The following is a 57,671-nucleotide window of genomic DNA, read 5'->3' on the forward strand; positions in this document are numbered from 1 at the left end:
CTCCGTACTATCTGTTCTCGATGATCCTCTCATACACACGTTTGGAACAGTTACGATCATTAAATGCAAAGGTCTCATCCATTCGTTTCCTATATTCCTCTTTCATCTGACAACTGTCTGCCATATATTCGATGATCCGGTCCACAGTTCCGTCCAGTGTATGCTCCACCTCTCCGAAGCCATCTCTCTCATAGTCAAAGTATCCCTCTGTGTAGGAATGCGCGCCACTGAAAAAGCTGTCTCTGTCAAACTGGGAGTATACGATGGGTTTTCTCAAATATGCAAAATCAAAGGCAACCGAAGAATAGTCCGTGATCATCAGATCGGTCTGAGCAAAAATGTCCTTGTAGGAATAAGACGAATCCATAAATTTTACCCGTGGATCATGACGGAACATATGCAGACCGTCAATGGTATTGGGGTGAGGCATGAAGCAGATGGTATATCCGTACTTCTCTGCCGCTCCCAGAAGTCTTTCGTTGTTGAGAAGATCATCATAAAAATGGAAATATTCGCTTTCCTGAAATTCTTTTCCAAGCTGCCATACCCCTCTGGCATCGGTTCCTGAGGAAAGGCTTTTGCGCCAGGTAGGCATCACCGTCACATACTTACGCTCATCATGGACCAGACGGTCATAACGCGGCATTCCCGTAAGCCAGATATTTTTTTCCGGATAAAAATAGTCATAGGTAAAGGCAGAATCATATTCCGGCTTTGTGCTGACGATAAATCCGAAAAGATTACGGTTGTATTTGTTCAGCCACTTGGACTGGTTGTCTTTGGTCACACCATGCTGCAAAAATACCAGCTTTTTGTCATAGATGATATCGCGGTACAGATACTCCAGCTTTCCAAAAGGATTGATCACCGGTTTGTTAGCCTGGGAGGACAGTGAAAATTCATTCAGCAGGAACAGAAGCTTATGCTTCCAGGAGAAAGGCTCCACAACCTTTCCAAGCTTCTTCATTTCCACATAATCCTGTGTATCCTTGTTGACTACAAAGTACGGCTCCACCGTAGGGTCCGGATTGGCGCAGAGATAGCGGAACATCACTTCGCCGTTGTCATCTCCGCGTGTTGTACGATCGGAGATCAGCCAGATCTGCTTTTTCTGCTTCGCCTTCTGCATCTCGTAGAGCTTACGCACGAGAACTGCCTTTTTTCCGGCCTTTCCTTGAGAAAATATTGCTTTGGTGCGTTTTTTCTTCAGCTGTTTCTCCCTGCTCTGACTGTATGGCTCTACCGTTACTTCATACTGATGGCCCAGAACCTTTGCATCTTCCTGATCCTCTCCACGGATCATCCGGACTTTTTCGTTAAGATACAGAAGCTTATCCTCTATATGCAGGAAAAGCGGTAGCTTCTTTGTAAATGGCACATATTTTCCGTAGGAAATATTGTACATTTTGTTTACATTTCCATCTGTGCCTGTGCCCCAGCTGATAAACTCCCGGATCTCAGAAAGCGGGATGTCCACGATATACAGCTTCTCAACGGCACTTTCTTCTCTGCACCAGCCGGTTCTTCCCAGTGTATATTTCCATCTGGCTTCATAGGTGTTGCCACCAGTCATCATATATGCACGATTTGTCCTGCTCACAGGCTCCACAATGGAAAATTCACAGTGCAGCTGGTCTTTTTCCGGCTGGAATATCTTGACACGGAGATTATCATATATGGGATTCAGGATCGTGTCTGCCTGATCCGGAATTTTTTTGCATATATCCGGATAATATTTCCGGAGAAGATATACTTTGTTTGCCCTGCTGATATGCTGATTGGACATCACGATCTCCGGAAACTCCATCTGCTTCAGGAAGCTTTCGATACCTTCCTCATATCTGCACTTTTTCTCTTCATCAAGCTTCTCGTTATCAAATATGATATCAGCTATTTTTGCGCTGTAATACAGCAGCACATAATCTGCATTTTTTTCATGAACAGGATTTTCTTTTATTCTGCAGTCTGCGATCTTTCGGAAAAATTCCTGATAAAATACCTCCAGCTGGTCCGGATCCTGCAGCATATTCTTCCAATCCTCCACCATGAGATGGTCCGCAAGGATCTGCACATAGATATCTTCCCCTGAAGCCACTCCCAGACTCCGGCAGCTTACAACGGACTGATATACCATGGTCATCACATCCAGATACCAGATCTCCGGACGGATCTCGGATACCCATTTCACCTGATCTGCGGCAAATGTGTAAGCGGTATACAGCTGATGCAGAAGATATACATTGTTATCCAGCGTTGTTTTTTCGGTGAAACGGTTACAGTAATTATTATGCTCCCGCACATAGATATTTCCTTTTCCACGGATCTTTGTTAGGACAACATCTCTGTTTTCTTCCTCAAAGCAGCGTCTGATCTCTGCACTGGATTTTGGGGAAAAACGGATTCCGGCTTTTGCAAAAACAACATAGCTTCCGGCTATCTTATCCTTCAGCTCCGCCACAAGATCCCCGCATTCCAGTCCGTCAATATATAAAAGATCCCGGTCATCCAGCATCTCCCGGAAACGAGGATCCTCCGGATTGAACTCTCCGTAGATCTTATCCAGCTCTTCGTCCTTGAGCTCTTTCTCCTTTTCTCCGGCTTCCTCCAGCTCCCGCATGTCCCGTTCATCAGGAATATCCATATCTCCTGCAATGCGTACTGCAAGGATCTGTACCGTTCCTTCCGGTGTGACCTCACGTACATTTTTAAAGGTTCTGTAAAGCTTTGCGGTATCTTTTGCAAAAACAACTACTGAAAATTCATACTCCCTGTTCATATTGCTCCTTTTGTATCCTTACATTAAAATTTTTTCTCTTTCAGCCTTCTTTTCAGTTTGTCCGGTATTTGAGCATTGGCTATATATTCATAAATTCGTTTGCTGTTGTCATTGTCCCTGTAGGGAAGAAGCTCATCTCTTCTTCCTGAAAATTCCGGTTTTTCACGGAATCCGTTCCTCGCATATTCTCCGATAAGGTCTACCAGCTGGTTCTGATCCCATGCCAGATCTCCGAAAACATCTTTTTTGTAGTCCATATAGCTTCCCTGGACTTTCTCATAGGTTTCCAGATCAAAGGGATAAAATACCACCGGTTTTTCCTGATAGTAGACATCCCAGGAAACAGAAGAATAATCGGTGATCAGCATATGACAGCTCATCAGAAGCTGATTCAGCGGCATAGTCCCAAATGGGATCAGACGGATATGCCTGTCTTCCACCTGAAAGCTCCGGATATGTTCCCGGAATTTCGGATGGATATAAAAATTCAGCGTGATATTTTCCTTTTCCAGAAGAGTCTTAAGCCTCTCATCCTGCAGAAATGCTTTATAACGCTGATAGTATTCACTTTTTTTGAACTGATCCTCGCTGATATCCTCCAGCCAGCTTCTCCATGTAGGCATCAGCAGGATCTCTTTATGAGCCGGATCCGACTTGTCCTCCAGCACATCCCATCTGGCCAGTCCGGTGATGATGATCTCTTCATTATCGTATCCGAAATAATCATGGATGATCTTCTGTTCATAACCCGAAGACACCACAAACAGTGCCATCTGATTGCCTCCGCCTTTATGAAAGGTCCTGTGGCATTGCTTGAAGCCCATCACTCCATGCTGGAGAAATACGATGTTCTTCCGTGCCTGATACAGAACCTTGTAGATGCTGTTGGGCGAATCCCAGATATAAAAATGCCGGATCGCATCGGTAGATATCAGATACCGTGCAGCGCTGAGATAGATCATGTACTTAAATGACATGAACTGGATCACATTGGCATCATACTCTTTTACAGCCTGATAATCCGGACATTTTTTATCTATTACATAAAAAATCCGACTTCTGTCCCTCTCCGGTGCATGCTCCATACAGTACCGGAAAAAATAGAGGCCGTTGTCCTGTGCCATTGTACAGTATTTCTCGCAGATCAGCCATAATTTCTTATGATCCCAGTAAGGTTTCAGGATAAAATAGCAGAATAATGCAAGAAATTCTTTTGCTATAAATGCATAGCTGTCATATTTCGGATCATATTTCCGGTATTGAATGGTAAACTGCCTTGCTCCGTTGACAAAGGGATAAACCATATGCCCATCCCCGGTTCTGGTCCATCTTGGAAAAAGGATCAGCTTAAGTTTAAGTTTTGAACTTAAGCCTCCCAGGATCGCATCCTCATAATTTCCTTTTCCTTCTTTATCCACAGATGCCACCACATCCCAGAATGCGGTTTCCATCGGATACTGATCTACATTGATCTGTGCATGATACACGATCGTATTTCCTTTTTTTGCTGTCTGCATTTCAAAAGGAAAGCTTGTATCCAGCACTGCATTTCGCTGTTTCAACTTCAGGGAACGGATCCTTCCTCTGGATCCTTCCAGCTCAAAACTGATCTTTATGGTTCCTTTTGTCAGCGAAAATTTCCTGGTTTTTACCTTGATCTCCGCCGGTGCTTCCATTAACTGCTGCAATTTTTCACCACCTGTTACATTTCTTTGATCGCTTTGTAATTTCTTTCACAGTTCTTTGTATCCCACAGATCAAAATATTTTCCGTGTCTTTCCAGATAGATCTCTTCATTGGCAAATCCCTGCTTATGCAGGCGGATCAGCCAGTCCGTTACTTCCTGTTCCGTTACACATACCGGACCGAAGCCATCTTTCCGGAAATCAAAATACCCGATCTGATGATGACTTTGCCGGAATTTTTCATTGTCAAACTGGTAGTAGACCAGTGGCTTTTTCATGTAGGCAAAGTCCATGGCCACACTGGAAAAATCAGTCACCAGCACTGCGGACTCTTTAAGGAGTGTCTGCACATCGTACTCAGGCCAGGACGCCACTGTGATCTTCGGATGATCCACATGAAAATATTTCAGGAACCGATGCATTTCCCTGTGCGGATAAAAGATGATCTGAAGATCGTTCTCCTTAATGTAGCGAATCAGTCTCTCATCCTTGAGAAGTGCATCCCAGTAACGGTAATAATCGGTTTCCATGAATTTCTGTGCTTCCAGCTCGTGATCAGAGGCTGAGATCTCATTGCGGATATACATACGCCAGGTCGGCATGATCAGGATCTGGTTCTTTTTTACCTTCATATCATGAAGCTGGTCAAAACGACACAGTCCCAGCTCCTGCACATAGCCTTCCGGATATCCGTACCGGTCATTGACATATTTCCACTCATCATAGGTACTGGTAACAAAAAGGCTCATTTTTGTATGGGGATAATACAGAAAACTAAGATCTGCCGTAATGATCCCATGCTGCAGGAACGCCCGCTTGTTCCGTAGGATTCCGTAAACCTCCAGCACATAGCAGATGGCTGCGTTTGGTTTTCCCATTTTCTGGGAGCTGATATTTTTTGATGCAGCCAGATAGTAGATCCAGTGGCGGAAGCTTCCATACTGGATCACAGGTCCCAGATCTTTTACCCGGGCATAATCCGGAGATTTTCTATTGATGGCGTACACTGCATCCTCACTGGTATTTTCTCTCAGATATTTGTACAGCCAGAATCCGTTATCCCGGCATTCATTCTCTGTATCACAGAGAAGCCAGAGATCCCTGCGAAAAAGTCTGTAGACCATCGCAATGGGAAATGCCAGGATAAACTTGATGATGTGAAGCAGATCCCCAGGTTTTACTCGTTTCAGTTTTTCAAGAAATGTCTGTTCCATGTTTCCCTCTGTTTACAGGATCCCGGTTTATTCCTCTGACCAGTCTCCGTTATCATCCCAGACAATCTCTCCGTCTCCGCTGTCATCTGTATCTGTACTGTTGTCAAGAGAATCGTCACCGCTTCCGCTGTTGCTGCTGTCATCTACATAGTCGCCGCTATCATCACTGCTGTCATAGTTTCCATCATCACTGCTGTTGTCGTAGCTTCCGTCATCGCTGCCGTCGTAGCTTCCGTCATTACTGCTGTCATAGCTTCCGTCATCACTGTTATCATAGCTTCCATCATCACTGTTGTCATAGCTTCCATCGCTGCTGTCAGAAGAAGTATCCGTGATACCGGAAGAACTGTCTGTCAGATCTGAAGCATCTGTGCTGTCTGCGGAATCACTGCTGTCCGCCTCACTGTTATCCGTTTCCACATTGCCAATAGTGCTCTTCTCACTCTTGTCACTGAGGCTTGTATAGGTCAGGTATGCTTCTCCGTTATCGATCATCAGTTTTGCCTTTTCCATATCGCTCAGCTGTACACTGTAGATCTCATAGGCATTTCCGTCTCCGTCTACGATCTTCATATCATAGATGGCATCTCTTGCAGAATCCGGGGTGTAATACATCTGCACCTGCTCCGCATCTTTGATGGTAGCTTCTGCAGGAACAAGACTTTTGCCCCATTCTTCCCCTCCTGCCGCGCGGAGATAGATCTCACGGATCTCTCCCTTCGTGCTGTTGGTAAGATAAACAAATTTTGCAGTACTGGTCTTTACACCGATCAGCTTCGGTGCAGGTGTAGATGTGGGAAGCGGTGTGGATGTAGCCGGTGCAGCCGTAGGTGCGGCTGTAGGAACCGGTGTTGGTGTCACCTCTGCTGTTTCCTTTGATGATTTTCCACAGCCGGCAATACCAAGCGCCGTCACTGCTGTCAGTACGATCAAAAGCTTCTTATATTTCATAATGATTACCTCCAGATTGCAGTTTTATGCTAAAAATGTTTTTCCAACGAAGTATCCAAGCACCAGGATACCAAGGATGATCCTGTACCAGCCGAATACTTTAAAATCGTGTTTCTTGATATATCCCATCAGGAATTTGATGGCAAGAATAGATACCACAAAGGATACCACAACACCTACGATCAGGATGATCAGCTCTGTAGAGCTGAAGGCAAAACCGAATTTGACCAGTTTCAGAAGACTTGCTCCGAACATAACCGGAATTGCCAGGAAAAAGGTAAATTCTGCTGCAACTGTACGGGATGTTCCTGCAAGGATTCCTCCGATAATGGTAGATCCGGAACGGGATGTTCCCGGAATCACGGAAAGCACCTGGAAGCAGCCGATGATCAGCGCTGTCTTAAAGGAAAGCTCATCCAGTCTGGTGCAGGTTGGTCTGCGGCGTTTGTTGTAGTTCTCGATAACGATAAAAAGCACACCATAAACGATCAGCATGATGGCAACGACCACATAGTTGTAAAATTTCTTTTCAATAATGTCATTAAAAGGAAGAGCGATGATGATCGTCGGCAGACATGCTACCAGGATCTTAAACCAGAGGATCCACTTATCCTTATCACAGTATTTTTCTACAAAAGTAAGGACAGTTCTGGGTACTGCCGGCTGTTTACGCAGTGCCATCTGTGTTTTCTTCGGGATTTTTCTTATGTAAAAAGGCCACAGCTTGTTCCAGTACAGTACAACAACTGCCAGGATCGCGCCAAGCTGGATCACCACCAGGAAAAATTCCATAAATGCCTCGGATACATTCAGCTTGATAAACTCATCCACAAGGATCATATGTCCGGTACTGCTGATCGGAAGCCACTCGGTGATTCCCTCCACAATACCGAGAAGGATAACCTTCAGTAATTCTATAAAAATCATGTTAACTCCTTTCTAAAAGCAAGATAAGGACAGGGCCGGTATGTGAACGACGGCCCCGTCCTTATCAGTATATTACATATTTGACAATTCGTAAACTTTTAATTTTTTATTTCACAGAATTTACAATTTATTATCGATTGTCGATGGTGGCGATATCTACCAGAGTCAGGTGGTTCAGGTCTGTATTCTCAAGACTTGTGACCAGAGCCTCTGCAGTATCAAGGCTTGTAAGCACATTGACACCTGTCTCGATGGCATTACGACGGATCACGAAACCATCTTTCTGATGCTCAACACCCTGTGGCGGTGTATCGATGACAACATCGATCTTGTGGCCAAGGATCAGGTCCATCAGGTTCGGAGACGGCTGCTCCAGCTTGTTGGTACGTGTTACCTTGATTCCGTTCTCAGTCAGGACATTTGCTGTACCTCTTGTTGCGAAGATACGGTATCCCTGAGCCTCGAAGCGTTTTGCGATCGGGATGATATCCTCTTTATCCTCATCCTTAACAGTGATGATCATCTGTTTGTGTTTCGGAAGACGGATTCCTGCCCCGATGAATGCTTTGTAAAGAGCCTCGTTGAAGGTCTTAGCAATACCAAGGCACTCACCTGTGGATTTCATCTCCGGTCCAAGGCTGATATCTGCGCCTCTGATCTTCTCGAAGGAGAATACCGGCATCTTGATTGCGAAGTACTCTGCTTCTTTCTGAAGTCCCGGTGTGTAACCAAGCTCTTTGATCTTATGTCCAAGGATAACTCTTGTTGCAAGCGGAACGATCGGGATTCCGGTTACCTTACTGATGTACGGTACTGTACGGCTGGAACGCGGGTTAACCTCGATGACATATACATCCTCGCCTACAACGATGAACTGAATATTGATCATACCGATTACATGAAGTGCCTGTGCAAGACGGCGTGTGTACTCGGCGATGGTATCTTTTGCTTTCTGGCTGATGGTCTGTGCCGGATATACGGAAATACTGTCTCCGGAATGGATACCTGCACGCTCGATGTGCTCCATGATTCCAGGGATCAAGATGTCCTCACCGTCGCATACCGCATCGACCTCGATTTCTTTACCCATGAGGTATTTATCAACAAGGATCGGATGCTCCTGTGCGATCTGGTTGATGATTCCGATATACTCTTCCACATCCTCATCGCTGACAGCGATACGCATTCCCTGTCCTCCAAGTACGTAGGACGGGCGGACAAGTACCGGATATCCCAGCTCGTTGGCAGCTTTTTTCGCCTCTTCTGCTGTGAATACAGTGTGTCCCTTCGGTCTCGGGATCTGGCATTTCTCAAGAATGGCATCAAAGAGCTCTCTGTCCTCTGCTGCATCTACGTTCTCAGCAGATGTTCCAAGGATCTTAACGCCCATCTTGATCAATGCCTCTGTAAGCTTGATGGCTGTCTGTCCACCGAACTGAACAACAGCTCCGTCCGGTTTCTCGATATTTACAACATTCTCAACATCTTCCGGTGTCAGCGGCTCAAAATACAGCTTATCTGCAATATCGAAGTCTGTACTTACTGTCTCCGGGTTATTGTTGATGATGATCGTCTCATATCCTTCTTTCGCAAATGCCCATGTACAGTGTACAGAACAGAAGTCGAACTCGATACCCTGACCGATACGGATCGGGCCGGAACCAAGTACCAGGATCTTTTTCTTATCTTTTGTTTCTACAGCTTCATTCTCTGTCTGCTCATCGCCGTATACAGAATAGTAATATGGTGTCGCTGCCGCAAACTCTGCTGCACAGGTATCAACCATCTTGTATGCTGCACGGATGCCGTACTCTTTACGCAGGTCTTTGATCTCAGCTTCTGTCTTTCCTGTCAGGTCTGCGATGATGTAGTCCGGGAACTCCAGACGTTTTGCTTCCAGAAGAAGGTCTTTGTCCAGCTTCTGAGTTTTCAGAGCCTGCTCCATCTCAACAAGGATAGCCAGCTTATCGATGAACCAGATGTCGATCTTTGTGATATCATGAAGCTTCTCCTGGGAAACATTTCGTCTCAGGGCTTCTGCGATCTTCCAGATACGGCGATCATCCACAATGTTCAGCTCGTCCATCAGTTCTTCATCAGAAAGATGTGAGAAGTCATAGGACATCAGACTGTCTACATGCTGCTCCAGGGAACGGATAGCCTTCATTAAAGCGCCCTCGAAGTTATGGCAGATACTCATAACCTCACCGGTAGCCTTCATCTGTGTAGTCAGTGTACGTTTTGCTGTGATGAATTTATCAAATGGCAGACGCGGGATCTTAACAACACAGTAATCCAGCATCGGCTCGAAGCTTGCGTATGTTTTGCCTGTGATGGCGTTCGGGATCTCATCCAGTGTGTAGCCCAGTGCGATCTTGGCTGCAACCTTGGCGATCGGATAACCGGTAGCCTTACTTGCAAGTGCGGAGGAACGGCTTACACGAGGGTTAACCTCGATAACGCAGTACTCAAAGCTCTCCGGATGAAGAGCGTACTGTACGTTACATCCACCTGTGATGCCAAGCTCTGTAATAATGTTAAGAGCAGATGTACGGAGCATCTGGTACTCTTTATCTCCTAAGGTCTGGGAAGGAGCAACTACGATGGAGTCACCGGTATGGACACCAACCGGGTCAATGTTCTCCATGTTGCAGACTGTGATGCAGTTTCCTGCGCTGTCTCGCATTACCTCGTACTCGATCTCTTTCCATCCGGCGATACATCTCTCTACAAGAACCTCGCCTACACGGGAAAGACGGAGACCATTCTCAAGGATCTCACGAAGCTCCGGCTCATTATGCGCGATACCGCCGCCGCTTCCGCCAAGTGTATATGCAGGACGGAGAACAACCGGATAACCGATAGTCTGAGTAAACGCAACACCGTCTTCTACAGTTGTTACGACCTTGGATGCTGCAACCGGCTCGCCGATCTTTTCCATTGTATCCTTAAATTCCTGACGGTCCTCAGCTTTACGGATCGTTGCTGCTGTGGTACCGATGAGACGTACATTGTGCTCTTTCAGGAAGCCCTTTTCCTCAAGCTCCATGGCAAGGTTCAGACCTGCCTGTCCGCCCAGTGTAGGAAGTACACTGTCCGGTTTCTCTTTGAGGATCAGCTGCTCTACGACTTCAACAGTCAGAGGCTCGATATAAACTCTGTCTGCGATGTCTTTATCTGTCATGATGGTAGCAGGATTGGAGTTTAAAAGTACAACCTCCATGCCCTCTTCCTTCAGGGAGCGGCATGCCTGGGTTCCTGCATAGTCAAACTCTGCTGCCTGGCCGATTATGATCGGGCCTGAGCCGATTACAAGTACTTTTTTTATGTCCTTATTCCTTGGCATTATTTCTCTCCTCCCATCATCTTCATAAATCTGTCAAAAAGGTAACTGGAATCCTGTGGTCCAGGGCATGCTTCCGGATGGAACTGTACAGTAAAGATGTTCTTTCCGTTATATGCCATACCCTCGTTTGTTCCGTCGTTGACGTTTACAAATGCAGGATGTGCGATATTTTTCTCCTCAAGTCCCTCTGCGTCTACAACGTAGCCATGGTTCTGGGAGGAAATATATACTCTTCCTGTCTCAAGGTCTTTAACCGGATGATTTCCGCCTCTGTGACCGTATTTCATCTTATGGGTGTCTCCGCCTGTTGCAAGAGCCATAAGCTGATGTCCAAGACAGATGGCAAAGATCGGTACATCAGAGTCATAAAGTTTTTTGATCTCTTTAATAATAGAAGTACATTCCTTCGGATCTCCAGGTCCGTTGCTGAGCATGATGCCGTCCGGATTGTCTCCAAGGATCTCTTCTGCAGATGTCAGAGCCGGGTAAATAGTAACCTGGCATCCTCTCTCATTCAGTGAGCGTGCAATGTTTTTCTTGGCGCCCAGATCAAGAAGGGCAACCTTCGGTCCGTTCCCCTTAAGCACTTCCTTTTCGCGGCAGGAAACCTTCTCTACCACTTTTCCTGTTGTATATGCTTTTAATCTGGGGATGATTGTATCCAGGTCATAGTTCTCATCAACTGTGATCATTCCGTTCATGGTTCCCTTCTCACGAAGGATCTTAGTCAGTGCTCTGGTATCAATTCCTGCGATTCCCGGAATGTCGTTTTTGCTCAGAAAATGCTGAATGGTGTCTACGCTTCTGAAGTTGCTGGGAACTCGTGATAATTCGCGTACAATAAATCCGTCAATCCACGGCTTCCTTGATTCCTGGTCATCATAACAGATTCCGTAGTTTCCGATCAGCGGATATGTCATACACACCGCCTGTCCTGCGTAAGAAGGATCTGTCATTACTTCCAGATAACCGGTCATGGAAGTGTTAAAGACAATTTCACTGATGACTTCCCTTGCAGAACCAATGCTAGTTCCTGTAAATACATGGCCATCTTCCAATATCAGAAATGCTTTCATACAATCTCCCTTTCTTTGTTCTCTTATTTTATCCTAAATCTTCAAAATTGTATCACAGGAATCGTCATTTTTCAACACCATATGCAAAAAAAATGTATAAAACTAACTCAAAATATTTTTTTTGAATTTTTTTAATTTTTTTGAATTTTTCTATTGACATTATCCAATTCCTGAGTTATTATAAGTGAGCAGTCGACGAGCGGAGCAAACAAAGCAAAGCAAGCCGGTTGAAAAAATGCAGGAATGGCGGAATTGGCAGACGCGCAGGCTTCAGGTGCCTGTGGTCGCAAGATCGTGTGGGTTCAAGTCCCATTTCCTGCATTCTTTTTTATTTTATCCAAAATCAAAAAAACAGAAGCGCCCAACACCGGCACTTCTGTTTTTTTATTTATTTTTCTTTTTCAGAAAAGATCTCGCTCCCGCCCCAGAGAAGCGCACCTGTAAATATGAAAAGATCCGAAATATTAAATACGACCTTCTTAAGCTTCGGATTTTCCACATTCAGGCTCACATAATCCGTGACGTATCCCTTTCTGCGACGTTCCGTATAATTATTCAGACCACCGCCCAGGATCATGGAAAGCCCAAGCTTGGATATGCGTGTGCCTTTTTCTCCGGAAGTACGTATATACTCCCAGATCGCACCGCCCAGCACCATAGATGCAAGATCTCTCAGGAATTCTTTATCTTTGTTTTTTAATATTCCAAGCATCATCCCATGATTATGGCAATTTCTTACGATCAGTCTGCCTCCCAGGCACTTTTCCTTCAGATCTTTCTTTTCCGATGTGTTGATTTTTTTCTTTATATAATAGTCTGTACCAAAGATTCCCGCCGTCAGTAAATTCCACAACATTATTCCCCCTCCTTATTTCTGTGGTCTGCATAATATTCAGGCAGGCTCCCACTGGGGAAAGCCTGCCTTATATGCTTATGGTTATTCTGTTTTTTCTTCTATTGTTTCTGTATTTTCCGGATCAGCCGCAGGCCCCTCTGTTTCTGCAGATCCCACTTCCGTTCTTTCCTCTTCCAATTCCGGATCTGATCCTGATGTTTCTGTTTCTGACGCTTCTGCGGTTTCTGCTGTTTCTACTACTTCTGACGCTTCTACTGTCTCTTCCGGATCTGCTACCACTTCTGTAGCTTCTGCGTTTTCTTCCGCTTCTGTCTCCGGTACTTCTGTCACCTCTGCCTCAGCAGCCTCTTCAAGCTCCTCATCTGCCTGCTCGATCACATCGGCAGCTTTCTCTTCCAGCTCCGCTGTAGGACACGCCGCTCCGCAATACGGACAGAAGCTGGCCTCCCGCATCACCGCCTTATGACAGGCCGGGCAGAACTTCTCCCCTTTACTGGCAGCGATCGCATCTCTGTAGTGATCCGCCTCCAGCATGTGCTGGCTGATTTCCTCGCAGATAGCTCCCGTCTCACCGTCAACGGCTTCTCCCTGCTCATAACGTGTATAGATCATCTTTCCGATATCCATCATCAGCTTTTCGGTCATACGCTCCTGTGCAGAGAGCTTGTTACGGATCTTCTGGATCTCATAGAGATTCTCTGCTCTGGAACTTAAGCCCTTTGCCTTTCTTGTCAGTGTGTTTCCCAGATCATCCCAAAAACTGCTTTTTGCCATATCTGTCACGCTCCTTTATATATTAAAGAATCTTCTTGTTTCTTATCCTTCCAGTGCCGGGATCTCCTGTCCACGCATAAGGATCTTCGGACCTCCGTTGCCCTGAATGTATCCCTCTGTGATCACAACCTCTCCGATATTGTCGTCCTTCGGGATCTCATACATGATATCCAGCATATATTCCTCCAGGATAGCCCGGAGAGCTCTGGCTCCTGTATGGCGTTCCAATGCCTTACGGGCAATGGCATGTAAGGCACCGTCCTCAAACTCCAGTTTTACTTCATCCAGTGCCAGAAGCTTCTTGTACTGTTTCAGAATAGCATTCTTCGGCTCCTTGAGGATCTTCACAAGCATATCTTCCGTCAGCCCGTTCAGGGTAAAGATGATCGGAAGACGACCGATAAATTCCGGAATCATTCCAAATGCACGGAGATCATCTACCGTTACTTTCTCCAGCACATGCGGATCATCATCATATTTGTCCTTCAGATCTGCATAAAATCCGATAGACGCCTGTTTATTCAGTCTTTCTTTGATGATATTCTCAAGATCCGGGAACGCACCGCCACAGATAAACAGAATGTTCCTTGTATTTACAGTCACCATAGGTACCATGGCATTCTTGCTGGTAGCACCTACCGGAACTTCCACTTCACTTCCCTCCAGAAGTTTCAGAAGTCCCTGCTGGACAGCCTCTCCGCTGACATCTCTCTGGTTGGTATTCTTCTTCTTTGCGATCTTATCAATCTCATCGATGAAAATGATCCCGTGCTCTGCCTTCTCCACATCATTATCTGCAGCTGCAAGCAGCTTGGATACTACGCTCTCGATATCATCACCGATATAACCGGCCTCTGTAAGAGATGTGGCATCTGCAATAGCAAGCGGTACCTGAAGAAGTCTGGCAAGCATCTTCACCAGATAAGTCTTACCGCAGCCTGTAGGTCCGATCATCAGCATATTGGATTTCTCGATCTCAATATCATCCATGGTATCTGTGGCAACTCTTTTATAATGGTTGTATACACCTACAGACATTACCTTCTTGGCATATTCCTGTCCGATCACATATTCATCCAGAGTTGCTTTGATCTTATGTGGTGCAGGAATATCTTTGAGATCGATCACCGGCTTCGGAGTCTCTGATTTTTTCTTGATCTTCTTCGCCTGGTTTCCGGGATTCTGGAAACTGCCCAGATCGATCATGCTCACATTCGGCATGTTAAAAAGATCGGAATAATTTCCATTGTTCATCTGGGTGTTCATAGTATCAAAGCTTTTCTGCATGCAATCCGCACAGATATGTATATGATTAGGAAGGTCGATCATCTTCCCTGCCTGACTCTCCGGTCTGCGACATAAAAAACAGAATTTCTCGTATTTCTGCTCCTGGTCATTGTCTTTATTATTATCAAACTGATCTGCCATAACATTTCCTTTCTGGTTTTTATTATGCATATTATAGCACATAATCCCGCTGTATCAAATTAAGTTTTTATAAACCGGGGAGCTGCATGTTCTTATGCAGCTCCCCGGTTTATAAATGGTTATCCTGTATTTTCTTTTATTTGTCAGAAGAGGGTTTGCTTCCGAGGGTCACTTCAACCGTCTGTTCCTTGTACTCTCCGCTGTTCGCTCTGGAGATCACCACTTCGATGGTTTCTCCTGCCTCATAATACTGCAACTTATCAACAAGATCATCCTTGCCGCTTACCTTCTGTCCATCCAGCTTCACAATGATATCGCCTTTTTTGATCCCTGCATTATCTGCTGCGCCACCTTCCGTTACCTCAGTAATAAAAGCACCTGCCGGCATATTATACATCTGGATGGCTTCTGTTGTAAGATCGGCAGCCTTGACTCCCATATATCCTACCTTGGAAGAATCTTCCACCTTATCCCTGGTTTCACGGTTCATCAGTTCTTCCAGGATCGGTTCTGCCTTGGAGATCGGAATGGCATATCCCATGCCTTCCACCTGACTGTCTGCATACTTGGCCGCATTGATACCGATCACTTCACCGTTCATGTTCAGAAGTGCACCGCCACTGTTTCCGGGATTGATTGCTGCATCAGTCTGGATCAGTCCGCTGGCTTCTCCGTCCTCTGTACCGATGCTTCTGTTAAGGGCACTTATCCATCCGGAGGTAACTGACTGTCCATAGCCCAGTGCATTGCCAATGGCAACCACCTGCTCACCGACTACAAGATCGTCCGAGCTTCCCATCTGTGCGATCTTGATCTCATCCATGGTCTCATCCGGAATATCGGATTTCTCCACTGCCACCACTGCCAGATCATTCTCTTCATCGGTACCTTTGATCTTGGCAGAAACTGCGTTATCCACATCCGCATCTCCATCGGAGCTGCTTGCCATAGCCTGGGTTTCTTCTTCCGCTCCTACCACATCACTGCCTGCAAAGCACACAGTAAGTGTAGTCGCTCCAGATACCACATGGTTGTTAGTCGCAATGAGAAGCTCGCTGTCATTTTCTCCTACAATAATACCGGAACCACTTCCTGCGCTCTGATACTGCCTCGTTCCATATCCGAAAAAGCTTGGGATCTCCTGCACACTGACAGATGTAATGGCAACGATAGAAGACATGGTTGCCTGGGCTACACCGGCCACTGTACCACTCTCTGCCACAATATCCTTCACAGTAGAATCCGCAGAGCTACTGTCAGTACTATCCTCTGTTCCGGTAACTGTTTCTGTCTTTCCGATCGTTGTACTGCTGTCATTTCCTCTGTATTTATCTGCTGCAATATTCACACCCTGAAAAACTACTCCGGCTACCAGCCCAAAGATCACAGCCAGTGCCACCGCAGTGGCTGCTTTCTTTCCAAAGCTGTTGTTGCCTGAAAAATCTCTCTTTTTCCGTGGCTTTTTGGGCGGTATATTTCCACCGGCATAATTACCGGCCTGAGGCTGGTGCACCTCATAATGTCCGTATTTTGGTTTCTCCTGCGAAATGCCTTCACTCTGTCCGGCACCTGCATCGCTGTCCTGTCTGCTCTCCTGCATCCTGCGTCCCTCAGAATAAGGATGCGTCAGCGGTTTCTGTTCTGCCGAAGCATTCTTATCCTCATCCGGCAAGCCTGTCCCCCATTTATTCTCTTCACTCATGCCTCTGGTGCTCCCTTCTATGTTATCTGATGCATGTATCTGTTACTGCTCACTCCGTTCTCAGTAACATTTATTTCTCTTATAAAAGACAGTTTAACAGGGAATTGTGTTTAAACTGTGATATCTCTTTTAAAAAACCGTGACCTGCTCTTATTTGTTCTTTTTCCAGTATTCCGGATTCATGGTGCAGGATCGGATCATTTTTTCAGGGAGCTTTTTGTATCGTTTTCCGAGAAAATATCCGGCGTATTTGGAGACACTTTGCAAAAACAGTCCGGGGATCAGCCATATGTGGCCTGTTTTCAGAAGATATGCCATGCTTTTTTTTACCAGCCGGATGCCCTCACCTTCGGAAGGCACTCCTTCAAAAACCTCCGGATGCTCCGCCTGGGAAACTCCCAGATCAAAATTCCTGTGGAACTGCTGCATACAGGTGTAATTGTGAGAATGATATACACGCGCTTCTGATACATAGGCAACTCCATAGCCTTTTTTTACCATCCAGCCTGCATAGATCATATCTTCATTAAAAATAGCATGCTCCGGAAATCCACCAATCTCATCATAGATCCTGTGATCATAAGCAGCACAGACGTTGGAGCAGAAATATGTTTTGATCCCGTAGGTCTGTACATCTTTTTCCGTTTTCAGACAGGACTGTTCCGGATAATTAAAGGAACGGGTATATTTTTCCAGAAATCTGCAGTCCTTTTTTGGAAGCTGACGCGCATAAGCGGCTCCTGCCTGTGGATTCTCTGCAAGAGCTCCTACCAGTGCTCCGATCAGTTCCCTGTCTGCCGGCATTGCATCCTGTGTCATAAATACAAGGATCTCCGCATCCGAAAGCTCTGCCGCCTGCCTTCTGGTACCGCCATGGTCAAATTCTTCTTTTGTAAGATGCCGGACTTCCACAAGCGGATATTCCTGTTCCCAGGTCTCTCTCCAGAATTTCTTTTCTGTATTCATGACAAGGATCTTATTGATAGGATATTTCTGTGCGCTGAGTCTTTCCAGCAGTTTTTCAAATTCTTCTCCCGGACGGTATGCCAGGATGATCACGTCTATTTTTAATGTTTTCATATTTGTCTCCTGTCCAGAAAGGACCACCCGTTACTGGATGGTCCCTTCTGCTAGTTGCTCATTTTGATGTTTTATTCATTCTCCGAATAATCTTCTCCGTCGGTATAATCGCTATAATCCGTATCGGAATCGCCTCCGGAATAGTCCGTATCTGTGCTGTAATCGTCTCCGGAGTAATCCGTATCATAATCTGTGTCTGTGCTGTAATCAACATCATCACTTGTGTCCGTACTGCTGTAATCTGTGGATGTATCTCCCTGCCACGTGTACGAATCATCCGTTGCGTCATTCGGTGTATCTGTCACCGCAGGTGCAGTGTCCTGCACGTCGCCTCCGCCTGCGATATTTGTGATCTGGGCACTTCTGTTGAGTACATCCTGCGTCGGAGTGTAACTGGTGTCTCCATACAGAAACTGATGCATCTTCAGAACATTGGATTCCAGTGTGGTAGGTACGATAACGCTGCCCTTTACCTGGGCAAATTTATAATCGTTGGGGAAGCCTGTAGTTTCATCAATACTGTAGCCGATCATAGCCGGGATCATCTTCAAGATCTCTGTTTTGGAAACAGAAGTTTTGACCATCGGGAATACCTGATCCATAATATCAAAGATAGTGGAAAGTCCTGCCTTTTTCGCCTTATCTACGATCATCTGGATCACTCGTCTCTGTCTCTCGGTACGTCCCATATCAAGACTTGCAGTATAACGGATACGGCAGTAGGAGGTAGCCTGTACACCATTAAGATGATAGGTATCTACGATCGCTTCCTCATCCTCCGGCTTCGGATCCGGCAGTTCGATCGGTGTGTAGCTCTTTCCGGTTTCCTCTGATGTCTCCACACAGTAATTGTTCATATGAACGATCTCCGCATAGGAAAGAGGGATGTCCAATCCTCCGAGGCAGTCTACCACAGTTACCAGCGCATTAAAATCAATGGCAACATAATCTGTGATATTCAGATCCAGATTCGTATTCAGCATGGAAACCGCGTTGGTCGGTCCGCCAAATGCATATGCCGAATTGGCTTTGGAATAGGTATCATCCTTTACATTGAGAAGGGTATCTCTATAGACAGACACAAGTTTGACTGCCTTTGTATCATTGTTGATACTCGCAATGATGATGGTATCACTGTTCTCTGTATTCAGCTTCTCATTCTTGCTTCTGTGGTCCAGTCCGAACAGTGCATAGGTGGTATATCCCGTCATCTGCGGTGCCTGATCATTGGTTACAATATCCTGGTCTGCAAGATCTGTTTCCTGGATGTCGATCTTATCCAGTTTGGCTGAGATCTGACCATAAACGAACAGACCTCCGATAAACAGGAGCAGTACAACGATCTCCAGGATAAATAAAATCTTCTTGCTTTTTTTCCGAGGTTTTGACATCTTTTCCTTTTCCCCTTTTTAGTATGCGTTCTTATTAATAAATCCTTTGAATATGGTAAGAAACATGATCTTTATATCAAATCCCACAGACCAGTTTTCGATATAATACAGATCACACTCTATCCTTTTTCTGATAGAAGTATCTCCACGATAGCCATTTACCTGTGCCCACCCGGTAAGACCCGGCCGCACCTGATGCTTGACCATATAACGTGGTATCTCCTCCCTAAACTTTTCTACAAAAAACGGCCGCTCCGGTCTTGGTCCCACAAGACTCATCTCACCCTTCAGAATGTTAAAAAGCTGTGGAAGCTCATCCAGACTGGTATGACGCATAAATTTACCGATTCCGGTAACTCTTGGATCGTTCTTTACTGTCCACGCCTTTTTTTCTTCTGATTCTTTCTGGATCTCCATGGAACGGAATTTATACATCCGGAAAGTCTGATTGTGAAGCCCGACACGTTCCTGCTTATAGATCAGCGGGCCCGGCGAAGTCAGCTTGATCAGCATACACAACACCAGCATCACTGGTGAGGACACAATGATCGCAACGATCGCGCCTGCAATATCCATAGATCTCTTGATCAGTGCATTAAACGTGTTGCTCAGGGGCACATACCGGATATTGATCACCGGAAGCCCGAGAATATCTTCTGTATATGGTTTGGTCGGAATAATATTATTATAATCCGGAATAAATTTTGTGTGCACGCCGGATTTTTCACAGAGTGCAACGATCTCTTCCAGACGATAATACTCACTTAAGCCCAGGGTAATGGCTATCTCATCCAGACGACTGGATGGAAGGATGATCATCAGATTGGCGATTCGACCGATCACCTTAACGCCCTTATAAGTAGTGCCTGCCGGCACATTGTCATCCAGTATGCCCCTGATCACGTATCCCCATTGCGGATTCTGCAGGATCCTGTCTACATATTCCTCGGCAGCACGGCTGTATCCTACCAGCAGCACCTGTTTCTGGTTCATTCCTTTTTTGCGCATATCCCGGAGAATGTAAAATATGACCATACGCACAAACCATTCCAGGACGATATTGATCACACAGAAAGAAACCAGAGTAAGACGGGAATAGTCCAGCTCTTTAAAATTGTAAAGTGCAAACATGATGATAAGGAGCCCTAACGCATTTGCCTTCACAATTCCGGCAAGTACGAGACGACGCCCCTGCATTCGCATCGGTGTATAAAGATCAAAGGCCTGATAAAGAAGTAAATATCCCGGAATAATGAATATCAGCATAAACATATATTCCTGGACGGTCTTGGACTGGACCGCCGAATGTTCAAAAATTCCCTGAAAACGGATCAACCAGGCCAGGGCATAGGAGGCCGCGATCACAAATACATCGATCAGCATATGGAGACGACTGAAATTTTTCTGGTTGTCTTTAATCAATTTCCGCCACCTCATTTAAGTTCATTGCTTTTATCTTATAATAGATGAAACTCAAAAGCAATAAAATCTTCCCTCCGAAATATAAAAATTCTGTGAAAATATGATGTCTTAACCGGCAAAACGCCTAAAAATGTTGATCCAGAGTTCAAACTGGAGCTGTATATAACGCGGAAAATTCCTCATGGAAAATCTGACTTTTTTGTTTTTGCGACTGATCTGAAAGCCGTTTTTGATGCCTGCAAGATACTCACGTCCGAATCCCTTGGACGCAAAAAACAGGATCTTCGCACCGAATCCCACCAGAAAAAACGGAAGGTTCAGCACGATCTGGAGAAACGGCATATTCTTATAGATAAGATAAATATTGTTTCTGGAAGAATACCGGATCTTAAACTGATTATATCTGGAGCCGCTGGTGCCGCTTCCTACATGATAAACCTTCGCTTTTGGAGCATACCAGTTCTGATAACCGCAGATCCTGGCACGATAGCCGATATCCAGATCCTCCAGATAAGCAAAATGCTCCTCATCAAAATCTCCGATCCTGTCAATAAATTTCTTCCGGTAGATCGCAGCTCCCGCACAGGTGGAAAAAATCTTCTGCTCTCGGTCATAATGGCGGATATCCTTGCCTTTTCCCCTGGCAAAAGCCCAGCCAAGGGCACAGTAATAATTTCCGGCATCATCCATCTTGTCCCTGTCATGAAGTTGGATCATCTTTGCCTGACAGGAAAATGCCTTCTTATGTCTGCGCAGGGCAGCAACCATCTCCTCCAGGAAATCCGGTTCCGCTTCCGTATCATTGTTCAGAAGCAGCACATATGGGGAACGTGCCGCATGGATCCCTTCATTGACGGCTCTGCTGAAGCCGTAATTCTCCGGAAGCTGTATCATGTGTACCCATGGATATTCCGCTGAAACAAATGCACAGCTGCCATCAGTGGAACCATTATCCACTAGTATAACCTCAAAATTACGGATAGTCTGTCTTTCAAGACTAGAAAGAACACCATCCAGATATGCCATTCCGTTAAAGTTTGGTATGACTACTGATACTTCCTGCATTGCTTTATCCCTTCTTCTTTCCCATTCCCGGAAGGGGCTTCAGGGAATAATTCCATTTGGTTAAAGAAAGATTTTTGTTATAGTATGGATCTCCTTTTTTCAGGATATCCAGCCAGTGACAGCGCATGTATTCGATCTCCGTCTGGAAACGGCGGACCTTTTCCTCGCTGTCCTCAGTGCCTCTTGACTTGGATTCGTAATGATAGAGCTTCACATACGGATCATAGACGATCAGATGGCCGTGGCTTCGCACCTTCAGACAGAGATCCACATCATTAAACGCAACTGCAAGCTCTTCCGTAAAGCCTCCTGCCTCCAGAAAAACTTCCTTCTTCATCATCATACATGCTGCAGTCACACAGCTCATATCCTGCAGAAGAGAGGCCTTATGGAGATATCCGGTACGCTCTGCCGGCATATTCACAAACATGTTCCCGGCAATTCCGCCCATTCCCACCACGCAGCCTGCATGCTGAATGGTGTTATCCGGATAGATCAGCTTGACGCCAACTGCACCTGTTTCCTTACGCTGGCACACGCTCAGCATCTCTGACATCCAGTCCGGATCGATGACCTTTACGTCATTATTCAGAAAAAGCAGGTAATCTCCTTTGGCATGGCGCACCCCGAAATTGTTGATGGCAGAATAGTTGAAGCCTTTTTTCCAGCGGATCAGATGGACCCTGGGATCCTCCGAAAGCTTTCTGTAATACCGGAAGATCTCTTCGGAGCTGCTGTTATTCTCCACAATGATGATCTCGTAATTTTTGTAGGCAGTTTTTTCAAAAATGGATTCCACGCAAGCCTGAAGCGTTTCTTTCTCCTCACGGTTCGGAATGATAACAGAAACCAGAGGTTCTCCCTGCACCGGATACTTCACACGGTAAAATCCAAAATCCGGAGTATGCTCCACGGTTCCCGGAGTTCCGGTCCGTTTGAGATTCCCCTCAATGGCACGTCTGCCGGCTTCAAAAGCATACATCTTGCTTGCCGGATTATCTGCTGTGGAGGATTTGTGGGTCCTCCAGTGATAAAGGATCTCCGGTACATGGACCACTTCCCTGGCCTGCTCCACACAGCGGAAAATGAAATCATAATCCTGGGCGCCGTCAAATTCCCGGCGGAATCCGCCCACTGTCTGCACTACGGAACGTCTTACCACCAGAAAATGGCAGATATAATTATTGGATCTTAAAAGATCCAGGTTAAAGTCCGGTTTCAGATGGGGCTGAAAATGTTCAGAAAGATCTGTCGTGACCTTATCCTCATCTGTATAGATCACATCCGCCTCTGGATGCTCCTCCAGTGCCGCCGCGATCTCATACAATGCATTAGGTGCCAGCAGATCATCATGATCCAGAAGTGCGATAAAATCACCCTCTGCCATGGCAAAAGCCGCGTTTGTATTTTCTGCAATGCCAAGATTCTCTTTCAGATCCTGATAGCGGATCCTCCTGTCCATCTCTGCATAGGATCTCAGCACAGTCTGCATGTCTGGATCCTCCGGGCTTCCGTTTGCCAGACACAGCTCCCAGTTCTCATATGTCTGTGCAAGGAGAGAGTCCAGCATCTGTCTTAAAAAACGCTCCGGTGTCAGATATGCAGGTACCACAATGCTGATCAACGGCCCATCCGGAAATTTGCGTTTCCGCTGCTTCTCCAGTGTTTCCTCGTCAGGTCTGTATGCCTCATACCATGGTCCGTAAGGAACCTCTTCCGGTTCAAAACGCTCATGAAGCCGGATCCAGAACTCTTTCAGGCCATAATGCTTCAGGTATCTTAAGCCCTTCTGTACTGTATAGGGGGAAAGCTTCTTTATAAGTCTGTCCCATTGGATCTTTCCTGTAGAATCATCTTTACTCATATATTATCTCCGTATTACTCAGTTTGATGTTACTGTTCACTCTGTTCTCAGTAACAGTTTGATGAACATATTTTACCATTCCATCATTTTTTTTGCAAGGAAGAGAGGAAATGTGTTATACTGAGCTTACGTATGTATTGCTTACATAAGAATTATTTTTTATACAGGAGTACCATTTATCATGAAAAAATCAAGAATAACCACAGCGCTTCTGGCTATTGGGATCTCCGCTTCCATGGTGTTCCAGACTCCAGTTTTCGCCACAGAAGAAACCGCTGTTGCTGTATCCTCCGGTGTTACCACCAATGGGATCAGCGGATGGCCTCAGGGGCCTGAGATCACTTCCGCATCTGCCGTGATCATGGAAGATACTTCCGATACGATCCTCTATGCCAAGGATATGGACACCACGCTTTCTCCGGCCGGCGCAGTTAAGATCATGACCTGTCTTCTGGCACTGGAGAACAGCCAGCTTGACGATCAGGTTACCATGACAGAAACCGGTGTATCCGGTGTTACAGACGGAGGCGCTCATATTTCCTCACAGCTCGGAGAGGTATTTACCATGGAGCAGTGCCTTTACGCTCTGATGCTGGCCTCTGCCAATGACATTGCTCTCCAGGTCGCAGAACAGATTGGCGGATCTGTGGATGCCTTTGTCCAGAAAATGAACGACCGTGCCCGAGAACTTGGATGCACCAATACGGTATTTACCAATCCTACCGGTCTCCCGGATGACAACCAGCATACCACAGCACATGATCTGGCTCTGATCATGCAGGCGGCTATCCGTAATGACAGCTTCCGCACCATCTCCGGAGCCACCTCCTATACGATCCCGGCTACCAATGTTTCCGGCGGTACCCGTAACCTGACAAGCTCTTTTACCATGACAGATCCTGCATCCGCTTCCTATTATGAAGGATGTATCGGCGGTCGTGAAAGTACCACCACTGCTTCCGGAAGCGTTCTTGTCACAGCTGCACAGCGAAACGGTACTACTCTGATTGCAGTAGTCATGAACGGAGCGACCGGTCAGACAGCCAACGAAGCAATCTCACTTCTGGATTACGGTTTTTCCAATTTCCAGCTTCTGGATCTCAGCGAGGATGATTTTCACATCCTGTCCGGCGGCACTGTAATGGTTCCATCCGGTGCGACCGCAGACGACCTGACTACAGAAGATACGGAATCTGATGGTCAGATCTTACGCATCTATTCCTTTGGCGGAACTCAGGTGGGAACTGCAGTTGTCGAGGATCCCTCACAGGAAAGCTCCTCCGATGTACTGGAAAATGATGAAAACATGGATTCTGCAAAAGCTTATTCCGAATCCAGATCCCAGATCCCGTATTTTGCCATTGGCGGTGTGGGCATCCTGCTCCTTATCCTTCTGCTGTGGCGCATGATCCGGATCATCCGTTCCTGATCTTGGTTCCCAGGCGGATATACTTCAGAATTAAAAAATCCCTCCTATGTACCGGTCATATCCGGATACATAGAAGGGATTTTTTTCTGCCATCTCACCATCTGGGTGTCAGCCATAAAACGGAACTACCAGGAAGATATAGCATAAAAACGGCGAAGCAACCAGAAGTGCTGTCAGGACCCGGTATATCCACATTCTGATATTTTCTTTTTTTACAAAACGCTCAAGCAGACGATTCCAGCCGGCTGTCACAAAATACATGGCCGGATACAGTGCCGGCATGATATAACGTCCCTGTGCCTGGTTGTCACTATAATATACATAATACATAAACAGACCCACAGGGATCAGGATCAGAAGGATCAGCAGCAGATGAAAGATCCCTTTTCTGTCCCATTTATCGTACACGGTTATTGTTTTTATCTTCAGCTTTTCACTTCCTGCTGCTTTTCGTTCTTTTACCACAGTACGTTTCTTCGGATAAAATATTCCCAGCATGGTCAAAATACCGATCCCACCCATTCCAAAGAACAGGAAATATGCCTTGCTCACACTATAAGGCATATAGATCTGCATCAGGCCAAAGGTTCCGATAAAGCTTACCAGAACTGTCAGCAGCCAGTTATGCTGCCAGCCCGGGTCCTGATACAGAAGGATATCCTTCCATGACCAGTTCAGCTTCTCCGGTGTGGGGTATCTGGACGGCCTGTAATCAACAGCCGCATATTTTTCCGCACACTGTGCACAGGCTTTTCTTCCGATAAGATCTCCGTCATAGAGAACGGCATTTCGTATAAACCACCAGCCGCATAAAGCAAGGGTTACTGCCGCGATCACGATCCCTCTCCGGAACAGAAATGCAACTCTCTGTTTTACCGGCTCTTCCCTGCACAGAAGGACTGTCAGGCAAAAAAACAGAAAGCTGCATAAGATCCATCCGTAGGCATTATAGTAGGACAGTGCACAGACTGCCATTCCAACAGCCAGAAGGATCGAATTTCTGAAGCTCCAGTCTCCCGCTTCCAGATAACAGGACCAGGAATACAGGATCATCGCCATGGATAAAAGCGCCAGGGAATCCGTATTTACATATGTTCCCAGAAACAATGCCTGCGGCATAAAGCCTGCCAGTACGGCAAACAGCCATCTTCCCTCTTTCGGAAAAAGCTTTCCGGATGCTTTCACCACAAAATATACCGCTCCAGTCACAAAGAGCACATCTGCCATCCTCGCCGCATGGAGTAATCCGTCTGCAGATGCATGGAACAAACCTGCGATCCCCATAAATACAGCAGATACCATATAGGAAAGGATCGGATAATAGGCATAGGAAATCCCCCATGTCGCATCACGGATGGTTGGCTCATCTCCAAGAGGCAGCTTTCCCGGATGCTCATGAAGATACTGTGCCACCATGTAGCGCATTTTTTCATCGGGGCCTGCCCCCAGGGGCTGCATAAACGCCCATGCAGTCAGGAGCAGAAATGCTGCCAGGACAAGAACCCCTGCCTGAACACTCTCATCCTTCCAGATTTTTTTCTTTTCCAAAATATAACCTCCTATATCCGCTTCAGAGAGAAATCCTGGCTCTCCAGTGTAAGGTTCGGATTATAGTAAGGATCTCCGTCACGGAGGATCTCCGGCCAGTGCTTCTCAAAGGAAGCGATCTCGCGGTTAAATCTTGCCACCTTCTCCGGTGTATCCTCAAGACCTCTGGATTTGGATTCATAGTGATAAAGCTCCGCATAAGGATTGTATACAACCAGATATCCGGCTTTTCCCAGACGAAGGCAAAAATCTATGTCATTAAAGGCAACCTGAAATTCCTCACTTAATCCGTGAACCTTATCAAAGGCCTCACGCTTCACCATCATGCAGGCTGCGGTTACAGCGCTGTAATCCTGGGCACAGATGATCCTGTGGCAGTATCCGGTAGCGTCTCTCTTCTGCTGCACAAAGCAGTGTCCCGCAATACCGCCGAAGCCAACGACTACTCCTGCATGCTGCACGGTATCATCCTCATAATAGAGCCGCGCTCCTACAGCTCCCACATCCGGTCTCATACAGTATCCCAAAAGCTGCTCCAGACAGTCCGGGCTGATGATCTCCGTATCATTGTTGAGAAGAAGCAGATAGTCACCCTTAGCATGAGCAGCTCCGAAATTATTGATGGCAGAATAGTTGAAAATACCATCCCAGTACACCACATGGGCTTTCGGATTGGATGCTTCCAGCTCTTTATAGTAGGCAAAGGTCTCATCCTCCGTACTGTTGTTCTCTACGATCACATACTCATAATTGCGGTAAGTTGCCTTTTCTTCAATGGAATCAATACATCTCTTCAGATCATCGATGTGATCCTTGTTTGGGATGATGATGGAGATCAGCGGTTTTTCCTCCCAGAGGAATTTTGTACGGTAAAGTCCAAGATATTCACCCTTTTCGATTTCCACCGGAACTCCGAGCCTGTCATAATGAGCCTTGATGGCACGTGCTCCTGCATCAAAGGCATACATCTTGCTTTCCGGATTCTCTGCTGTGGAATCCTCATGGCATCTCCAGTGATAAAGGATCCTGGGGATATGATGGATCTGCTCTCTTCCCGCAGCTTCCACACAGCGGAACACAAAATCATAATCCTGTGCACCGTCAAATTCCTTTTTCAGCATTCCGATCTGATCCACGATCTCTTTTTTTACGACAAAAAGATGACAGATGTAGTTTACTGTACACAAAAGATCAATATTGAAGTCCGGTTTGAAATGCGGTTGAAAGAATTTGTGCCCGTCCATGGACATCTTATCTTCATCGGAATACAGAACCTTAAGCTCCGGATCCTCATTCAGCGCTTTCACACACCGGAACAGAGCGTCCGGCGTCAGCTCATCATCATGATCTGCAAATACGATATAATCTCCTGTTGCCGCTTTCATGGCCGCATTGGTATTCTCTGCGATCTGAAGTGCCTGGTCGTTGCGGATCACACGGATCCTGTCATCACTTTTTTCCAGCCTGTTCAGATAATCGGTAAGAGGAGAATCTGCTCCGCTTCCGTCGGAAAGACAAAGCTCCCAGTTCCCGTAGGTCTGGGCTTCTATGGAATCTACCAGCTGCTGGAGATATTTTTCCGGTGTTTTGTAAAGCGGGATCACAATACTGAATTTTGGATTCCTGGAAAATTTCGTTTTTCTTTCTTCTGCAAGCTCTGCCTTGTCCGGCAGATGCTTCACAATCCATTTGGAATAATCCACCGGACGGTTTTTACGGTCCAGCACCTTTCCAAATACCTTTCCGGTAAGGGCTGCTGCCCCGTGAAGCTTCATGTAACGGCTTCCCTTACGGAAATATACCGCAGCTTTCTCCGCAAGGCGCTTCTGTGGCTGCAGATGTACCAGACGAAGCGTCCGCACATTGCCTGCCTCAAATACAATGTAGAATTCCTTCACACTGTCATAATGGAATTCAAAGAAAAAACCGCTCTTCTCATCGATTTCTGTTTCCTGGTACTGATTCTGTACATCCACACGTTTCAGTCTGGTGATCTCGCAGGGGATTTCCTTCCGGCTGCGATCCTCCAGGCGTATGGTCAGGGGGCTGTTAAAGGCTGCCCAGCCACGGACACGGCAGATCTTTTCCCCGGCTTCCACCTCGATGCTCTCAATAAAGTACTGCGGTTTTCCCTGTTTCCTGTAAAGCTGTGCTGCCGAAACAGAAAACCACCGGATACGTTTTTCACCCTTTACCGCATAAACAACAAGCTTCTTTTTGCCCTCCAGATCCGGCAGGCAGATTTCCATCTGCACACGTTCTCCGTTTACCAGATCCAGATCCTTAAAGCGCTCCAGGGCGCTGACACGCTCCTGGGCACTGATGGCTGCCGGAAGCTTTTCCCCGTCAAGAACGGCTTCCGGCTTATGATCCTTCGGCCAGGTTCCCTGAAGATGATACAGAGAACTGTCCTTCAGGTCAAACCTGTCCTTTTCTACTTCGTATAGCTCTCGCTGCATAACAATTCCTCCATTGCATCCTTTCCGGTATTTACTGTAAGGTAATGTTCCATAACCTTCTGATGTGCAGCCTCACCCATGGCTTTTCTGGCCTTCTCATCAGTAACCAGAGCTTCCAAGGCATTGACCCACTCTTCTTTTGTGGTGCACATCCAGCCATCTTTTCCGTTTTCGACCACGTATTCCATCTCACAGTTACGGCTCATGACACTCGGAACCTTTACAAGGGCAGCCTCTGTCCACTTATTCTCGGATTTGCACCAGTGGAACAGGCTGTTCTCCAGTGGCATCAGATTGATATCAAGTCCTGCGATCACGGCAGGCAGCTGTCTCCAGTCCATAAACGGAAGCTTCTCGATGCGGTTCTGCACCGGCTCCATTCCGGATTCATCCAATACACCCACCAGCTTCAGGTAAACCTCCGGGTGGCGCTCCATCACCTCCAGAAGTGCTGCCTCCACCTGGGCAAAATCCTGATCATGCGTTTTGGAACCACTTAAATATCCGATATAGATCCGGTCTTTAGCCTTATCTGTCTGCTCCACAGCCTCGTGAGACAGGATCTCCATCTCCATACTCATACAGTTTCGGTTGATCACCACCGGTTTTTCCGGAAATTCTTCCCGGATCTCTCCTGCCAGTGTCTCCGTAGATGTAAAATATCCGTCGCAGAATCCCATACATCCGCGGATACGGTCTGTAGTTGTGCGGAAGTCACTGTACTCGCTTCCCTTCAGGAAATGCAGCCCGGAAATTTTTTCGTAATTAAATACCAGGTCATCCACATCATAGTAAACAGGGATTCCGGCTGCTTTCGCCCGGTTGGCAAGCAGTTCTGCTTCCATCAGCTTGCTGCAGCGGTACATCACGATCGCTGTATATTCCTCGATCTTTTCCTGCTCTGCCTGGTCTATCTGGATAAACTTCGATGCATAGCCTTTAAGGATCAGCTGCTCCCGGAAATGCTCCACACGATATCTGGAAGCAAAGGAAATCTCCTCTCCTACGAAAAGAAGCCTGCGTTTTTCCACAGGGAGCTCACTTTCGCCGAGAGTTTTCCACAGAGAAATCATCTCTTCCACAATATTCTCCGGCTTCTCATCTTTCAGGACAAGGCCCTTGGCATAGCGTTTCACACGTTCTACAGGTGCACCTACCGGAAGTACCGCTACCGGAAATCCCATGGAAATGATCTCCGAGGTTGTGTAGGAGAAGGTCTCCGGCCATACGGACGGGATCAGGAACATATCAATATCCTGCTCCAGGGTAAGTCTTGGGATCTCCTCTCTTGTATATCTTCCTGTCTGGGAAAATACCGGACTTTCGATCTCTTCGTCGGAAGTACCGATCAGTCTCAGACGGATATTCAGTTCATTCTCTTCGATATATCCTGCAAGCGCCTTCACAACCTCCAGGCCTTTTTTGTAGCAGAGTACGCCGATAAGACCAATGTTAAAGGTCTCTGTGGTTTTTTTATTTTTTTTCACTGCCGGAAGGTAATGGGGTGCATGCGGGATCACATGGAGATTGTATACATCCGGATAAGCACGCTTGAACAGCCTTGCCGTATCATCGGAAAATGCACGGATCTCATCACAGTTTGACAGAAATTCCCGGAATTTTGTACGCCAGAGCGTTCCGGTTCCGTATTCTGTGCAGGCATTGCTGCGGTTATCCGGAATACATTTATCGCAGACCTCACAGGATGGAACACCACAGTATTTTCCTTCTGCATCGATCAGATTCACTGCCGGGCAAAGGGCAAAGAAATCATGAAGAAGCATAAGGAGCTTCGCACCCTGCTCTCTCTTAAGACGCAGGATACGTTCCAGGGTTCCGTAAAGATTCTGATAGGTTACAAGCTCGTTGATCCAGATCTCATCCACACGCATCAGCTCACCAAGGGCAGTTTCCAGATCATTTGCAAAAAATTCCATCTCATACTGCTTATACTGATACGTAAAGTAAAAACGATTGCTTACGATATTATAGCGGATGGTCACAAAACGGTATCCTTCCCGCAGAGCCAGACGTCTTTTTTCCACAAGATAAGCCGTTGCACCGCCGCCAAGATCATGGTCAAAGGCCACAATGGTAGGCACATCCAGCTTCCTGTTGAGAAGCTTCATTTCCACGTAGAGTCTTACCGGACGAAGCGGGTCTCTTCTGCAGTAATCCGCAGTATCCTTGTTGTAATCCGGATGCTTGCGGAGCAGCGCCTCACTGTGCTCTTTCAGAAGTCTCTGCTTTTCCTCAGACGGGAAGCTTCCACCATGCTTGTGATATACAAACAGGTTATCCACATGCACGTTCTCATAGCCTGCAGCTATGGCACGCTGGCACCAGTCATTCTCCTCACCGTAGCCTTTTCCGAAATTCTCCTCATCCAGAAGGCCAACCTCCTGGATCGCTTTCAGGTTCATACCCATGCAGAAGCCCACACCGGTAGGCATAGCCGGATACTGCGGACGGATCATGCGGAATTCATCATCGATCTCCCACAGCGGCATTCCCTCAAACAGTTTGTTATCCCGGCAGAAATCCGGGAAGCTGCAGATGGTTCCGCAGGTGGTAAACGGTGTAGTGGTTGCAATGTTTTCCTTTGCAAAGATCGGAAGCATCAGGCGCTCCAGCCACTCTTCCGGAACCTCCACATCTGTATTTACAAGAGCCACATGATTTTCCGCCATCTTTAATCCACGGTTTACAGACGGAAGAAAGCCCATATTGGTCTCATTATTCAGAAGTACCACATTGTCATGCTCTGCGGCATATTTTTCCAGATAGTTTCCTACCTCAGGATCCGGACTCTTGTCATTTACGATGATCAGACGATAAGGAACCTTCGTCTTTTCAATTCCGGAAAACAGGGCATCAAAATACTCCAATCCGTTGTAAACCGGCACGATCACATCTACCTTCTGCTGATAGACTGCCTGTGGATATGCCTTTCTCGCGCTGCGTACATGACGCTGTTTGAAATGGCGGAGATTTCCGATACTCTTCGGATCTTCGATCGCATATACCAGAAGCTCTTTCTGATCCCTGGTTCCCGGGATCTTTCCGATAAGGAATCTTCCGGTATCCGCTGCGGTTCCGTATTCCAGGAAAACAGAAGTCTCTGCCGGCGCAAGAACCGTTGCCAGGAAAGAAAATCCGGCACTTTCCGCATCCGGATTTCCAATGGCATTAGCCACATCCGTACGGTAGATCGTAGTACAGGAAGCCTCCTGAAGCTTCTGTGTTCCCTGATAAAATGCGATCCTTGGCTGTCCCATAGACGCAAACGTCGGATCAAAGGCCCAGCCAATGGCATTTAAGGTGCCATTCTCATAATGGAAGAAATCAACACTGCCCATACAGGTAGGAGTTGTCTCCACTCCCATCACTGCTGCCGGCTCTGTATGATAACGAAGAACTTTTTTGACCAGTTTCTTTACCTGCGCTTTTTTGCCTGGATGACGAAGGGCCTCTTCCTGCGCACGGGCTGCTTCCTCTGCAGCCTGCTTTGCGGCACGTTCAGCCTCTTTTCTGATACGCTCCTGTTCTCTTCGTACTTCACGCTCTTTTTCAAAGGCCAGAAGCTTTTCCACATCCGGAAGCTCAAGGCAGTCAAGTTTTCCCTCTATTACGATCCTGTCCACATTTTCCGGGTGCGTAACATCGATAAGATAAAAGCCATCGGTGGTAAAAAACGCAGTGGTACTGTTATCCACTTTCATATGGACACCCTGAGGCACAAGCTCCGCGCTGCATCCACAATCCAGACGCTCTATCCTCACTTTCAGGAAATGACCGTTTGCGGGATTCCAGCGGAGATTTCGTATTCCTTTGATACCGGAAAGCGCAAACTCTACCCGGAAACGGTTTCCGGAAAGTTTTCCCTCTGCATAAAGTGTATGCTCTTCACAGAATCCCTCACCAAGATCATAGTATATCTTGCTGTGCATCTGGTGCTTTTCTCTTTCTCTGTTCACCAGCTCTGTTACGGAAACCGGCACTTTTTTCTGTTCAAACGGGATCAGAGAACCACAGCCCACATACTCATAGACGAAATGCATGGTCCAATCCATAAATATCTCATAGTCTGTATAGCTGATGTCAAACTCCGCCATCATCTCATCCTCATGACATAACCGCGGCAGCTCAGAAACATGTGTATACAGTTCATGGATCAGGCGCCACATGATAAAATTCACAGGCACAGGGAAATCAAACATCCACTCATAATCTATGATCTGATTTTCCTTTTCTCCCATAAAGATGTTGCTGCAGATCAGGTCCACATTGGCCGGGCAGACACATTCGTAATCCTCTCTTCCCGGATGATCACCAAATACCTCGCGGAACTCTCCGGTCCTGTAATCCACAACCTGACGAGCCCCGAAAAATTCCTGATAGAATTTTTTAAGAAGGGCCTTGATCTCTTCAAGATCTTCTTTCTGGGCAAGCTCTGCGATTTCCTGGTGAAGAGTTTTTCCGGTAAGGAGCGGATAAGAGATCTTTCCGTTTTCTGCCCTGCAGGGAAGATTCTTGTATTTATCAGATCCGGTACTCTCTGTTCCGGTTTTTTCCAGTTTTTCCACAAATTCCTCAGCCTGGGGCACCATAGCCTCTTTTTCCGCACGGACCTCTCCGTTCTCCCGAACGATCCTGGTCAGAAGACGGAACTTTTCTTTTCGCTCCTGGTTCAGCTTCACATAAAGGATTTCCTCCGGGTCCCGGTTTTCGGTACGTCCTGCCTCCACAAGAAAAGAATTCACAAAGCTGTCCAGGATCTTCTCTTTTTCGAAGGCCTTTACGCCTTCACTTTCTGCAAAAAGATCTGCTGTCTTATCTGTGTATACAGGATAGCTTCTTCCGTAGGAATTGGTATAAAGGCTCTCATCTGTAAAAATCTCTGTCGGAAATTTATAATCCGGATACGGGTAGTAAAAGCGCAGAAAAGGAAAGCCGCTGTTTTCCAGCAGCTCTCCCAGTTCATTCTTGGAAAAGGTGCGCACAGACTGATTTCCCGGATATCCATTGATCCCGAAAAAGTGAAGATCTGTGTGATCCTCCGGTGCTCCGGCAAAGTACTTCAATCCCAGTCTGTTCTCAATGGCGATCAGAAGTCTTCCCTCCGGCTTCAGATAAGCGCCCATACGCTGAAGAAATGTCTCGTAAGGAGTTTTTCCCTCGGTAAAGCTCATGGCATACTCCAGCACACCGTTTACTACCACATAGTCGAATTTTTCTGGAAAAGTCATGTCATTCAGGTTTCCAACCATGATCGTCAGATTTTCCTTATCCCTGTTTCTCGCATAATTGATATCTGCCCGACGTTTGGAAAGCTCCACGGAAGTCACATGACCGGCCTTGCGGCAAAGCATTCCGGTAATGGCTCCGCATCCGGCTCCGATCTCCAGAACGGAATCCGCCTTTTTCAGAGGATACCAGCTTAAGATATTCTCCCGCAGCCCTGAAAAATGGTAGACCATTGGAAAACTCACCTCTTCCTCCGGCAGGTCTTCAAAAGATTTGCCTTCCTGTGCCATTTTCAGAAGTGTTTCCTCGATATCCCCATCGGAATAATGATCCTTCGCCGTATAATAATCTAAATTCAACTCCGCCATAGTCGTTCCTCCACTTATTTCACAGATACTTTGGAAAACAGATCAAAATATCCCACTGCTTTCTTATCTGTGATCACGGTCAGGTTACACACATCGTAAAGACGATGAAATACGGTAAAATCGCCGTCTTTATATCCGGTGCAGCCCAGACACAGCATATATTCCCCTGCCTCCAGAGGCATCACCTGTTTGAAGGTGATCTCACGGACATCGCCTGCCTTCTGCGGTTTCAGAGGCGTATGTTCATACATGGTATTGGTTCCTGTGATCTCGGTGCCTTTCAGATCTTTCAGGGTAAATGCAAAGATCGGATCGCTGACATCTGCCTGGAACTTCACTTTCATCTGAACGGAAAATTCCTTGCCTTTTTCGATCACATTGGTGATCATACCTGTATCATCCCGGATGGCAAAATCCACGATCTCGCCAAGCTTACTGCCGTATTCCAGGACCTTGGGATTCAGGTTCAGGCTGTCCTTCATAGCTTTACCGCTTCCGGTATGTGCTTTCAGTGAAACGTCTGCTCCGGCTGCCTGGTTCTCCGTCGCCTGTCCCTCTTCTGCATCATCTGTGTTTTCTTCCAGATCTGCATCGTCATACTGATTGACCAGCACACGACGGTAAAGATTGACCATCTCCTTGGCACCACCCTCTGCAAGCTTCTCACCTTTGTTTAGAAGTACAACACGGTCACAGTATTTTCCGATGCTGCTCAGGTCATGGCTTACAAACAGAATGGTCTTCCCCATTTCCTTGAACTCTTCGAATTTTCGGTAACATTTTGCCTGGAAAAATACGTCACCTACGGAAAGAGCCTCATCAACGATCAGGATCTCCGGATCGATATTGATAGCTACCGCAAAAGCCAGACGCACGAACATACCACTGGAGTATGTTTTTACCGGCTGATAGATAAAATCACCGATATCTGCAAAATCAAGAATAGACTGCAGCTTGGCATCGATCTCTTCCCTGGAAAAACCGATCATGCTTCCGTTGAGATATACATTTTCAAGTCCGGAATATTCTCCGTTAAATCCGGCTCCCAGCTCCAGAAGCGCTGAGATCCTTCCGTTTACGGCTATTTCCCCGGCCGTGGGCGAAAGTACGCCGGTGATGATCTTCAGGATCGTGGATTTGCCGGAACCATTTGTTCCGATAATTCCTACTGTTTCTCCCTTATGCACCTGAAAGGATACATGGTTGAGCGCATAATGCTCTTTATATTTCTTTTTTCTGGATAATCCCAGGGACTCCTTAAGACGATCCATAGGATTATCGTAAAGCTTGTACATCTTACTGACATCATTTACTGAAATCGCAATATCTTCTGCCATTTTCAACCTCACTTTTGTGTAAATCGTTCACTCTCACAATCTGCCGCCGTTCTGCTTTTTATCCTTACAGAGCAAATCCCCCATGGGAACTGTCCGGTCCGGATCAGGCGGATATCCGCCATCCGCATTCAATTAAAGCACATCTGCAAAATGCGGCTTCAGACGTTTGAATATCACAGATCCCAGTCCGAAAAGCAGGATCGTAACTACCCAGAAATAGATCGTCCATGAAGCATGGTTCCAGATCCCGATATGACCAAGCATGGAATCACGGTAGCCCGTAACTACATAGTACATCGGATTCAGCTTAAACAGCTTGATCAGCCATGGATGTGAAGAAAGCATATTGATATCCCACATGATCGGTGTAAGCCATACACCCACCTGAAGAAAAATACTGATGATCTGGGTCAGATCACGGAAAAAAATGACGATCGCACTTGTAGCATACACAAGTCCCAGTACAAAAAGGAAGGTGCAGACAGAGTAATAAATGATCTGCAGTGTATAAAGGCTTGGTGTATATCCGTAGCATGCACATAAGATCAGTGCAAAGGCCACAAAGAAAACATGCACGAAAAGTGCGGAGATGATCTTTACGATGGGAAGGATGCTGATCTTGAATACAACCTTCTTCACAAGATAATTGTATTCGATCAGGGCATTGGTTCCACCGTTTAATGCATCCTGGAAGAAAAACCACGGCACGATACCGGATACCAGATAGAGTACAAAAGGGTAATCCGATACTGTTCCGGCCTTCAGTCCTACGGAAAATACAAACCAGTAGACCAGGATCGTTACGATAGGCTGGATAAATGCCCAGACAATACCAAGATAGGATCCTGCATATTTTGTTTTGAAATCATTTTTTGCAAGGCTTAAAACCAGCTTTCGATTCTGGTACAGCTCCGCCGGCAAAGCTAATATTTTCTTCATTCTGCAATTCCTTATCGATTCTTATATTCCTCGAAGCTTCCCCACTTCTGGTCCTTGTCGGAGAAAATAAGCTCCATGCCTTCCGGGATCGGCCACTCAACGTTAATGTCCTTATCATTCCAGATCAGTCCGCCCTCATCGTTTGGATGATAGAAATCAGAGCACTTGTAAGTGAACTCTGCATTCTCGGAAAGTACCAGGAAGCCATGAGCAAATCCCTTAGGGATAAAGAACTGTTTCTTGTTTTCTGCGGAAAGGACTACACCGTACCATTTTCCAAAGGTCTTGGAGCCTTCACGAAGGTCAACCGCAACATCAAACACTTCTCCGTTTACCACACGTACCAGCTTATCCTGGGGATAGCTGATCTGGAAATGAAGTCCGCGGAGAACACCGTAACGGGAGCTGGACTGATTATCCTGAACGAATTCCACATCAATGCCTGCTTCCTTGAAATCGTTATAATTGTATGTTTCCATGAAATATCCTCTGGAATCACCAAATACAGTTGGCTCGATCACTTTTAATCCTTCAATATCTCCGCACTGTGTTACTTTTATTTTTCCCATTTTTTCTTTCTCCTTTTCTGTTTTGATTTATTTGTGATGTTTCTTTTCTTTTATTCTGAGAGCCGCAAGAAGGGCGATCAGGATCAGGATCATCGCTGCCATGATCATAAGAAGGATCTTACGCAGGACAGGAATGCTCTTTTTTTCGCTGGAGTCCTCTCCGGCTGTACTCTTCTCTGTTGTTTTGCTGTTATCTTCCTCTGCTGATTCTGTGGAAGCTTCCTCTTCGGAGCTGTCCGCTTCCTGGCTGTCCTCTGCCGCAGCGGTCGGTTCCGGTACCGGTGTATCAGTTGCCTGTGCAACACTTGCGGTACCGATCAGATAATCTCCGAAATAGTAACCGGTTTCTGTTTTCCCATTGGTATTCTCTGACTTCTCGGTAAGAGAATTCAGCTCCACCCCTTTTGGAAGGAATACATAGCCGCCATTTACTTCTGTTTTTGTGAAATTCTCAAATGCGTAATTGAACATAGCTGTACTGTCCATACAGGAATTGGAAAGCTCTGTTCCACGCATAGTCACTGCAATATATGTGGTATTATCTCTGGTCACTCCTGTGACAAGTGTATGCCCTGCCGCAACGGTAGTTCCGGTTTTTCCACCAATGCAGCCTTCATAGTAAAATCCGCTTTCCGGTGCAAACATAGGATGATGGGTATGCAGGATCCTCTGCTGGCTGTTCATATTTGTAGGCTGGATGATATAGTCCGGTGTGCCCACGACCGTACGGAATGTTTCATTTTTCAGGCCTTCTCGGAAGATCAGCGCCATATCCCGTGCTGAAGAATAATGATTATCATCCGGAAGTCCGCTGGAATTTGCAAAATGTGTATTGGTACATCCGATCTCACTGGCGCGCTGGTTCATCATATCGATAAATGCCTGCTCTGTCCCGCCGATATGCTCTGCGATCTGTGCCGCAACGTCATTGGCAGACTGGATGATCAGAGCATGAAGACAATCCTCCATAGTCAGGACTTCGCCCACCTTTGTGCCGATATTACTGGAATCTGCCGTAACATTACGCACCCCGGTCTCTGTAAAGGTCACCTTCTCATCCATGGTGGAGTTCTCCACTGCCACCAGCAAGGTCATGATCTTGGTAATGCTGGCCGGATATCTCTGTTCATCTCCGCCCTTGTTATAAAGAACAACTCCTGTGTCTGCATCCATCAGGATACCGGTATCTGAGGTAATATCCGGTCCTGCCGGCCATCCCTGGATCTGGTTGGTGCTGATATCATATTTCGCATTCAGATCCACTGCAGCCATGGTCTGTAACGGCAGCATCAGCGCCACACCGACTGCTGCGAAAACTGCCAGTAATTTTTTTGTTTTTTTCATAGCTCTCCCCTTCTTCTGTCAAAACCCGTCAAAGGAAGCAATCGCATCCACAACTCTCTTCGCATCCTCCATATCCAGATTATAGAACATAGGCAGTCGCATAAGACGCTCGCTTTCTTTTGTAGTATAAACATCTTCTCCGGAAAATCTTCCGAATTTTTTTCCTGCCGGTGCGGAATGAAGGGGTACATAATGGAACACACTGCAGATATCCTTTTCGCGGAGATATTTCAGAAGCCTTGTGCGTACCTGGATATCATGTACCTTAATGTAGTACATATGTGCATTATGTGTGCATTCTTCCGGTACATAAGGCTGCTGGATCTTTCCTTCCTCCGCCAGAAACCTGAGGTTCTCATTGTAAAAATCATAGATCTGCATCCGCTTATCGCTGATCTTCTTATACTGCTCCAGCTGGGCATAAAGATATGCCGCATTCAATTCGCTCGGAAGATAGGATGATCCATAATCCATCCAGCGGTATTTATCTACCTGACCACGGAAAAACTTACTGCGGTCCGTTCCTTTTTCTCTCAGGATCTCTGCCTTCTCCAGGTACTGATCCCCGTTGAACAGGATTGCACCGCCCTCTCCCATGGTATAGTTCTTAGTTTCATGGAAGCTGTAGCAGCCAAAATCTCCAATGGTACCAAGGGCTTTTCCCTTATAGTAGGCATCCACACCCTGGGCCGCGTCTTCCACTACCTTCAGATCATGTCTTCCGGCAATCTCCATGATCGTGTCCATCTCGCAGGCTACTCCTGCATAATGAACCGGAACGATCGCGCGGGTCTTATCTGTGATCGCCTGTTCGATCAGCTTCTCGTCAATATTCATGGTATCCGGCCGGATATCCACAAATACGATCCTTGCACCGCGAAGCACAAATGCATCTGCCGTTGATACAAAAGTATAAGACGGCATGATCACCTCATCGCCAGGCTGGATATCTGCCAGAAAAGCAGACATCTCCAGTGCATGGGTACAGGAAGTTGTCAGCATCACATGACCCACATGAAAGCGCTCTTCCATCCATGCAGAACATTTCTTCGTGTAGATCCCGTCACCGCAGAGCATTCCCCGTTCTACTGCGTCACGGATGTACTCAAATTCCTTACCTGTAAACGCAGGTCTGTTAAAATCAATCATGTATTTCCTCTTTATTTCTTATTCTTCATGGTTTTTCTACATTAACTGCACATTCCATTTTCTCACACTCATGTTGTAAATTCAATGCCTATTTTTCTGCCGGTGCATAATCCGGGATCTGATTATGGTATGCCACCTCCTGGCCGTTGGGATCCAGAATATGCATTTCCTCATAAAACTCTTCTGTGAGAAGATCCATTTCCTTACGATTCTCTGTTTTTACATAATATAATGCCAGATACGGATTAGGACCATGCTCAATGACCTTCTCTCCTTCCTGATAAAAGATCCAGGGCTTTTCCACCTGTTCTTTCTCTCCCAGCCGGACTGCCGCAGACTGATCTTCGATGGTAAGAAGCCTTCCCTGAAAATAAATGACAGCTCCACAGCACTGTGGTTTATGAACATCGTGTTCTGCAAGCATTTTTTCCAGTTTATCCGGATCATAGAGAGATGCAAGAAGAAGCTCTTCCATATTAAAGCCATAGACCATATCGGTCAATTCATGCTCATATCCGAAAAATCGTGCGGCGATCTCGCAGACCTGGATACCTTCTCCCGGCTTCCAGAAAAACTGCATGGAAAGGGCTCCGTCTTTCTGACCGGTTCTGTCCGCATATGCCTGAAGAAGTTCTGTGGCAGGCTTTTCAACTTTTGACAATAATCTGGAAGGATACACATTTCTTGTGCTGATGGGAATCTCCCCTTTGGCAACAAATGTCTTTTCACGGTCTGCAATACTGATCACATGGACTTTTCCATGCCGCACCCAGGTCATCATATTGAATTCATAGCCATCGTTATATTCTTCCACCAAAATCTCCGGCATATCAGAAAATCCTGCTGTTTTTTCTGCCCCGTTTATCAGCTCCTCCAGATCTTCGGATATATAGATCCCGCGGGAGCCGTATTTATCCAGTGGCTTGCTGACCACCGGATAACGAAGTCCCTCAAGCAGCTCTTTCAGTTGAGTTCTTTTGGACCTGTCTTTAAAATATGCGATCGGGATTTTTCGAAAACCCGGAGTGGGAAGTCCCAGTTCAGTAAGCAGTGCTCTGGTCGCTGATTTATCACGATACCAGGGAAGCTGCTCCGGTTTCAGATAACAGGGGATTCCTGCCCGGTCCGCGATCTTTACCATACATTCCAGAAGAAGGTCGGAAAAGGATGTGATGATCCCATCGATCTCTTTTTCTCGGCAGAGACAGGCGATCCGTTCCGTATCTGTTACCGGGATCTGAAATGCCTCATCTGCAAATTTTCTTGCCGGACCATCCGGATATCCGTCGCAGACAATGGTGTAGTATCCTTTTTCGCGGGCCTTCTGCACCAGTTGCTCAAATTCTCCCAACGTTCCCAGTATCAGCAATCTGTGTTTCATGATTCCGTTTCCTCCCATTCTCTTATGGAATCCGCGATATACTGCATTTCTTCTGCCCCGTATCTCTGGTCACAGGGAAGCGGCAGCACATTGGCAGCCCAGTCATATTCCATGGTATCCCTGTCAAATTCTTCTAGGATATTGCGCCAGTTTGTCGGCACAAAAATCTTCCGGCCTGCCAGCCAGCGTCGAAGCTCTAATCCGTTCTTATGATAATACGGATAGGCAAACGGTCCCTCCGGCACCTCCCCTGTAAAAGCATTCCTTGAAGGAAGAAGCTGCGACAGCAGGCGGTAGTTCTGTTCTCTTCTTGCTTTGATACCGGAATAATCCATAGTCCTGAGGAGGTTTCCGGTCAGACGGGACATTCGGCGGATCTCCATCTCATGATAATTTGCTGCATTATCCAGCATTTTCTGATAGAAGGTTCCGGCATCATATTCATAACGTCCCAGAATATGCTCCATTCTTCCCATGGAATGGTCCAGAGGCTTCTTTTCCGGTTCCAGTTCCGCATCGGTAGACAGATATGCTCCGTCACTGACTCCGAGAAATTTTCTGCAGGAGTACAGAGTGTCCACACCCGGCAGCGGTTTCTGAAAAAACGCATGCGTATGATCCACAATGATATTCCCATAGATTTTTTTATATTTCCGGATCTTATCATCGGTAAGCTGGCCATAATAATTTACCAGATACAGATATTCTCCTTCCGGAAGAGTTCTCTCCTCAAGAACCGGATGCAACCCTTCATCCATATGATAAAATTCGATTTCTGCCCCGGACCTCTCACAGGCACCGGTTACGGAATCACAGAGAAAAAATGGCAGGTAGATCTTTTTGCACCTGCGTGCCTCCATCAACCACAAAAGCGCTGTTCTTCCGAGATTCACGCCGCAGAGATCCGGATAGTATTCCTGTCCCGCCGGTTCTTCCAGTTCCAGATAGCCGCCGATCTCTTTTTTCATCAGTCTGTCTCCTCCTGACGGATCACATAGTGCGGCATCTTTTTGGCCTCATTGAGAATATTCATGAGATAAATACCGATGATCCCGATCGAAAGCAATGTCAGTCCGAAAAATGCCAGCATCACAAGCATCAGAGATGTCCAACCTTCCACTGAGATCCCGCACAGAAAATATCTCACCAGATAATAGATCCCCAGTAAAAAGCTTACCAGAAAACTGGCAATGCCGATGTTTCGCACCATAAGCAACGGAAATGCCGTATGGGCAGTAATATCATAGATGAGATCCTTCACAAGGCGGCGAAAAGAATATCCGCTCTTTCCATATGCACGTGCTGCATGCTGCACCGGAACATTGATGATACGGTTGGAGCTTAAAACCAGAAGATTTCCAATCTGCGGAAGATATGTATTGGTCTTCAGCATGGCTTCCACCAGAAACCGGCGGATCAGTCGATAACTGGTGATCTGAAGGTTCGGATCCTTGCCGAGCATTTTGGAAGTTGCCCATACAGACAGCTTTGTGCCCAGCTTCCGAATCAGATTATGCTTACGTCCTTCATAGCTTGCAATGATCACATCCACATCGTCACGTTCCTTCATTACATTGATCATTTTGGGGAGCTCCTCAGGCTGATGCTGAAGGTCATCATCCATAGTTACGATGAACTCTCCCTTTGCGTGGGCAAATCCGCACAGAAGCGCAGGATGCTGTCCAAAATTCCTTGCCATCTGGATGATCTTGACACGGGGATCTTTTTCCCGGAGTTCTTGCATAACCGCAAAAGACCGGTCCCTGGACCCGTCATCTACAAGGATCAGTTCAAATTCTTCTTTTATCGTTTCCCGGAATACTTTTTCCAGACGGGTGTACAGTTCCTGCAGCGTATGTTCTGAATTGTATACAGGAACAACCACTGAATATAAACACATATCGTTTTTCCTCTCTTTTGTATCAATTGACACTTATCGTTTAATCTTATCATTTTCATTTCCTGTTGTAAACCATTACATTGTTCAAACATTTTCTTGCATAAACCTGCCGGATGATATATATTGATTATCAGTCTATGATAATCGCATTTATGATATGGAGGAAACATGACAAAAATCAAAGATTATATTCAGCTTCATCTGAATATCCTGCTGTTTTCTCTTACCAGCGTTTTTTCCAAGCTTGCATCGGTTTATTACAATAAAGAAGGGCTTCATAGTCCTCTTCTCTATGTATTTCTTTTTCTTATGATCGCAAACTGTGGGATCTACGCCATTGCATGGCAGCAGGTGATCAAAAAATTTTCCCTTTCCACGGCCTACGCCAACAAAAGCGTCTATCTTCTGTGGTCCCAGGTATGGGCTGTGATCATTTTTCACGAAAATCTTTCGTTTCAGAACATCATTGGCATCCTGATCGTTCTGATCGGAGTCTGGATGGTGCAGAGATATGAATAGAACGTTTATGCTGATCATGCTGGCAGGAACCTTTTTTTCGGCAATTTCCCAGGTACTTCTGAAGCAGAGTGCCAATATGGAATACAAAAACCCTCTCCGGGAATATCTGAACTGGCGGGTGATCCTGGCCTATGGTATCTTTTTTGGAGTGTTGCTCCTGAATACCTGGTGCTACACCAAAGTGGATATGAAATTCGGACCGGTGATCGATACTGCCGCCTATGTTTTTGTCCTGCTGTTTTCCTGGCGGATCCTGAAAGAAAAGATTTCCCGCGGAAAGATCATCGGAAATCTGATCATCATCCTGGGAATCCTTGTTTATACCTTATGATCATAAAAATGCCGGCAGCTTTATGTTCGCTGCCGGCATTTTTTTATTTTTTCTTATTTGCTGCGGATACAGTTGTGTATACACCATTTTCATCGAATGTATAGCTCTTTCCGTTTTTCTCAATAGTACAGTTTTTGTACATGATTCCTGTTTCCGGATCAAAATAATATCTCTTTCCGTCCAGTTTGAGCCAGCCTCTCTGCATCTTTCCATTGGAGCCAAAATAATAGGTATGGCTTTCATTGTTTCCGCTCCATGTATAGAATACCTTTTTGACCATAACGCCGTCACCGCCAAAATAATATACATCATCCCTGCTGTTCATGTACCGCACATGTCTCATCCTGTATCCATATTTGGCCTGAAAATAATAATAGTTCTTTCCAACCTTTTTCATGCCCTTTAATGCATGTCCGTTTTTGTCAAAATAATATTTTTTCTCCTTATAGGTGATCCAGGTATTTTTCACAAGGACTCCATTTTTGTCTACATATCTGGAAATGTTCTTGGAATCCCTGATCAGCCTTGAACGGTACATTCCTGCGATCTTATGGATATAATATTTCTTATTTTTTACCTGAACCCAGCCGTATTTTTTGACACCATTGACATAATAAAATTTCTTTCCGTTCTCTGTTGCCCAGCCGGTTTTCCCCTTATAGTTACTGGTATCCGGTCTGGTGGATGCTTTGTAGCCGGTCTGTGCATGCCATCTGGGTGTGATGATCTTTGTATAATCAACATAACCGAAGTCAATATCTACAGTAGAATAAGACGGGATTCCTGCAACCAGCCCCTTGGTGGTATTCAGATATCCGCCGCCGTCACCATCGGTGGACTGCCAGATGGTATATTTGTACTTTTTCTTGTCAGGAGCTAGGATCCTATCACCATATCGTGCAAGCCATACATCATACCCTGTCATCTTACTCCAGTCAAGCTTGTTGTCATACCAGTCTGTATTGCAGTAGATCATTGGATGATATCCGGCTTTTTTTACCTCATTGCAGAAGGTTTTTGCCAGATCCGCGATCTGTGATGCGGAAAGATTACGCATCTGATCATATTCAATGTCATAAACCACCGGATAGGATACTTTATATCCATCCATTTTACGGATGGCAAGCTGTGCTTCCTTCAGTGCCTGCTGTGTATTCAGCGCAAGGCTGTACACATAGGTTCCTGTCGGAACTCCTGCCTTCTCCGCCTGTTTCATGTTGTAATCATATGTCTTATCCAGATGGTTCAGGCCATAGGAAATCCTGACAAAGGCAAAATCTACATTGGACTTTTTGACCTGACCCCAGTTGATGGTATCCTGCCACTCGGAAACATCGATTCCACGTGTGACAGCACCTTCCAGCTTCTGGCCGCTTCCGTTATAGCAGACACCGTTGAGCTTCTTCCAGGCCTTTGAACTTACCCTGGAATTCTGTGTTGCCTTCCCGCTGGGGACCTTTTCTTCCTCAGCAACTGCCTCGCTTCGGTCTACGCCTCCGCCGCCCATGGCCATCGCTGTAGTTCCCATTGTTCCGATTCCCAGCAGTGCTGCCATACAGCCTGCCACCAGCCATTTCTTCCAGTTTTTCATTTTAGTTTCCTTCCATAAATTATGTTGTTTATTTGTGCATGACTTTTATTATACATATGAAAAAATGGAAAGTAAAGCCATATATGGAAAAAGACCGATGTCAGCTTCATACAGCTGAACATCGGTCTTCGGTTATTCTATATATTTCTTTCTGGTACTGTTCGGTATAGATCACGGAACTTCCGGGTCTGTAGGATCAAAGTTTCCGGCTCCACGGAAGGTTGCCAACGGTCTGCGGCCTAACGGTCCCTTGAAGGCTTCATTGTTAACGTAATTTCCGCTGCTGTAAATGTGGATCGTAGAACCGTTACAGTTCTCATATACCCACTTCGCATCAGCCACACAGGTACGGATACATCCGTGAGATGCAGGCTGACCAAGTTTCAGGTACTCACCTGCCGGAAGATTGTAAACACTCCTGGTCGAGCCAGCTACAGAATGGATAAAGATTCCTCCCTGTCCGCATCCGTCAACATGTGTTCCGTACTGTCCCCAGGACGGTCCCATCAATGGCTGCCATCTCAGACTGCGGCTCAGTCTGTATGTACCATCCCATGTAGGTGTTCCGGAGAGACCTACAGAAACACGGATTGTCTTAACCGGAATCGTCTTGCTGCTGTTTGTGTATACAGTCATAACACCGTTGGTCTTATCAACCTCCAGGTAATATGGTCCTCCGTAAATATTTGAAACATCATTGCGGCGGTAACCGTTCTTATCAAAGTAATACAGTTTTCCATTGATCCATCTGCTTGTATTGGTCAGATACCTGGAACCGCTGTTCGGATCGATATATTTGACCTGATCATAGTAATCGCTGACGATCACCCAGCCGGTGGAAAAACGTCCCTGGCTGTCCAGATAACCATTTACGGAACCACGCTTCATGGATTTATTTGTCACAACGGTATAGTTCTGCAGATAGTACCAGTATTTACCGACCTTCTGCCAGCCTGACTTTTTCAGAACACCGTTGCCGCCTGCATAATACCACTTATTCTGGTAACGGATCAATGTACTCTTGTACATCCAGCCTCTGTGCGCATTGGCATCTGATGTTGCAAAGAAATAATAATTTTTTCCGATCTTGGTCTTTCCGGTTGCAAGCTGTCCTGTGCTGTTAAAGTAATAGCTCTTTTTGGAGGACTTGTTTGTTATCATCTGGCTCTTATAATGGTTTCCGTTTTTGTCAAAGTAAAACCATCCGAAGAACTGACCTTTTGCATCAGTCACCTTCTGCCAGCCATATTTTTCAACGATCTTTCCTGCTGTACTTCCGAAATAATAAATCTTGTTGGATGCACCCGGGCAGCCATGCCAGCAGTTCCTCCAGGAAACTCTCTTACCATTGTCTCCGAAATAATATCTGCTGCCCTTGTATTTAACAAGCTTGCGCTTAATGACACGTCCCTTGCTATTTGTAACATAATATGCATTATTCTGCGCCTTCGCCATTGTATTCGTCATAACATAGCCACTGGCATTCAACATGTACAAATATTTCTTTGACATTACCTTCGATACATAAATTCCATGTTTCATGATCTGTCCACGTGTGGCAGCCTTCGGACTACAATAGATAAAACGTTTCTGATTTTTGCTGTTTAAAACATATGTCCATCCGCCATAAAAAAGCTTTCCCGGGATCTCCCCTTCCTTTGATGCCGGCTGGAAATAATACTGATATGTTGTGGAACCGGTTGTCAGCTTCAGGATCCCTGTTCGCGGTTTTCCGTTGCGCATCAGTGTATAATAAGCATTTCCGATCTTCTTGATCTTGCCTGCAAGGTTCTGAGCCTCTATGGATTTGTAATCACCCTGAGAATTATAATAGCGGAAAGCAGTTCCTGTCCATAACCAGTAATTTCTCTTCTGCTGGCCAAGATTGGATGTCCACGGTGTGATCGCTTTTCCGGTGGAATCCGAATACAGGGAAGCTTTGGAACTTTCGAGGAAATACCATTCTGTCTTCTGTGTTCCGGTATAACCTGCTGTACCTGGCTCACGGGTCATGCGGCCGGTTACCAGATATCCGTCTTCATTAAAAAGATAATATCCCACATGTCCGTTGGTATTGATCTTAAGAAGACCATCCTGTGCGGTAAAATAATTATCTTCGATGGAACCTGTTTCTGATGCCTGAGAAGCGTTCCCTTCATCCAGGGCAAGAGTCTCTGCGTTATCTGCGCTCTCTGATGTTTCGACTGCCGTCTCTGTTTCTGCGGGTACTGTCTCTGCGGATGTCTCCTCTGCAGACACTACATCTGCGGATGCTGTCTCTGCAGAAGCTTCTGCTACGGATACTTCCTCTGTAGAAACTTCTTCTGCTGCACCTTCCTCGGCTGCAGTCTCCTGCTCTCCTTCTGCTGACTCATTCTGGAGTACCTGAGCCTGCTCACTCTCTGCTGCACCATCCGGAAGCTCTTCAGTCTGCTGTACCTCCTGTGCTGCTGCAGCTGTTTCATCAACTGTTGTTTTCTGCTCTTCTTCACTGCTTTCTGCAGGATCCTCAGAAGCTTTTCCCTCCGGGGCTGCAGATGCAGCAACCTTCTTTTTGCGGAGTCTGTAAAAACCGTTTGCAGAAACCCAGTCACTTGTCTTGGCAACGACTACACCGTTTACCAGTGATGCTCCGGTAACAGAAGTTTCCTCTGCCTTGTTGTTCTCTACTTTGTTCTGTACTGCGGTATCTGCTGACGGTGCATCCAGTTCCTGTGCATCACCTGCACTGAAATCATCGCCCGGATCTGTACTGTCTTCTATTGTCGCATCCGGTGCTTCTGTAGCCTCCGGTGCTTCTGTAGTTTCCGGTGTCTCTGTAATCTCCGGTGTTTCTATAACATCCGGTGTCTCTGCTGGATTCTCCGGTTCAACCGGTATTTCTTCTGAACTGTCAGTACTACCTGTCTGATCCGCTTCTGTCTCCGGCTGCTGTACAGTCGTTCCCTCTTCATCACTGAATACATCCTCAGCCGGATCGCCGGCTGTCTCTGCTGCCATCTGCACGTCTGTACTTCCCAAAGCCGCAGCGCCGGCTTCCAGAGTTCCGCCCATGCATAATGTCAGACTGAGAAAAATTGCCACAACTCTTCTCTTCACGATAATCCCTCCTGATCATGCTGCTGTAAATAATTATTGTATCTGTTACGTATCATTCGCCCAGTCCGCCTTCGATAAGAGCCACAAGCGCATCTATCGCAGCCTGTTCATCCTCACCCTCGCAGACCAGTGTGATCTCATCCCCGCTTTTAACACAGGCACCCAGAACACTCAGAACACTTTTGGCATTCGCTGTACCTCCGGCATACTGAAATGTTATGGACGATTTGTATTTTATTGCCTCGCCGCACAAAAGCCCTGCGGGACGAAGATGAAGCCCTGACGGGTTCCTGACCGTTACCTTATAACTTAACATTGCTGCTGTCTCCCTTTATATTACTTATCCTTCAAGCCTTGTCCAAAGCTGTGATTACTTACTGACTGCTGCTGTCTACATTGGAAACCTTGGAGATTTTGATCTCGGCGGTTACATCCTCCAGCAGCTTGTAGCCTTCCGGAAGGCTGATTTTGATCGGTACTTCGTAGCTGCCCTCCTCCCAGTCATCCATGGAAAGTGCTGCTCCTACCGACTTCAGATCAAATTGGGAAAGATCTCCGTCTTCCGCCTGCACCTTCAGTTCAATATCCGCAACTTCAAATGCCAGCTGCAGATCATCAGGCAGACCCTTTACTTTGATATCCTCTGTCGGGAAGCTGTATATCTTACTGCCCTCCGGCAGGATATTGACTGTGATCCAGAGGTCCGTACTGGATCCGGATGTCAGCTTAAGGCCATCCGGAAGAAGCTCTGACAGGTTTACTTTCTTTTCCACGTCATTGCTCTTTCCTGAAATATCCACATTCTCATTGTCAAGATAAATAGTATTTCCCTGAAGTTTCAGATTGTTCAGTGCTTCTTCACTTCCGGCTACGCTGAAAGTCTCCGGTACTGTCGTGACACTGTCCACAACATAACCTTCTGCCGGTTCTCCCGTATATCCCGCACTGATCCGTATATCAGAACGCACCTTCCAGAGCTTTGCCGTGACATTGACCTTTCCGTTGTTGTCAAATTTCAGATAGCTCATGGAATTTGATGAAAGTGTATCCTGATTCTTATCTGTGATGGTCAGTTCTGCGCCTGTGATCGTCGTATCCTGGTCGATTCCCTCAAGCTTTGAACTTACATCCACACTCACACTGTCTATCTTACCAACTAGGGATTCCGGTCCTGTAATACGGACTTTTTCCGGATTTGCGGTAAGCGAAGCAACCTCCAGCCCCTGTGCAGGCTTGCTGTCATCACTGGTAACGTTGATTGCAAATTCCTTGGTTACCTTTTTTTCCAGATGGACACTTAAATTCTGCGGTGACACCCGGATATTCTCCGGAAGTATCCCGGAACAGGTTGCTGTAATGGGGATCATTACAGGATCTGTATCGGTAGACTGGGCCTGCTGCAGGTCTGCAACTGCCTTAATATCACTTGAGGTGAGACGGTTGACTATCTTCCGCTCACCTGTAATATAAACACGTACTGAATTTTCACGATCATCCTGCATGACCATCTCGCCCAGCTGATCCACATAAGCTTCATTGATGATCTGCACATCTGAGATCACAAAGCCTTTCGTAATGATAGGGTCATCAACATTTACTACGATCAGCCACACCAGGATTCCCACAATGATCGACATGATTTTCAAAGGGATGTTCTTAGTCAGATTTTTCTTCATGTTTCACTCTCCCTTTCAGCAGATTTCTCAGCTTACCGTTGTCAACAACCTTTTTATTCTGAGCAGAAACAAGTACTTCACGAAGCTGCTTGCTGTTAAGCCCTCTGGATAACTCACCGCCTCTGGCCACAGAAACCTGTCCCGTCTCTTCCGAAACAATGATCGTAAGAGAATCCGTAGCTTCGCTGATACCCACACCTGCTCTGTGTCTTGTTCCCAGCTGTTTGCTCAGTTCCATATTATCTGAAAGAGGCAGATAGCAGGTTGCTGCTACTACGCGGTTTCCCCGCACGATCACCGCTCCGTCATGAAGAGGTGTATTATGCTCAAAAATATTGATCAGCAGCTGACTGGTAAGGATACCGTCAATATTGATACCGGTTCTCACATATTCATCAAGCCGGATCTCTTCCTCGATCACGATCAGTGCTCCGGTCTTAACTTCACCCATATCAAAACAAGCCTTTACCAGTTCGTTGATAGTCTTGTCATTGAAACGCTCCTGCACTTCCCTGCCGGAATCAAAGGGAATAATGTTGGAAACAAACTTCTTCTGTCCCAGCTGCTCCAGCGCCTTCCTCAGCTCCGGCTGAAAGATTACGATCACACCGATCACCAGCACATTAGCCAGGTTCCGGAAGATCCAGAGGATCGTATTCATTTTGAAGATATATGCGACCAGGATAAATCCAAGGACGATCAAAATGCCCTTCAGAAGGGTATATGCACGTGTAAATTTGATCCATGCCATAAACTGATATACAAAAAAGGAAATCAGTCCGATCTCAATGATATCTATCACGCCAAGTCCCGGAAGGGAAATTTTCCCAAGATATCCGACCACAACTGTCAGCACATTCTGCATAAGTCTCCTCCTTTCTTCCTGAGCTATTCCAATCGTTCCTGTTTAAAGATCCTTCAGCGATTCCTCCAGCTGTTTTTCGAAATCGATCTTGTCCAATCCCTGCGGTTTCTCACTTACTGTATTTTCGGAAACCATATCCGGCATCTTTACTGTATGCATTTCGTTCTTCTCAGGAAATACATCATCACTGAAAGACACAACATTGTCTTCTTTTTTTTCTTCTTTTACCGGCTCCGCATTGATCTTTTTGATACTTCTCTCAGAAGTGGCGACCGTTGCCTTCGGAACGGCTTTTACGTAGTAATAGTACTCATCATCCTCATATTCCAGACGTTCTGTTCTGCTGTAATCTCCGCCAAAAACAAAGAACTCCAGAACAAATCCTGCCAGTACGGAGATCACTGTGGACAGGATCATCGGCACCATGGCTACCGTAATACTAAGGCAGAAATCTCCGGCAAGGATAACCAGGATATAGATCACGCCACCGGCAATGACAGCAATCCTCCATGCATAATCAAACGCCCGTGTTCTCAGAAGGTTCACAAACAGGATCACTACCACAAACGCGATCACCGTGATCCACATTGCCCAGTTATGGACAAGTCCGTCAGAGATCAGCTTCAGTTTTTCTGTGATCTCTGCGGCAGGATCACTGAGTGCCGCCGACTGTACATGTACAAACCGTATAAAATAATAGATCACAACACCGCATCCGGCCGGAAGCGCTGACAATGCGCTACCCAGCAGGCCTGCTCCGATCGGCATAAGTGCAGGAACACCAAATCCGAAAGAAAGTGGTGTAAGGATCATTGCAAGATTCTGTGACCTGCTGAATCTTAGGAACAGGATCAGCATTAACAGAATAAGAAGCAGCATAAATCCTGCCGTTTCGATCCCGACTGCATAACAGTGCCCGATCATCAACGCAAATCCCATAAACATCATCACGGAAACCGGAAGGATCGAACATACAAGCGCCAGGATCAGGACAACAAAAATATTATCCAGCTGTTTCATGTAACCCATATTGCTGTTGATCCAGAGAAAATAGGCAAATGCCAGAACAAACTTCAGGACCGGCAGTATATATACTTCATATTGTCCGTAAAATCTTTTGATATTCTGTTTGATCTCAAGTAAAGCTGTCATTTTCTATGTCCTCCTGCATTTCTCCGGACCGGATTTCTTTTTTCCTCCCGCCCGTAGATTTTTTCCAGTCTTGTAAGATCCTGATAATATTCCCTGACACTTTTTTTTGCCCGGAAATATTTCACAGAATACTGGATGTAGGTCAGTATCGAATATACAACAAGCACGATCAGATAACCGACGATGATATAGATCCCAACCTCGACCAGATTAATCTTATTCACATTATCCATAAGATATTCGCTGAAATATGCGGCAACGCCTGCAAGTCCCAATACATATCCGATCGTTACCAGAAAAAAGTTTCTGATCAGTGCAAGTCCAATATAATCACTTCGATAATATCTGCTCACCGGAAGATACTTCCTGCCTTCGCCATGTTCATACATAGCCAGCCGGTTCATAATCTTCACTTTTTCTTCATTTACCATAAAAATAACTCCTCATAAGCTTTCTTTATCAGGAAAATCCCCAATATATGATCCGCATTACGCTTTCCATACAGTTATACTGTTTAACTGCAATCAAATTTATTGTAGCATAGTTCCATACCTATGAAAAGTGTTTTTTCGGCTGTTTCATGCCCTTCCTGCGCATATTGTCAGAAAATAAACTTTCTCTGCACCGGCCTCAAGAAGACACATTGCCATGGCATCTGCCGTACTTCCTGTTGTGTATACATCATCCACCACAAGTACAGAAAAACCCGGGATCTTTTCGGTTACCTGATATGCATTTTTCAGATTCTGACGCCTCTGTATGGCATTGAGTTTTTTTTGAGATCTTGTGCTTCGTATCTTCTTTACCAGATGCTCATTCCATGGGATCCCTGTAAGAACACTGAGCCTTTCTGCCAGATATGCTGCCTGGTTAAAACCTCTCATCCTTTTTTTTCTGGGATGTAGAGGAACGGGAACGATCAGATCAGGCTTCCACCGTTCCAGATATTTTTTTCCGAAGACGCTCATTGCCTTTGCATAAAAATCCCCATATTCCCGACATCCGTAATACTTAAATCGTACCAGAGACTGTCTCCAGACCTCTCCGTACCAGAAAATACTTCTGCCCTCCGTAAAATGATGGGCACCCTTGCGGCAGTCTTCACAGTATTCCTCTTCCATTTTTACCGGTCTTCCGCATTTCATACACCTGGGACCGGATATAGGCCTGACCTTTTCGGAACACTCCGGGCAAATCAGCCGGTCTTTTTTTTTCAGTATCTGATGACACAGCGGGCATTTTTTCGGGTAAAGCATGTCCAGTAAAAAATCTGCTGTTTTTTTCAAGAAAGTCCTTTCTCCCCGATGGCGCTCTCTTTCTGTTCAGATTCATCCAGCTCCCGGATCCGTCTGTCCAGAGAGCTGTATCTCTGCTGCTGTTTTTCATTACGGATCATCTCCGCAAAAGTGGTCTCGCTGCCTACTACGGTAACACATTTTCTGGCTCTGGTCACTGCTGTATACAGAAGATTCCGATTCATCAGCATCCTTGGTCCGGAAAGGATCGGAAGGATCACTGCCGGATATTCTGAGCCCTGGGACTTATGTATGGTCACTGCATAGGCAAGTTCCAGTTCCTCAAGCTGTTTGAAGGAATATTCTGCCTGTCTGCCATCCTCAAATTCCACGGTAGCCGTTTCCGCAAATTCATTGATCTCCGTCATAATACCGGTATCTCCGTTAAACACGCCCACACCTTTATCCACAGGAATCTTGTATCGTCCAAGGATTTCCCACTCCAGCTGGTAATTGTTCTTCACCTGCATCACCTTATCCCCCTCACGGAAAAGACGCTGTCCGATCTCTTTCTCCTTTTTCTTTTCATCCGGCGGGTTCAGATATCTCTGAAGGATCTGGTTCAGCCGCTCCACACCTAAAAGTCCCTTACGCATAGGCGTGAGCACCTGGATCTCATAGGGCTTTGCATCTACATAACGCGGAAGCTTCTCCTGGATCAGTGCGATCACCACACGGATAATGATGTCCGCGTCATATCTTTTCAGAAAAAAGAAATCCCGGCTCTTGTTATTGATGGTCACCTGCTCGCCCCGGTTGATCTTATGTGCATTCACCACAATATCACTTTCAGATGCCTGGCGGAAAATCTTTTTCAACTCTACTACCGGAAAACAGCCGCTGCGGATAATATCCCTCAGAACATTTCCCGGGCCTACACTGGGAAGCTGATTTTCATCACCTACCAGGATCAGTCTGGTCCCTGCTGTCACTGCAAGAAGCAATGAATGCATCAGTGCGATATCTACCATGGACATCTCATCAATGATGATCACATCCGCTTCCAGCGGATTCTCCGAATTCCTGTCAAAATGAACTGCACGGCCTTCCTGCTCTTCCTCCGGCATCCCGTTCAGCTCCAGAAGTCTGTGGATCGTCTGAGCCTCGTATCCGGTAGCCTCTGTCATTCGCTTGGCTGCACGGCCGGTGGGAGCTGCAAGCCGCAGCTCAGCGCCTTCCTCTTCAAAATAACGGATAATCGTATTGATCGTTGTAGTCTTTCCGGTTCCCGGCCCGCCGGTCAGAATGAACAGACCATGACTGGCAGCTGCCGCCACTGCCTGTTTCTGCATTTCATCTAACCGGGTTCCTGTCTCCTTTTCGATCCTGTTGATCCGTTTTTCCATCATCTCCTCATCTTCCGGGCAGAGGATGTTCAGCTCACAGAGCATTCTGGCTGAATTCAGCTCAAGATAATAATATCGTGTGGGATAGACAACTGCACCGTCTTCTGTTTCTTTCAGGATCAGTTTCCGGTCTACTACCATATCCATGAGATGTTTTTCCATGTAGGAGGAATCTACTCCCAAAAGTCCGGATGCCCTGGAAAAAAGTTCCTCCTTCGGGAGATAGATATGGCCTTCTCCTGAAGCCTGTAGGAGAGTATACAACATTCCGCTTCTTATCCTGTAATCTGAATCTGTATGGATCCCGATCCGGGAAGCGATCTCATCTGCGATACGGAATCCCACACCACTGATATCCTCTGCAAGGCGATACGGATTCTCCTGCAGGACTCCATATACAGTCTGCCCATATTTCTGATAGATCTTTGCGCCGAGATTCAGTGATATCCCGTATTTCTGGAGAAAGATCATAGCGCGGCGCATATCTGCTTTCTCCGTCATCTGTTCTGCGATCTCCATGGCCTTTTTTTCGCTGATTCCCTTGATCTCAGCCAGCCGCTCCGGCTCTTCCTCTACAATACGCATAGTATCATCACCGAAACGACGTACGATCCTGGCTGCCAGTGCCGCTCCGATCCCCTTGATCGCACCGGAACCCAGATAACGCTCCATGGCCAGTGCATCCTCCGGCATTTTTTCTACGTAGGAGGCTATCTGAAACTGCTTGCCATACACCGGATGTGTTGTATAATTTCCGGAAGCTTCAATGGCAGCCCCCTGGGTGATCGCAGGAAATGTCCCCACACAGGTCAGTTCCCGTTCCTCTTCCATCCCTTTCAGTACCATGACCGTATATCCATTATCTTCATTTCGGAAGATCACATGATCTATATATCCTGTAACTGTCTCACTCATTTTTTTCTCCATCTGTAAACCTCTGATAACAGCAAAAGGCACTGCAGCTGCAGCGCCTTATCTGTATGAGTTTCCTTCGGCAGTCTCTTCTCTGCTCCTGTGCCGTCCAGACGACTCATAACGGTTTACATCCTTGACATGATTTCCGCATATTTTCCTGTTCCTGCAGCCACTACAAGCATTGCATCCTGTACCGTCAGTGTGCTGACTCCTGTTTTCTGCTCGATCAATGCATCCATTCCATGCAGCATGGCACCTCCGCCTGTAAGAACGATTCCTCGGTCCATGATATCTGCCGCCAGCTCCGGCGGTGTTTTCTCAAGAACGCCATGGACTGTCTCTACGATCTGTCCGGTCGTTTCCCGCAAAGCGGTCCGGATCTCCTCAGAAGTCAGTGTTGCCACCTTCGGAAGTCCTGTGATGATATTTCTGCCCTTGACCTCCATCGTGCGAAGATCCGCTTCTTCACTGGCTGTTCCGATCTTGATCTTGATATTCTCCGCTGCATCCTCCCCGATAAAGAGGCTGTGCTTCTCACGTACATAATTCATGATCGCATGATCAAAATTATCTCCTGCAACCTTCACAGATGCGGAAACAACCACACCTCCTACGGATACGACCGCAACATCCGTGGTCCCTGCACCGATGTCCACGATCAGATTGCCAAATGGCTTGGTAATATCTACACCTGCCCCGATAGCAGCAGCGATAGGCTCGTCCACAAGAAAAACTTCCCTGGCTCCTGACTGATAGGCAGCTTCCTCAATTGCTTTACGCTCAATCTCCGTGATCCCGCTCGGAACACTGATGCTGACTCTCGGCTTCCGGAACGCTCTCCGTCCCATAGCCTGTGAAATAAAATATTTCAGCATCTTTTCCATTACATTATAATCTACGATCACACCTCTTCGGATTGGCCAGATCACTTCCATATTGGAAGTCAGATGGCTTGCCATCTGTCTGGCTTCCTCACCGATTGCTCTGATCTTCTCTGTATCTTTATCATAAACAACCACAGAGGGCTCTCTTAAAACGATTCCCTTGCCTGTGGAAAACACCAGACTGTTTCTGGTTCCCAGATCGATTCCAATATCCTTTGCCGGCATAAATCCTCCCGCCTGCGTCATACGCATTCTGTATGCTGACGCATTTCTGACTTATTCTGTTCCAGTCTGTGCCGGAACGTTCCCGCACTTCATTATATACAAAACCACAGAAATTGAAAAGAACTTTTACCGGTTATTTCTGTTCCAGATATTTTTTCACATATTTACCGGTGTAGGAAACCGGATTCTCTGCTACTTCCTCCGGAGTTCCTCTGGCAATTACCGTTCCGCCTCTGTCACCGCCTTCCGGTCCGATATCAATAATATGATCCGCCGTCTTGATCACATCCAGATTGTGCTCAATGACCACAACGGTGTTTCCTCCTTCAGACAGACGGCGCAGGATCTCGATCAGCTTGTGGACATCCGCAAAGTGCAGTCCTGTGGTAGGCTCATCCAGGATATAGATCGTCTTTCCGGTACTACGCTTGCTGAGTTCTGTGGCAAGCTTGATACGCTGTGCTTCTCCTCCGGAAAGAGTGGTGGAGGGCTGACCCAGGCGGATATAGGAAAGTCCTACATCATACAGGGTCTCGATCTTTCTCC

At 46.3% G+C, this 57,671-nt stretch carries 41 protein-coding genes and 1 tRNA gene (1 of these 42 running past the window's edge); 4 read left to right on the plus strand and 38 right to left on the minus strand.

All coding sequences use genetic code 11. From position 1 onward, the window contains the following. Positions 1-7: 7 nt before the first annotated feature. From GPK58_RS02105 to GPK58_RS02135, 7 genes are all read right to left on the minus strand, one after another. Positions 8-2,776, minus strand: a complete 2,769-nt coding sequence (locus tag GPK58_RS02105; RefSeq protein ID WP_215638114.1) for a CDP-glycerol glycerophosphotransferase family protein — start codon at positions 2,774-2,776, stop codon at positions 8-10. 23 nt (positions 2,777-2,799) lie between these two features. Continuing rightward, a complete protein-coding gene (locus GPK58_RS02110) occupies positions 2,800-4,464 on the minus strand; it encodes a CDP-glycerol glycerophosphotransferase family protein (protein ID WP_215638115.1) in 1,665 nt (554 codons plus the stop codon). A gap of 14 nt (positions 4,465-4,478) precedes the next feature. Beyond that, positions 4,479-5,675 (minus strand): CDP-glycerol glycerophosphotransferase family protein, encoded by a 1,197-nt coding sequence (locus GPK58_RS02115; RefSeq protein WP_215638116.1) that lies wholly within the window; start codon positions 5,673-5,675, stop codon positions 4,479-4,481. Between the two features lie 27 nt (positions 5,676-5,702). Then, the gene (locus GPK58_RS02120) at positions 5,703-6,626 is read right to left on the minus strand and encodes a hypothetical protein (protein WP_173775812.1); all 924 of its coding nucleotides are present in this window, start codon (positions 6,624-6,626) and stop codon (positions 5,703-5,705) included. A gap of 24 nt (positions 6,627-6,650) precedes the next feature. Further along, the gene (locus tag GPK58_RS02125) at positions 6,651-7,553 is read right to left on the minus strand and encodes an undecaprenyl-diphosphate phosphatase (RefSeq protein WP_015527398.1); all 903 of its coding nucleotides are present in this window, start codon (positions 7,551-7,553) and stop codon (positions 6,651-6,653) included. Positions 7,554-7,683: 130 nt separating this feature from the next. Then, a complete protein-coding gene (carB, locus tag GPK58_RS02130; protein ID WP_173722534.1) occupies positions 7,684-10,899 on the minus strand; it encodes a carbamoyl-phosphate synthase large subunit in 3,216 nt (1,071 codons plus the stop codon). Beyond that, on the minus strand, positions 10,899-11,975 hold the full coding sequence (locus tag GPK58_RS02135) for a carbamoyl phosphate synthase small subunit (protein WP_015527400.1): 1,077 nt from the start codon (positions 11,973-11,975) through the stop codon (positions 10,899-10,901). The genes carB and GPK58_RS02135 overlap by 1 nt, the downstream gene beginning before the upstream one ends. A gap of 237 nt (positions 11,976-12,212) precedes the next feature. Here GPK58_RS02135 and GPK58_RS02140 point away from each other — a divergent pair. After that, positions 12,213-12,296: transfer RNA gene (locus GPK58_RS02140), tRNA-Leu, on the plus strand. A 67-nt stretch (positions 12,297-12,363) separates the two neighbouring features. On the opposite strand, the gene GPK58_RS02145 is transcribed toward GPK58_RS02140, so the two are convergent. The 9 genes from GPK58_RS02145 to GPK58_RS02185 all read right to left on the minus strand — a co-directional run bounded on the left by GPK58_RS02145 (position 12,364) and on the right by GPK58_RS02185 (position 23,557). Further along, positions 12,364-12,831 carry a signal peptidase II gene (locus tag GPK58_RS02145; RefSeq protein ID WP_144094782.1) on the minus strand — a complete coding sequence of 156 codons (468 nt, stop codon included), beginning with the start codon at positions 12,829-12,831 and terminating at the stop codon, positions 12,364-12,366. 81 nt (positions 12,832-12,912) lie between these two features. Then, on the minus strand, positions 12,913-13,605 hold the full coding sequence (locus GPK58_RS02150; RefSeq protein ID WP_215638117.1) for a zinc ribbon domain-containing protein: 693 nt from the start codon (positions 13,603-13,605) through the stop codon (positions 12,913-12,915). Positions 13,606-13,647: 42 nt separating this feature from the next. Next, positions 13,648-15,033 (minus strand): ATP-dependent Clp protease ATP-binding subunit ClpX, encoded by a 1,386-nt coding sequence (gene clpX, locus GPK58_RS02155; protein ID WP_114002048.1) that lies wholly within the window; start codon positions 15,031-15,033, stop codon positions 13,648-13,650. Between the two features lie 136 nt (positions 15,034-15,169). Further along, on the minus strand, positions 15,170-16,735 hold the full coding sequence (locus GPK58_RS02160; RefSeq protein WP_215638118.1) for a S1C family serine protease: 1,566 nt from the start codon (positions 16,733-16,735) through the stop codon (positions 15,170-15,172). 150 nt (positions 16,736-16,885) lie between these two features. Beyond that, complete coding sequence (locus GPK58_RS02165; protein ID WP_215638119.1) at positions 16,886-17,815, minus strand: glycosyltransferase family 2 protein; 930 nt, start codon at positions 17,813-17,815, stop codon at positions 16,886-16,888. Between the two features lie 71 nt (positions 17,816-17,886). Further along, entirely contained in the window at positions 17,887-19,206 is a 1,320-nt protein-coding gene (locus GPK58_RS02170; protein ID WP_215638120.1) for an LCP family protein, read from the minus strand. An 18-nt stretch (positions 19,207-19,224) separates the two neighbouring features. Next, positions 19,225-20,628 carry an undecaprenyl-phosphate glucose phosphotransferase gene (locus GPK58_RS02175; protein ID WP_022426969.1) on the minus strand — a complete coding sequence of 468 codons (1,404 nt, stop codon included), beginning with the start codon at positions 20,626-20,628 and terminating at the stop codon, positions 19,225-19,227. 108 nt (positions 20,629-20,736) lie between these two features. After that, a complete protein-coding gene (locus GPK58_RS02180) occupies positions 20,737-21,693 on the minus strand; it encodes a glycosyltransferase family 2 protein (protein ID WP_215638121.1) in 957 nt (318 codons plus the stop codon). Positions 21,694-21,697: 4 nt separating this feature from the next. Beyond that, the gene (locus GPK58_RS02185) at positions 21,698-23,557 is read right to left on the minus strand and encodes a glycosyltransferase family 2 protein (protein WP_021651910.1); all 1,860 of its coding nucleotides are present in this window, start codon (positions 23,555-23,557) and stop codon (positions 21,698-21,700) included. A 181-nt stretch (positions 23,558-23,738) separates the two neighbouring features. Between GPK58_RS02185 and GPK58_RS02190 the strand changes: the two genes are divergently transcribed. Next, positions 23,739-24,986, plus strand: a complete 1,248-nt coding sequence (locus tag GPK58_RS02190; RefSeq protein ID WP_173741377.1) for a D-alanyl-D-alanine carboxypeptidase family protein — start codon at positions 23,739-23,741, stop codon at positions 24,984-24,986. Between the two features lie 108 nt (positions 24,987-25,094). Here GPK58_RS02190 and GPK58_RS02195 read toward each other — a convergent pair whose 3' ends face one another. The 11 genes from GPK58_RS02195 to GPK58_RS02245 form a co-directional block, all read right to left on the minus strand. Continuing rightward, on the minus strand, positions 25,095-26,534 hold the full coding sequence (locus tag GPK58_RS02195) for an ArnT family glycosyltransferase (protein WP_252195742.1): 1,440 nt from the start codon (positions 26,532-26,534) through the stop codon (positions 25,095-25,097). A gap of 11 nt (positions 26,535-26,545) precedes the next feature. After that, entirely contained in the window at positions 26,546-28,993 is a 2,448-nt protein-coding gene (locus tag GPK58_RS02200; protein ID WP_215638122.1) for a glycosyltransferase family 2 protein, read from the minus strand. Further along, complete coding sequence (locus GPK58_RS02205) at positions 28,969-34,608, minus strand: glycosyltransferase (RefSeq protein ID WP_215638123.1); 5,640 nt, start codon at positions 34,606-34,608, stop codon at positions 28,969-28,971. The genes GPK58_RS02200 and GPK58_RS02205 overlap by 25 nt, the downstream gene beginning before the upstream one ends. Before the next feature lie 14 nt (positions 34,609-34,622). Continuing rightward, on the minus strand, positions 34,623-35,945 hold the full coding sequence (locus GPK58_RS02210; RefSeq protein WP_118625862.1) for an ABC transporter ATP-binding protein: 1,323 nt from the start codon (positions 35,943-35,945) through the stop codon (positions 34,623-34,625). Positions 35,946-36,077: 132 nt separating this feature from the next. After that, a complete protein-coding gene (locus GPK58_RS02215) occupies positions 36,078-36,884 on the minus strand; it encodes an ABC transporter permease (RefSeq protein ID WP_015527413.1) in 807 nt (268 codons plus the stop codon). An 11-nt stretch (positions 36,885-36,895) separates the two neighbouring features. Next, positions 36,896-37,453 carry a dTDP-4-dehydrorhamnose 3,5-epimerase gene (rfbC, locus tag GPK58_RS02220; protein WP_015527414.1) on the minus strand — a complete coding sequence of 186 codons (558 nt, stop codon included), beginning with the start codon at positions 37,451-37,453 and terminating at the stop codon, positions 36,896-36,898. A 27-nt stretch (positions 37,454-37,480) separates the two neighbouring features. Continuing rightward, positions 37,481-38,797, minus strand: coding sequence for a D-alanyl-D-alanine carboxypeptidase family protein (locus GPK58_RS02225; protein ID WP_215638124.1), 1,317 nt, complete (start codon positions 38,795-38,797; stop codon positions 37,481-37,483). A gap of 18 nt (positions 38,798-38,815) precedes the next feature. After that, the gene (rffA, locus tag GPK58_RS02230) at positions 38,816-39,946 is read right to left on the minus strand and encodes a dTDP-4-amino-4,6-dideoxygalactose transaminase (RefSeq protein WP_215638125.1); all 1,131 of its coding nucleotides are present in this window, start codon (positions 39,944-39,946) and stop codon (positions 38,816-38,818) included. Between the two features lie 88 nt (positions 39,947-40,034). Further along, positions 40,035-41,327: an ATP-grasp domain-containing protein gene (locus tag GPK58_RS02235; protein WP_015527416.1), complete on the minus strand. Its 1,293-nt coding sequence runs from the start codon at positions 41,325-41,327 to the stop codon at positions 40,035-40,037. Continuing rightward, on the minus strand, positions 41,324-42,295 hold the full coding sequence (locus GPK58_RS02240) for a hypothetical protein (protein WP_059086143.1): 972 nt from the start codon (positions 42,293-42,295) through the stop codon (positions 41,324-41,326). The genes GPK58_RS02235 and GPK58_RS02240 overlap by 4 nt, the downstream gene beginning before the upstream one ends. Further along, a complete protein-coding gene (locus tag GPK58_RS02245) occupies positions 42,295-43,227 on the minus strand; it encodes a glycosyltransferase family 2 protein (RefSeq protein WP_015527419.1) in 933 nt (310 codons plus the stop codon). Before GPK58_RS02245 ends, GPK58_RS02240 begins: the two co-directional genes overlap by 1 nt. Before the next feature lie 168 nt (positions 43,228-43,395). Here GPK58_RS02245 and GPK58_RS02250 point away from each other — a divergent pair, with 168 nt between their 5' ends. Both GPK58_RS02250 and GPK58_RS02255 read left to right on the plus strand, forming a co-directional pair. Next, positions 43,396-43,746: an EamA family transporter gene (locus GPK58_RS02250; RefSeq protein ID WP_092072564.1), complete on the plus strand. Its 351-nt coding sequence runs from the start codon at positions 43,396-43,398 to the stop codon at positions 43,744-43,746. Then, positions 43,739-44,077, plus strand: coding sequence for an EamA family transporter (locus GPK58_RS02255; RefSeq protein ID WP_015527421.1), 339 nt, complete (start codon positions 43,739-43,741; stop codon positions 44,075-44,077). The genes GPK58_RS02250 and GPK58_RS02255 overlap by 8 nt, the downstream gene beginning before the upstream one ends. Before the next feature lie 43 nt (positions 44,078-44,120). Here GPK58_RS02255 and GPK58_RS02260 read toward each other — a convergent pair whose 3' ends face one another. The 11 genes from GPK58_RS02260 to uvrA all read right to left on the minus strand — a co-directional run. Beyond that, positions 44,121-45,668 (minus strand): GH25 family lysozyme, encoded by a 1,548-nt coding sequence (locus GPK58_RS02260; RefSeq protein WP_215638126.1) that lies wholly within the window; start codon positions 45,666-45,668, stop codon positions 44,121-44,123. Between the two features lie 171 nt (positions 45,669-45,839). Beyond that, positions 45,840-48,767 (minus strand): L,D-transpeptidase family protein, encoded by a 2,928-nt coding sequence (locus GPK58_RS13205; protein ID WP_215638127.1) that lies wholly within the window; start codon positions 48,765-48,767, stop codon positions 45,840-45,842. A 52-nt stretch (positions 48,768-48,819) separates the two neighbouring features. After that, positions 48,820-49,083, minus strand: coding sequence for an HPr family phosphocarrier protein (locus GPK58_RS02270; RefSeq protein WP_015527424.1), 264 nt, complete (start codon positions 49,081-49,083; stop codon positions 48,820-48,822). A 58-nt stretch (positions 49,084-49,141) separates the two neighbouring features. Then, complete coding sequence (locus GPK58_RS02275) at positions 49,142-50,443, minus strand: CdaR family protein (RefSeq protein ID WP_173775800.1); 1,302 nt, start codon at positions 50,441-50,443, stop codon at positions 49,142-49,144. Further along, a complete protein-coding gene (gene cdaA, locus GPK58_RS02280; RefSeq protein WP_021651893.1) occupies positions 50,424-51,308 on the minus strand; it encodes a diadenylate cyclase CdaA in 885 nt (294 codons plus the stop codon). Before cdaA ends, GPK58_RS02275 begins: the two co-directional genes overlap by 20 nt. 42 nt (positions 51,309-51,350) lie before the next feature. Next, positions 51,351-52,460, minus strand: a complete 1,110-nt coding sequence (locus GPK58_RS02285) for a hypothetical protein (RefSeq protein WP_173775799.1) — start codon at positions 52,458-52,460, stop codon at positions 51,351-51,353. Further along, on the minus strand, positions 52,457-52,891 hold the full coding sequence (locus GPK58_RS02290; RefSeq protein ID WP_114002056.1) for a hypothetical protein: 435 nt from the start codon (positions 52,889-52,891) through the stop codon (positions 52,457-52,459). The genes GPK58_RS02285 and GPK58_RS02290 overlap by 4 nt, the downstream gene beginning before the upstream one ends. Positions 52,892-53,038: 147 nt before the next feature. Beyond that, on the minus strand, positions 53,039-53,716 hold the full coding sequence (locus GPK58_RS02295; protein WP_215638137.1) for a double zinc ribbon domain-containing protein: 678 nt from the start codon (positions 53,714-53,716) through the stop codon (positions 53,039-53,041). Positions 53,717-53,742: 26 nt separating this feature from the next. Next, entirely contained in the window at positions 53,743-56,016 is a 2,274-nt protein-coding gene (recD2, locus tag GPK58_RS02300) for an SF1B family DNA helicase RecD2 (protein WP_215638138.1), read from the minus strand. Positions 56,017-56,141: 125 nt separating this feature from the next. Continuing rightward, entirely contained in the window at positions 56,142-57,125 is a 984-nt protein-coding gene (locus tag GPK58_RS02305; protein WP_022426956.1) for a rod shape-determining protein, read from the minus strand. 133 nt (positions 57,126-57,258) lie between these two features. Beyond that, on the minus strand, positions 57,259-57,671 hold the final stretch of the coding sequence (gene uvrA, locus GPK58_RS02310) for an excinuclease ABC subunit UvrA (RefSeq protein WP_059086148.1). 2,437 nt of this gene lie beyond the right edge of the window; the window shows 413 of its 2,850 coding nt (coding positions 2,438-2,850); the start codon falls outside the window, past its right edge — the gene reads right to left on this strand; its stop codon occupies positions 57,259-57,261.

It is taken from the genome of Blautia sp. MCC270, from assembly GCF_018785605.1.
Lineage (GTDB): Bacteria > Bacillota > Clostridia > Lachnospirales > Lachnospiraceae > Blautia_A > Blautia_A fusiformis.

Coding starts and splice junctions, on each gene's coding strand:
- GPK58_RS02105 (WP_215638114.1), bottom strand. CDS start 2,776: ATGAACAGGGAGTATGAATTTTCAGTAGTTGTTTTTGCAAAAGATACC.
- GPK58_RS02115 (WP_215638116.1), bottom strand. CDS start 5,675: ATGGAACAGACATTTCTTGAAAAACTGAAACGAGTAAAACCTGGGGAT.
- GPK58_RS02120 (WP_173775812.1), bottom strand. CDS start 6,626: ATGAAATATAAGAAGCTTTTGATCGTACTGACAGCAGTGACGGCGCTT.
- GPK58_RS02125 (WP_015527398.1), bottom strand. CDS start 7,553: ATGATTTTTATAGAATTACTGAAGGTTATCCTTCTCGGTATTGTGGAG.
- carB (WP_173722534.1), bottom strand. CDS start 10,899: ATGCCAAGGAATAAGGACATAAAAAAAGTACTTGTAATCGGCTCAGGC.
- GPK58_RS02135 (WP_015527400.1), bottom strand. CDS start 11,975: ATGAAAGCATTTCTGATATTGGAAGATGGCCATGTATTTACAGGAACT.
- GPK58_RS02145 (WP_144094782.1), bottom strand. CDS start 12,831: ATGTTGTGGAATTTACTGACGGCGGGAATCTTTGGTACAGACTATTAT.
- GPK58_RS02150 (WP_215638117.1), bottom strand. CDS start 13,605: ATGGCAAAAAGCAGTTTTTGGGATGATCTGGGAAACACACTGACAAGA.
- clpX (WP_114002048.1), bottom strand. CDS start 15,033: ATGGCAGATCAGTTTGATAATAATAAAGACAATGACCAGGAGCAGAAA.
- GPK58_RS02160 (WP_215638118.1), bottom strand. CDS start 16,735: ATGAGTGAAGAGAATAAATGGGGGACAGGCTTGCCGGATGAGGATAAG.
- GPK58_RS02165 (WP_215638119.1), bottom strand. CDS start 17,815: ATGAAAACATTAAAAATAGACGTGATCATCCTGGCATACCGTCCGGGA.
- GPK58_RS02170 (WP_215638120.1), bottom strand. CDS start 19,206: ATGTCAAAACCTCGGAAAAAAAGCAAGAAGATTTTATTTATCCTGGAG.
- GPK58_RS02180 (WP_215638121.1), bottom strand. CDS start 21,693: ATGCAGGAAGTATCAGTAGTCATACCAAACTTTAACGGAATGGCATAT.
- GPK58_RS02185 (WP_021651910.1), bottom strand. CDS start 23,557: ATGAGTAAAGATGATTCTACAGGAAAGATCCAATGGGACAGACTTATA.
- GPK58_RS02190 (WP_173741377.1), top strand. CDS start 23,739: ATGAAAAAATCAAGAATAACCACAGCGCTTCTGGCTATTGGGATCTCC.
- GPK58_RS02200 (WP_215638122.1), bottom strand. CDS start 28,993: ATGCAGCGAGAGCTATACGAAGTAGAAAAGGACAGGTTTGACCTGAAG.
- GPK58_RS02205 (WP_215638123.1), bottom strand. CDS start 34,608: ATGGCGGAGTTGAATTTAGATTATTATACGGCGAAGGATCATTATTCC.
- GPK58_RS02210 (WP_118625862.1), bottom strand. CDS start 35,945: ATGGCAGAAGATATTGCGATTTCAGTAAATGATGTCAGTAAGATGTAC.
- GPK58_RS02215 (WP_015527413.1), bottom strand. CDS start 36,884: ATGAAGAAAATATTAGCTTTGCCGGCGGAGCTGTACCAGAATCGAAAG.
- rfbC (WP_015527414.1), bottom strand. CDS start 37,453: ATGGGAAAAATAAAAGTAACACAGTGCGGAGATATTGAAGGATTAAAA.
- GPK58_RS02225 (WP_215638124.1), bottom strand. CDS start 38,797: ATGAAAAAAACAAAAAAATTACTGGCAGTTTTCGCAGCAGTCGGTGTG.
- rffA (WP_215638125.1), bottom strand. CDS start 39,946: ATGATTGATTTTAACAGACCTGCGTTTACAGGTAAGGAATTTGAGTAC.
- GPK58_RS02235 (WP_015527416.1), bottom strand. CDS start 41,327: ATGAAACACAGATTGCTGATACTGGGAACGTTGGGAGAATTTGAGCAA.
- GPK58_RS02240 (WP_059086143.1), bottom strand. CDS start 42,295: ATGAAAAAAGAGATCGGCGGCTATCTGGAACTGGAAGAACCGGCGGGA.
- GPK58_RS02245 (WP_015527419.1), bottom strand. CDS start 43,227: ATGTGTTTATATTCAGTGGTTGTTCCTGTATACAATTCAGAACATACG.
- GPK58_RS02250 (WP_092072564.1), top strand. CDS start 43,396: ATGACAAAAATCAAAGATTATATTCAGCTTCATCTGAATATCCTGCTG.
- GPK58_RS02255 (WP_015527421.1), top strand. CDS start 43,739: ATGAATAGAACGTTTATGCTGATCATGCTGGCAGGAACCTTTTTTTCG.
- GPK58_RS02260 (WP_215638126.1), bottom strand. CDS start 45,668: ATGAAAAACTGGAAGAAATGGCTGGTGGCAGGCTGTATGGCAGCACTG.
- GPK58_RS02270 (WP_015527424.1), bottom strand. CDS start 49,083: ATGTTAAGTTATAAGGTAACGGTCAGGAACCCGTCAGGGCTTCATCTT.
- GPK58_RS02275 (WP_173775800.1), bottom strand. CDS start 50,443: ATGAAGAAAAATCTGACTAAGAACATCCCTTTGAAAATCATGTCGATC.
- cdaA (WP_021651893.1), bottom strand. CDS start 51,308: ATGCAGAATGTGCTGACAGTTGTGGTCGGATATCTTGGGAAAATTTCC.
- GPK58_RS02285 (WP_173775799.1), bottom strand. CDS start 52,460: ATGACAGCTTTACTTGAGATCAAACAGAATATCAAAAGATTTTACGGA.
- GPK58_RS02290 (WP_114002056.1), bottom strand. CDS start 52,891: ATGGTAAATGAAGAAAAAGTGAAGATTATGAACCGGCTGGCTATGTAT.
- GPK58_RS02295 (WP_215638137.1), bottom strand. CDS start 53,716: ATGCTTTACCCGAAAAAATGCCCGCTGTGTCATCAGATACTGAAAAAA.
- recD2 (WP_215638138.1), bottom strand. CDS start 56,016: ATGAGTGAGACAGTTACAGGATATATAGATCATGTGATCTTCCGAAAT.
- GPK58_RS02305 (WP_022426956.1), bottom strand. CDS start 57,125: ATGCCGGCAAAGGATATTGGAATCGATCTGGGAACCAGAAACAGTCTG.